Annotated in this window: 46 protein-coding genes (2 of these 46 cut by a window edge); 16 read left to right on the plus strand and 30 right to left on the minus strand. The window is 64.6% G+C overall.

Annotated elements, in window-relative coordinates; translation table 11 throughout:
* The 5 genes in view from fhuB to HWY05_RS35415 are tightly spaced (at most 53 nt apart) and all read right to left on the minus strand, a layout consistent with a single transcriptional unit that may run on beyond the window.
* Window positions 1-1,927: the 5' portion of a Fe(3+)-hydroxamate ABC transporter permease FhuB gene (gene fhuB / locus HWY05_RS35395; RefSeq protein WP_176061263.1), read on the minus strand. 113 nt of this gene lie to the left of the window's left edge; 1,927 of the gene's 2,040 nt are visible here — the first part of the coding sequence; the start codon lies at window positions 1,925-1,927; its stop codon lies off the left edge, out of view.
* A 40-nt stretch (window positions 1,928-1,967) separates the two neighbouring features.
* Window positions 1,968-2,939: an ABC transporter substrate-binding protein gene (locus tag HWY05_RS35400; RefSeq protein ID WP_176061218.1), complete on the minus strand. Its 972-nt coding sequence runs from the start codon at window positions 2,937-2,939 to the stop codon at window positions 1,968-1,970.
* Complete coding sequence (locus tag HWY05_RS35405; RefSeq protein WP_176061219.1) at window positions 2,936-3,751, minus strand: ATP-binding cassette domain-containing protein; 816 nt, start codon at window positions 3,749-3,751, stop codon at window positions 2,936-2,938. The genes HWY05_RS35400 and HWY05_RS35405 overlap by 4 nt, the downstream gene beginning before the upstream one ends.
* A gap of 53 nt (window positions 3,752-3,804) precedes the next feature.
* On the minus strand, window positions 3,805-5,487 hold the full coding sequence (locus tag HWY05_RS35410; RefSeq protein WP_051980659.1) for a cyclic peptide export ABC transporter: 1,683 nt from the start codon (window positions 5,485-5,487) through the stop codon (window positions 3,805-3,807).
* Between the two features lie 19 nt (window positions 5,488-5,506).
* Window positions 5,507-7,654, minus strand: a complete 2,148-nt coding sequence (locus HWY05_RS35415) for a TonB-dependent siderophore receptor (protein ID WP_244146782.1) — start codon at window positions 7,652-7,654, stop codon at window positions 5,507-5,509.
* 216 nt (window positions 7,655-7,870) lie between these two features.
* Between HWY05_RS35415 and HWY05_RS35420 the strand changes: the two genes are divergently transcribed.
* Entirely contained in the window at window positions 7,871-8,656 is a 786-nt protein-coding gene (locus HWY05_RS35420; RefSeq protein WP_035555242.1) for a helix-turn-helix transcriptional regulator, read from the plus strand.
* Window positions 8,657-8,711: 55 nt separating this feature from the next.
* Here the strand turns inward: HWY05_RS35420 and HWY05_RS35425 are convergent, their stop codons facing one another.
* The 4 genes from HWY05_RS35425 to HWY05_RS35440 form a co-directional block, all read right to left on the minus strand.
* Complete coding sequence (locus HWY05_RS35425; protein WP_208459125.1) at window positions 8,712-9,461, minus strand: YbhB/YbcL family Raf kinase inhibitor-like protein; 750 nt, start codon at window positions 9,459-9,461, stop codon at window positions 8,712-8,714.
* 169 nt (window positions 9,462-9,630) lie between these two features.
* Window positions 9,631-10,515, minus strand: coding sequence for a helix-turn-helix transcriptional regulator (locus tag HWY05_RS35430; RefSeq protein WP_176061220.1), 885 nt, complete (start codon window positions 10,513-10,515; stop codon window positions 9,631-9,633).
* Window positions 10,516-10,584: 69 nt separating this feature from the next.
* The gene (locus tag HWY05_RS35435; protein WP_244146783.1) at window positions 10,585-11,124 is read right to left on the minus strand and encodes a GNAT family protein; all 540 of its coding nucleotides are present in this window, start codon (window positions 11,122-11,124) and stop codon (window positions 10,585-10,587) included.
* A gap of 114 nt (window positions 11,125-11,238) precedes the next feature.
* Window positions 11,239-11,544, minus strand: coding sequence for a hypothetical protein (locus HWY05_RS35440; protein WP_156126688.1), 306 nt, complete (start codon window positions 11,542-11,544; stop codon window positions 11,239-11,241).
* Window positions 11,545-12,081: 537 nt separating this feature from the next.
* Between HWY05_RS35440 and HWY05_RS35445 the strand changes: the two genes are divergently transcribed.
* Complete coding sequence (locus HWY05_RS35445; protein ID WP_035555233.1) at window positions 12,082-13,983, plus strand: potassium transporter Kup; 1,902 nt, start codon at window positions 12,082-12,084, stop codon at window positions 13,981-13,983.
* Window positions 13,984-14,068: 85 nt separating this feature from the next.
* Here the strand turns inward: HWY05_RS35445 and HWY05_RS35450 are convergent, their stop codons facing one another.
* Window positions 14,069-14,791: a hypothetical protein gene (locus HWY05_RS35450; RefSeq protein WP_176061221.1), complete on the minus strand. Its 723-nt coding sequence runs from the start codon at window positions 14,789-14,791 to the stop codon at window positions 14,069-14,071.
* A 104-nt stretch (window positions 14,792-14,895) separates the two neighbouring features.
* The gene (locus HWY05_RS35455) at window positions 14,896-15,333 is read right to left on the minus strand and encodes a hypothetical protein (protein ID WP_176061222.1); all 438 of its coding nucleotides are present in this window, start codon (window positions 15,331-15,333) and stop codon (window positions 14,896-14,898) included.
* 349 nt (window positions 15,334-15,682) lie between these two features.
* Here HWY05_RS35455 and HWY05_RS35460 point away from each other — a divergent pair, with 349 nt between their 5' ends.
* Window positions 15,683-16,507, plus strand: coding sequence for an alpha/beta hydrolase (locus HWY05_RS35460; RefSeq protein WP_244146784.1), 825 nt, complete (start codon window positions 15,683-15,685; stop codon window positions 16,505-16,507).
* Between the two features lie 167 nt (window positions 16,508-16,674).
* Here the strand turns inward: HWY05_RS35460 and HWY05_RS35465 are convergent, their stop codons facing one another.
* The 4 genes from HWY05_RS35465 to HWY05_RS35480 are packed head-to-tail and all read right to left on the minus strand — an operon-like array spanning window position 16,675 to window position 21,554.
* The gene (locus HWY05_RS35465) at window positions 16,675-17,640 is read right to left on the minus strand and encodes an HlyD family secretion protein (RefSeq protein ID WP_176061223.1); all 966 of its coding nucleotides are present in this window, start codon (window positions 17,638-17,640) and stop codon (window positions 16,675-16,677) included.
* 56 nt (window positions 17,641-17,696) lie between these two features.
* Window positions 17,697-17,897, minus strand: coding sequence for a DUF1656 domain-containing protein (locus HWY05_RS35470; protein ID WP_176061224.1), 201 nt, complete (start codon window positions 17,895-17,897; stop codon window positions 17,697-17,699).
* On the minus strand, window positions 17,881-19,380 hold the full coding sequence (locus tag HWY05_RS35475; protein WP_176061225.1) for an efflux transporter outer membrane subunit: 1,500 nt from the start codon (window positions 19,378-19,380) through the stop codon (window positions 17,881-17,883). The genes HWY05_RS35470 and HWY05_RS35475 overlap by 17 nt, the downstream gene beginning before the upstream one ends.
* Entirely contained in the window at window positions 19,377-21,554 is a 2,178-nt protein-coding gene (locus tag HWY05_RS35480) for an FUSC family protein (protein WP_176061226.1), read from the minus strand. The genes HWY05_RS35475 and HWY05_RS35480 overlap by 4 nt, the downstream gene beginning before the upstream one ends.
* Before the next feature lie 264 nt (window positions 21,555-21,818).
* On the opposite strand from HWY05_RS35480, the gene HWY05_RS35485 reads away from it, so the two are divergent.
* On the plus strand, window positions 21,819-22,739 hold the full coding sequence (locus tag HWY05_RS35485; RefSeq protein ID WP_035562680.1) for a LysR family transcriptional regulator: 921 nt from the start codon (window positions 21,819-21,821) through the stop codon (window positions 22,737-22,739).
* 9 nt (window positions 22,740-22,748) lie between these two features.
* On the opposite strand, the gene HWY05_RS35490 is transcribed toward HWY05_RS35485, so the two are convergent.
* The 3 genes from HWY05_RS35490 to HWY05_RS35500 form a co-directional block, all read right to left on the minus strand.
* Window positions 22,749-25,775: a winged helix-turn-helix domain-containing protein gene (locus HWY05_RS35490; RefSeq protein WP_176061227.1), complete on the minus strand. Its 3,027-nt coding sequence runs from the start codon at window positions 25,773-25,775 to the stop codon at window positions 22,749-22,751.
* Between the two features lie 172 nt (window positions 25,776-25,947).
* The gene (locus HWY05_RS35495) at window positions 25,948-26,478 is read right to left on the minus strand and encodes a DUF3331 domain-containing protein (protein WP_035562672.1); all 531 of its coding nucleotides are present in this window, start codon (window positions 26,476-26,478) and stop codon (window positions 25,948-25,950) included.
* Window positions 26,479-26,522: 44 nt separating this feature from the next.
* Window positions 26,523-27,449 carry an MBL fold metallo-hydrolase gene (locus tag HWY05_RS35500; RefSeq protein ID WP_244146789.1) on the minus strand — a complete coding sequence of 309 codons (927 nt, stop codon included), beginning with the start codon at window positions 27,447-27,449 and terminating at the stop codon, window positions 26,523-26,525.
* Between the two features lie 308 nt (window positions 27,450-27,757).
* Here HWY05_RS35500 and HWY05_RS35505 point away from each other — a divergent pair, with 308 nt between their 5' ends.
* From HWY05_RS35505 to HWY05_RS35515, 3 genes are all read left to right on the plus strand, one after another.
* The gene (locus HWY05_RS35505; RefSeq protein WP_176061229.1) at window positions 27,758-28,894 is read left to right on the plus strand and encodes an FAD-dependent monooxygenase; all 1,137 of its coding nucleotides are present in this window, start codon (window positions 27,758-27,760) and stop codon (window positions 28,892-28,894) included.
* A 251-nt stretch (window positions 28,895-29,145) separates the two neighbouring features.
* On the plus strand, window positions 29,146-30,060 hold the full coding sequence (locus tag HWY05_RS35510) for an AraC family transcriptional regulator (protein WP_176061230.1): 915 nt from the start codon (window positions 29,146-29,148) through the stop codon (window positions 30,058-30,060).
* 248 nt (window positions 30,061-30,308) lie between these two features.
* Entirely contained in the window at window positions 30,309-33,323 is a 3,015-nt protein-coding gene (locus tag HWY05_RS35515; protein ID WP_176061231.1) for a winged helix-turn-helix domain-containing protein, read from the plus strand.
* Here HWY05_RS35515 and HWY05_RS35520 read toward each other — a convergent pair.
* The 11 genes from HWY05_RS35520 to HWY05_RS35570 all read right to left on the minus strand — a co-directional run bounded on the left by HWY05_RS35520 (window position 33,310) and on the right by HWY05_RS35570 (window position 45,866).
* A complete protein-coding gene (locus tag HWY05_RS35520; RefSeq protein ID WP_176061232.1) occupies window positions 33,310-34,131 on the minus strand; it encodes an alpha/beta hydrolase in 822 nt (273 codons plus the stop codon). The genes HWY05_RS35515 and HWY05_RS35520 overlap by 14 nt on opposite strands.
* Window positions 34,132-34,275: 144 nt before the next feature.
* Window positions 34,276-36,030 carry an FAD-dependent oxidoreductase gene (locus HWY05_RS35525; RefSeq protein ID WP_176061233.1) on the minus strand — a complete coding sequence of 585 codons (1,755 nt, stop codon included), beginning with the start codon at window positions 36,028-36,030 and terminating at the stop codon, window positions 34,276-34,278.
* A 77-nt stretch (window positions 36,031-36,107) separates the two neighbouring features.
* Window positions 36,108-37,622, minus strand: a complete 1,515-nt coding sequence (locus HWY05_RS35530) for an alginate export family protein (protein ID WP_176061234.1) — start codon at window positions 37,620-37,622, stop codon at window positions 36,108-36,110.
* A 10-nt stretch (window positions 37,623-37,632) separates the two neighbouring features.
* The gene (locus HWY05_RS35535; protein WP_035555199.1) at window positions 37,633-38,580 is read right to left on the minus strand and encodes a glyoxalase; all 948 of its coding nucleotides are present in this window, start codon (window positions 38,578-38,580) and stop codon (window positions 37,633-37,635) included.
* A gap of 106 nt (window positions 38,581-38,686) precedes the next feature.
* Window positions 38,687-39,361 (minus strand): YoaK family protein, encoded by a 675-nt coding sequence (locus HWY05_RS35540; RefSeq protein WP_035555195.1) that lies wholly within the window; start codon window positions 39,359-39,361, stop codon window positions 38,687-38,689.
* Window positions 39,362-39,401: 40 nt separating this feature from the next.
* Window positions 39,402-39,674: a DUF1427 family protein gene (locus HWY05_RS35545; RefSeq protein ID WP_176061235.1), complete on the minus strand. Its 273-nt coding sequence runs from the start codon at window positions 39,672-39,674 to the stop codon at window positions 39,402-39,404.
* A 32-nt stretch (window positions 39,675-39,706) separates the two neighbouring features.
* Window positions 39,707-40,348, minus strand: coding sequence for an HD domain-containing protein (locus HWY05_RS35550; RefSeq protein WP_035555189.1), 642 nt, complete (start codon window positions 40,346-40,348; stop codon window positions 39,707-39,709).
* A 215-nt stretch (window positions 40,349-40,563) separates the two neighbouring features.
* Window positions 40,564-42,033, minus strand: a complete 1,470-nt coding sequence (locus HWY05_RS35555; RefSeq protein WP_035555186.1) for a mechanosensitive ion channel family protein — start codon at window positions 42,031-42,033, stop codon at window positions 40,564-40,566.
* Between the two features lie 39 nt (window positions 42,034-42,072).
* A complete protein-coding gene (locus HWY05_RS35560; protein ID WP_035555183.1) occupies window positions 42,073-43,941 on the minus strand; it encodes an amidohydrolase in 1,869 nt (622 codons plus the stop codon).
* Window positions 43,942-44,005: 64 nt separating this feature from the next.
* Window positions 44,006-44,698, minus strand: coding sequence for a hydrolase (locus HWY05_RS35565; RefSeq protein WP_035555180.1), 693 nt, complete (start codon window positions 44,696-44,698; stop codon window positions 44,006-44,008).
* 247 nt (window positions 44,699-44,945) lie between these two features.
* Window positions 44,946-45,866 (minus strand): LysR family transcriptional regulator, encoded by a 921-nt coding sequence (locus HWY05_RS35570; RefSeq protein WP_035555177.1) that lies wholly within the window; start codon window positions 45,864-45,866, stop codon window positions 44,946-44,948.
* Between the two features lie 128 nt (window positions 45,867-45,994).
* Here HWY05_RS35570 and HWY05_RS35575 point away from each other — a divergent pair, with 128 nt between their 5' ends.
* The 6 genes from HWY05_RS35575 (at window position 45,995) to HWY05_RS35600 (ending at window position 53,345) form a co-directional block, all read left to right on the plus strand.
* Complete coding sequence (locus HWY05_RS35575) at window positions 45,995-46,648, plus strand: DsbA family oxidoreductase (protein ID WP_176061237.1); 654 nt, start codon at window positions 45,995-45,997, stop codon at window positions 46,646-46,648.
* On the plus strand, window positions 46,645-47,793 hold the full coding sequence (locus HWY05_RS35580; protein ID WP_176061238.1) for an FAD binding domain-containing protein: 1,149 nt from the start codon (window positions 46,645-46,647) through the stop codon (window positions 47,791-47,793). The genes HWY05_RS35575 and HWY05_RS35580 overlap by 4 nt, the downstream gene beginning before the upstream one ends.
* A 30-nt stretch (window positions 47,794-47,823) precedes the next feature.
* On the plus strand, window positions 47,824-49,038 hold the full coding sequence (locus HWY05_RS35585) for an MFS transporter (RefSeq protein WP_176061239.1): 1,215 nt from the start codon (window positions 47,824-47,826) through the stop codon (window positions 49,036-49,038).
* 253 nt (window positions 49,039-49,291) lie between these two features.
* Window positions 49,292-50,569, plus strand: a complete 1,278-nt coding sequence (locus HWY05_RS35590) for a c-type cytochrome (RefSeq protein WP_176061240.1) — start codon at window positions 49,292-49,294, stop codon at window positions 50,567-50,569.
* Window positions 50,566-51,084, plus strand: coding sequence for a (2Fe-2S)-binding protein (locus HWY05_RS35595; protein ID WP_176061241.1), 519 nt, complete (start codon window positions 50,566-50,568; stop codon window positions 51,082-51,084). The genes HWY05_RS35590 and HWY05_RS35595 overlap by 4 nt, the downstream gene beginning before the upstream one ends.
* The gene (locus HWY05_RS35600) at window positions 51,081-53,345 is read left to right on the plus strand and encodes a molybdopterin cofactor-binding domain-containing protein (RefSeq protein WP_176061242.1); all 2,265 of its coding nucleotides are present in this window, start codon (window positions 51,081-51,083) and stop codon (window positions 53,343-53,345) included. Before HWY05_RS35595 ends, HWY05_RS35600 begins: the two co-directional genes overlap by 4 nt.
* A gap of 44 nt (window positions 53,346-53,389) precedes the next feature.
* Here the strand turns inward: HWY05_RS35600 and HWY05_RS35605 are convergent, their stop codons facing one another.
* A complete protein-coding gene (locus HWY05_RS35605; RefSeq protein WP_176061243.1) occupies window positions 53,390-54,772 on the minus strand; it encodes an MFS transporter in 1,383 nt (460 codons plus the stop codon).
* A 138-nt stretch (window positions 54,773-54,910) separates the two neighbouring features.
* On the opposite strand from HWY05_RS35605, the gene HWY05_RS38660 reads away from it, so the two are divergent.
* The 3 genes from HWY05_RS38660 to HWY05_RS35615 all read left to right on the plus strand — a co-directional run.
* On the plus strand, window positions 54,911-55,036 hold the full coding sequence (locus tag HWY05_RS38660) for a hypothetical protein (RefSeq protein ID WP_279614197.1): 126 nt from the start codon (window positions 54,911-54,913) through the stop codon (window positions 55,034-55,036).
* Window positions 55,037-55,116: 80 nt separating this feature from the next.
* The gene (locus HWY05_RS35610; RefSeq protein WP_176061244.1) at window positions 55,117-56,589 is read left to right on the plus strand and encodes a benzaldehyde dehydrogenase; all 1,473 of its coding nucleotides are present in this window, start codon (window positions 55,117-55,119) and stop codon (window positions 56,587-56,589) included.
* A gap of 20 nt (window positions 56,590-56,609) precedes the next feature.
* A protein-coding gene (locus HWY05_RS35615) for an NAD(P)-dependent alcohol dehydrogenase (RefSeq protein WP_176061245.1) crosses the window boundary here: on the plus strand, window positions 56,610-57,671 show its 5' portion. Its footprint extends 78 nt past the window's final position; 1,062 of the gene's 1,140 nt are visible here — the first part of the coding sequence; the start codon lies at window positions 56,610-56,612; its stop codon lies beyond the right edge, outside the window.

A 57,671-nucleotide genomic window follows, 5' to 3' on the forward strand; every position in this document is an offset into this window, starting at 1 on the left:
GCCAATCGGCCAGCACCATCAGCAGCGCGCCCGCGGCGGCGGCCGCCAGCAGTTGTTCGCGCGCCCGGCATACGCCCAGCGAACGCGCGAGATGCGGCGCCATCAACCCGACGAACGACAGCGGTCCGATCAGCAAGGTCGCGGTGGCCGTCAGCAACGCAGTCAACAGCAAAACCGCCAGACGCGCGACATCGACGCGCACGCCCAGTGAACGGCTCGTGCCCTCGCCGAGAGAAAGCAGTTCCAGCCAGCGAGCGAGCAACGGCGCCGCGCCCAAACCGAACAGCGCGACGACCACCGCCACCGCCGCCGCAATCGGATCCACGTAATACGTCGAGCCGACGACGAAATTCAGCAGCAACACCGCGCGCGGATCGCCGCTCGCCGTGACCGTGCCGCTGACGGCCTGAAACAACGCGCCAATCGCCACGCCGATCAGCAACAGCCGCTCCGGCGCATATTTCACGCGATGTCCGAACCACAGCAACAGCATCAACGTGACGATCGAGCCCACGAGACAGGCGCCGAACAACTCGAGCGGCCCAGGCGCGGCGAACAGGAACACGGCGGCCACAATGCCGAGCGCGCCGCCCGAACTGACGCCGATCAGGTCGGGACTGGCCACGGGATTGCCGGTCATGCGCTGAACCAGCACGCCGGCGAGGCCCAGCATGATGCCCGCCGCCAACGCCGCCGCGGTGTGCGGCACATGCCAGAACGCCAGCGCGCCGAGCTGAGCGGCGCTCGTCACGTGCCAGCCGTTCAGGCCGCGTCCGAACATCAGCGACAGCACCGCGACCAGCACGGCGAGCGACGCCACGACCGCGACCAACTGCGCGGGACGCTTGCGCCGGAAGGCGGTCGACCCACCCGGACCATCCGTGCGCAGATCCGGGCGCGACTTGAGTTGCCGCAAAAGCCACAGCAACATCGGCGCGCCGAACAGCGACGTGACGGCGCCCGTCGGAATGAGTTGCGAGCCGAATACGCCGCTGATCGCCACCATCTGCACGACCTCGTCGGTGAGCCACAGCAGCGTTGCGCCAAGCAGCGGCGCCCAGATGAGACGCTGCTGGAAACGCCGGGCGCCCGCGAGGCGAGCCAGCGTCGGCGCGGCGAGACCAATAAAACCGATCACGCCGACCGCGCTGACCACACATGCGGTCAGCGCCACCGCGAGACCCAACGCGGCGAAGCGGGTGCGCGGCAGCGAAACGCCCAATCCGCGCGCGGTGCTTTCGCCGGCTTCGAAGAGACTTAGCGGACGGCGCAACAGATAGATCGCGACAGAGGCGAGCGCGAGTCGCTCGAACAAGGCGCCGCTTGCCTGCCAGCCGTGCTGATCCAGCGCGCCGCCGCCCCAGATCATGAGTCCGGTGAGCAACTGGAAATGCGAAATCGCCAGCCCGAGCGTTAGCGAGCCGCAATACAGACTCACGATCATCCCGGACAGGATCACCGATAGCGACGCAAGCCGTTGCCGCCATGCGAGGCCGAAGACCAGCAACATCGCCAGTGCGCCGCCCACCAGCGCGATCAACTCGCGTTGATTCGCCGCGGCGGCCGGCGCCCAGATCGTCGCGATCGTCAGCGCCAGATACGCGCCGGGGAAAATCCCCAGCGTCATCGGTTCCGCGAGCGGATTGCGCAGCACCTGTTGCGCAATCGCGCCCGCGAGTGCAAGCGCCGCCCCGCAAATCAGCGTGATGGCGATACGCGGCAATGCGCTGTCATGCACGATCAGTTGATGCAGATTGCCCGGCTCCGGCGTGACCAGCGCGGACCAAAGACTCGATCCCGCGAGTTGCTTCTGCAAGACCCACGCGGTCAGCGCCAATGCCGCCAGCACCAGCAGCGAGATCAGCATGGGAAGTCGGTTTTTCGGCTCCGAGGTCGCTAACCGCGGGCCTTCGCCTGCTTCGGGCATGGCGGCCGCGTTGCGTCGCCGGTTGAAATTGGGCATTGGGTTATACGACATGGCTGTTCCGCGTTGGCAGGGCGTCCACGACGGCGCGAGTGAACCGCTGAACGGAAATCAACGCGCCGCTCGGCGAGATGACCGGCAGGATCGCCGATCTGCCGGGCTGCGCGAAAGGCAGTTGCCGCCACACCGGATTGCGTTGCAGACCGGCGGCCGTGCCGTCCTCGCCTGCCCCGACCCACAGGAGATGAGCGTCCGGCGCGGCGATCAGCCGCTCGAGTTCGACGATGCTGGAGGCAGCGCCTCCCGCCACCAGTGCGTCACGCGCGCCGTCCGCCGACGCGATGGCGGCATTGCGAATGCCCAGCCTCCGCAGGACGTCGCCGAACATGCTGGCGCCGCCGAAAATCCGCAGATGACGATCGTCGATCGCCTGGGCGACATAGACCTGCGCATAGCCGCCGGTCGGCAAGGCGGCGTCGAGCACCGCACGCGAGCGCGCGAGCACCCGGTCGGTTTCGTCCATCAGCGACTGGGCCCGCGCTTCGAGACCCAGGCGTCTGGCGAGTATGGACAGTTCGGCACGCATCGCCTGATACGGTTGCGGATCCGTCATGTACGCGCCGAGCGTCAAGGTCGGCGCAATGCGCTCGAACGAAGCCTTCACGCTCGCATGCGCGGGGGTGATCACCATCAGGTCCGGCCGCAACTCGTACAGCAAATCGTAGTTCGGCTGAAACAGCAAACCGACGTCGACGACACCGGCCGGCAACGGCGGCGCCACCACGCTACTCGTGTACCACGAGGGCGCCGGTACGCCGATCGGCGCGACGCCGAGCGACAGCACCATCTCCGTCAGATCCCAGTTCAGCACGACGAGCCGCCGTGGCACGCGGGCGGCGGCTTGCGGCGTGGCGCCGTGCGCGGCAACCGTCGCGCCGAGCGCGGTCGCGGCCAGCGCACGCAGACAGAGACGGCGTTTCTTCGAGCGATCCGGCACAACGCTCCCCGTCTTCATTGCGGAATACCGACGACGCGGCCGCTGGCGGGATCTCGCAGCACCGTCATCGGCACGCCGTAGATCGCTTCGAGGTTCGGGCCGGTCATGATGTCGCGAGGCGAGCCCTGCATCAGGATCTTGCCGTTGCGCAGCGCGACGATCCGATCGCAAAAGCGCGCGGCCATATTGATGTCATGCAGCACGATCACGGCTGCAATGCCACGCTCGGCGCACAGCGTGCGCACGAGGTCCAGCACCTCGACCTGGTGCGCCACATCGAGCGCGGACGTCGGTTCGTCGAGCAGCAGGCAGCGGCTGTCCTGCGCGATCAGCATGGCCAGCCACACGCGCTGACGCTCGCCGCCGGACAGACTATCCACCTGCCGGTCCGCGTAGTGGGTCACGTCCGTCATTCGCATCGCCTCGGCGACCCGCTCGCGATCCTCGTCGCCGAATACGCCGAGACTGCCGTGCCACGGATAGCGGCCCAGCGCGACGAGTTCACGCGCGAGCAAGCCGTCCGTAGAGGGCGTGTATTGCGGCAGATGCGCCACCCGACGCGCGAATTCGCGCGGCTTCCACGCGGCCAGCGGCTTGCCGTCGAAGCGGATCGCGCCCGCACCTTGCGCGTGATGGCGCGCCAGCAAACGCATCAAGGTGGTCTTGCCCGACCCGTTGTGACCGATCAGGCCGGTCACGCACTCGCGGGAAATCGACAGATCGATACCATCCAGCAGCGTCGTTGCACCCACATCGAATCGGACCTTGTCCAGTTCGAACAGCGACGACGCCGGCGCGGATTCCGTGAAAGACGAACTCGTATTGGCCATGAACTCTGAACCGTTCCGCAGCACGCTGCGGCTTGAAAAAAAGAAAATGCCCATCAGGCACGCGCCGAAGCACCCGCCGCGAACGTGCCGGCCGTGCCGGCATGAAAGGGGTCGCCGGACGGCGCGGCGCCGCCGCCCTGTTCGACCACCTGGCCGAAATCCAGCTTGATATAGCGATCCGCGAGCGGGAAATAACGGTCGTCGTGCGTGATGACAACGACCGCTTTGCCTTTCGCCTTCAACTCGGGCAACAGCCGCCGGTAGAACACATCTTTAAAGAGCGGGTCCTGATCCGCGGCCCATTCGTCGAACAGATAAAACGGCCGGTCTTCCAGATACGCGACAAGAAGCGCGAGCCGCTTGCGCTGACCTTGCGACAGGTCGAGCGTCGAAAACACGCCGTTCTCGATGCGGACCTTATGCGACAGTTGCAGTTCGTCGAGTAGCGCGTGCGCAAGCGCATCCACGTTGTCCAGCTTGATGCCGAACAGCGTGTCGAACAGAAAGAAGTCGCTGAAAACCACCGAAAAATGCTGTCGGTAAGCATCGCGCTGCGCTTCGCCGACCGCTTCGCCGTTCAGCAGGATGCGTCCGCTTTCCGGTGTGTAGAGGCCGACGATCATCTTGGCAAGCGTGGTCTTGCCGCTGCCGTTGCCGCCGATCAGATAGACGAGTTCGCCCGGACGAAAGCTCAGATCGATCGGGCCCAGCGTAAAGACGTCGTTTTCCTTTTCCCTGAAATAGCGGTGCGTGACGCCTTCCAGCACGATGCTGTCGAACGACGCCGCGTGCGCGACCAGGTCCGTTCGCTCGACAGGCAGCTCTGCATTCACTTGCTCGATACGTTCGAGCGCCACGCGCGCCGTGCCGAGGTTCGGAATCGACGAAAGCAGGCTTTCGATCGGCATGATCATGTACAGAAAGATCATCGCGTAGCCGGACATGACATGCGGCGTCACGGGCAGATAGCGCGTCAGAACGAACAGCACGCAGCCAATGAACGCGAAGAAAATGAAGCTGCCCCAGCTCGCCGCGGCGGCATACAGCACGTAGCCGCGCGTGCGCTGTACGCGCACCGCCTCGATGTTGCCGGCGAGCGTGTCGTCGACGAAAGCGCGCATGCGCGCCCGATGCAGCTTCAGTTCTTTCGCACCGTCGAATAGCGCGCGGAAGTGATGCACCAGCGCATCTTCCCGGCGCCGCGAGTTACGCAGATGGAACAGGCCGCGCGTATGGGCCACACGAAAACCCACCGCGCCGATCAGCACGGTGAGCGACGCAAAAGCGAGCACCTGCCACGACAGGAAGCCCAGATACACGAGGCAACCGGCAATCACCGCACCGTTCATCATGAGTCCGGGCAAGCTGACGAACAGCACGACGATCGTGTCGAGATCCTGGGTCAGCACGCCCAACGCGCGTGCCGATCCCTGACGTTCGATGCTCGCATAGGGCGCCGTCGAAATCCGCTCGATGGTTCTCATTCTCAGACTCGCCTTGGCGTTCTGGCCGAGACTCATGAAGAGGGTCTGCGACACCGTGCGCGTAATGAGCACGACGACGCCGATCGCGAAGAAACGCACGCCGAGTTCGACCAGTTGCTCGCGTGGCGACGCGAGCGCCTGATTGATCAGCGCGACCAGCCCCGCGTTGCCGAAACCGCTGACGAGACTCATGACGATCGCGACGAGCAAGCGCCCGCGCGACCCCTTTACCATTGACCAGAGAAGGTGCATATCTAACCGTGTACGCCGATTACCATTGATACCTCGCCGTCCCAATCACCGAGCGGTCCGAGCCGTAGTAGCACTGCACGCTGTTCGTGCAATAGGCAATGTACTGACGGTTGAACAGATTGTTGGCGTTGACCGCGAAGCGCCAGTTGCGGACGTCATAGTGCACCACCGCGTCGACGAGGAAGTGACTCGGCACCTGGAAGGTGTTGCCCGCGTCGCCGTATGTCGTGCCGATATAGCGCGCGCCGCCGCCGAAGCCGAGGCCGCGCAGATTGCCGGCATGCAGCGTGTAGTCCAGCCAGATCGACGCCATGTTGGTGGGATTGCCCGACGGCGGCCGCTTGTTCAACGACGGATCGTCGGCGCCGGCCGCGGTCACGCGCTGATTCAGGAACGCATACGACGCGATCAGGTTCAGCCCTTCGGTGAGACCGATGCGCGCTTCGGCTTCGAAACCGCGCGAGCGGATTTCGCCCGTCTGATTCGTAAAGCCGGGATGCGCGTCGTCCGACGTTTGGACGTTCTGCTGACGCAGGTCGAATGCGGCCACGGTGAACAACGCGTTGTAGCCCTTGGGCTGATACTTCACGCCCACTTCATACTGCTTGCCGCGGGTCGGCTGGAACGGCGAACCGTCGAAGTTCGCGCCGGCAACCGGCTGAAACGATTTCGCAAAACTCGCATAGGGCGCAATGCCCGATTCGAATTCGTAGTTCAGCCCCGCACGCCACGTGAAGGCGTGCTGCTGGCTGAGTGTGCCGACGCCGTCGGTGGTATTCGAATTGCGGGCCCAGTCCTGACGAGCACCGAGCGTCAACGTCCAGCGCTTGTAGCGCAATTGATCCTGCGCGTAGAGGCCGTACTGCGTTTGCGCGATGTATTGCTTCGTGCTGTCCGGCACGAAGGCGACGTTGCTGTAGTCGGGCGCGAAAATATCGATCGTACCCAGCGAATAACCACGGCTGATGCGATCCATCACGCGCTGCACGTCGAAACCGAACAGCACGGTGTGATTGATTGCTCCCGTGTCGAACTTCGCCTCGGCCTGCGTATCGACGCTGAAGTTCGTCAGGTGTTCGTCGTTGTTATTGGTGAAGAGGCCGGCGGTACGCTGATCGTCGGCGAGCGAGCCGAATAGCGAGTTCTGGTAGTACTGAATGTCCTGATGCAGATAGCGGACATTCTGGCGGATCTTCCAGGTATCGCTAAACGCATGTTCGAACAGATAGCCGATCGAAAACTGCTGGCGCTTGAGGCGGTCGGTGTTCGGATCGCCGAGATAGTCATGCGACGAAATGTGTCCGTTGATATTCGGCAGGATCGTGCCGGCCGCGGGCACCGGATTGAACAGGCCGCCTTGCGGATCGTACTGATAGCTGCCCAGCAGCGTGAGGCTCGTGTTCCTGTCGGGGCGGAACGTCACCGACGGCGCAATCGCGAGCCGCTGCTCCTTGATGTGATCGGTCTGCGAATCGGCGTCGCGCGCGAGTCCTGTTACGCGGTACAGAATCGTGCCGTCTTTATCGACCGGGCCGCTCATGTCGAACATGCCCTGATAGCGGTTGTCGCTGCCAATCTGCAATTGCAACTCGTGGAACGGGTAGGCGGTCGGCAGTTTGCTGGTCATCAGCACCGCGCCGCCGGGACTGCCCTGGCCGTACAGGACCGAAACCGGTCCGCGCACCACGTCGATACGATCGAGGAAATACGGATCGATTCGCGGCGACGCGTACCAGGTAGTGCGCATCAGGCGCAGGCCGTCGAGATACGTATCGCTGTCGAGGCTGAAGCCGCGAACCGTGATCTGATCGAAGCGCGTTTCGTTGTCCTGGGAGGTGACACCCGGTACGTAGCGGATCGCGGCGTCCAGCGTTTGCGCCGCTTGCGCGTCCATCTGCTCGCGCGTCACGACGGAAACCGACTGCGGCGTTCGAATCAGCGGCGTATCCGTCTTCGAACCGGCAACGCTGCGCTTCGCGACATAGCCGAACGTTTCCTTGTCGTCTCCCGAGCCTGCCGTCACCACGACTGCCGGCAGCGTGTTTTTGTCCGCGCCACCGGCTGCGTTCGCGCCGCCCGTTGGGGTGGTCTCCCCTGCGCTCTGTGCATGAGCCGCGGCGGCAGCCGTCAGCCACATCGTGGCCATTGCCCAACGCGTCTTTCTCATTCGTTTCGATCCCCGACCGCTCATTTCCACCATCCCTTCAATTGTCATTATGTCGCATCAAATACGAGTACGAATGCGAATCGTTACTATTCTGTATCGCATTGGCTTGCGAAACCGCAGAAGTCGTGGAAGGATAGCGCCGGTATTGTCGCGCTGTCTTGCCATCAAACATCGCAAAACAGACACTTTTTGGCAGACTTAAACGAGAGCTTTGAGATGGATCCAATCTGGCGAGCGCAATTCGGCGTCGAATACCGTCGTCAACCGCGACCTGTAATGGCGCGCGGTTCGTCCTATACGAATGGGCAACGCGAAATCTGGCACGCGCACGAGCAGGCGCAGTTGTGCTACGCGATGAACGGCGCTGTGCGCGTGCTGACGCCGATGGGCAGCTGGATGCTGCCGCCCATGCGGGCGATCTGGTTGCCGCCCGGCGTCGACCACGAGATTCATGCAATCGGCAGCGTCGACACTTACAGCGTGTATCTGGAGCCCGACGCCGCGCCGTGGTTATGGCCGGCGTGCCGCGTTCTGCTGGTCACGCCGCTAATGCACGAGTTGACGACCAAGTTGGCGGAGGAGCCGCAAGAATATGCAGCCGATAGCCTCGGCGCGCACATTGCGCCGTTGCTGCTCGAGCTGCTGTGCCGCGCCGATTCGACGACGCAAGGCGGACTGCCACTGCCTAGCGATCGACGGCTCAGGGCGATCTGCAGCCAGTTGCTGGCCTCGCCCGACAACGACGACACGCTCGACGAATGGAGCGAGACCGTCGGCGCGAGCGCGCGGACGCTGGCGCGTCTTTTCCGGCTGGAGACGGGGCTCACCTTCGGACAATGGCGTCAGCAGTTGCGTCTGGTCGAGGCGATGTCGCGTCTGGTGGTCGGCGACTCCGTGGCGAAAGTCGCCGACGATCTGGGCTATCAGAGCAGCAGCAGTTTTATCGCGATGTTCCGGCGGGAAATGGGCGAAACGCCACAGCGACTGTTGAAGCGGAGTTGAGAGGGAAAGCGCGGAGCACGCGCAGGCCGGCGCATTCTCGACAGCCTGTGGTCTTTCAGCGCCGCGCCCCGCGATTCACGAAGTAATCGACGCTCGCGCTTCCCGTGGCCAGAACATGCGTCTTCATCGCGCGCAAAAGATCTGCGCGGCTGAACGCCCCCGACAATCCGAGCGTGTCGACATCGAGCGCGTAAACCGTCACCCGATAGCGATGCACACGCTCATCGTTCCATGGCGGACAGGGGCCCATGTAGCCGCCATACGGACCGTCCTTCATGAAGGACGCGAAGCCGTTCTGACCTCTGACACCGTACACCGTGCGTTCAAGCGGCAAACCGCCCTGAAGGTGGCCCTCGCCGTCCAGTGCTTCCGGCAAGGTGGTCCGATCCCCGGGAATATCGGCGAGCACCCAGTGGACGAACTCCTGGCGAGGCGCGTCGAATGCGATGCTCGTGCCGGGCTGGTTCAGCGTCGACAAGTTGAGCGGTACATCGGGATCGATCAGGGTCAACGCGTAGGATCGCGTGCCGGCCGGTCCTCGCGACCAGGTCACCGGGAGACTCCGGTTCGCGCCGGGTGCGCTTCTGCCGGCCGTGGTCGACACGCAGGACGCGTTCGCGAGCGCAAGCTCGTGTACCGCCGCGGATGCCGGCGCTTTCGACACACCGATCACAACCCGCAACATCTCCGCGCCAGCCTGAGCGCTGGCCGCGCCGGCCGCGCCTGCCGCGCCGAACGCAAAAGCAAATACGAATGGGGATGTCGCGGCGACCGCTGCCGCGCAAAGTCTGGTTGTCGTTTTCATTTCCGTTCTCACTAGTTTGCCCGTCACGACAAATTAGCAAGCACGGTGCGCCCCAGCGCGCACGCAAACGCTCAAAGTTCGGCCAGATCCGATCAGTTGTTTCGATACCCGCAATTGAGAAGCGAAAGCCGTCTCGTCGTCACGACGACTCACACGCGGTGACTCGCGATTATTTGCCGTCGTCGATCGGCTGCGAATCGCGGAGCGCACGCGGATCGGCGCCCTCAATCTCACGAAATCGCTCGATGAAGCGTCGCGACGACTGATACCCCGACGCCAGCGCCGCATCGCGCACTGAAACGCCCGCCTCCTTCAGCAGGGAAGACGCCGCAGCCATCCGTTCTTCGGCGAGCAACGCACGCAACGATTGGCCCTCGCCCGCGAGCTTGCGCCTGAGCGTGGCGTTGCTCATGCCCAATTCCGCCGACAACAGATCGGCCGTCCACGGATGATCGGGCCGCCAGCGCACGAGCGCGCGTACGGCGTCGGCGGTGGACTGCGCCGACGCGTGCGGGCGTAACGGCAAAACACCGCGCGTGCCGAGGATCAACAGAATCTCCATGATCCGATGATCGACCAGCACGGGAGGAAGCGATTGCGTTGCAATGCCTTCGGCGGAATGCAGGATCGCGCCGATCAACAGCGGATCGAGTCGCGCCTCGATGTTCTGTGCGCCCGTTTGCGCCTGCCATTCAGGATGAGCGCGATGCGCGCCGAGAACGAGCGCTTCCGAGAAATCCAGAAAGAGCGCCCGGTAAAAGCCGGTGACCTGATCGGGCACATTGACGACATCGCCACGCCATCCGCCCGGCAGCACGATTGCGCGACCGGCGGCGAAGCGCAGTTGCCGGCCCATCGTCACGAGTTCCTTCGATCCCTCGAGCACCACGATCAACGACGGACGCGGCAGGAATACATCGGCAATTCGCTCTTTTTCTCGTGCGACGAACGCGAACATGGAAGGCCGAGCCGCGACGCGCAGCAACGACGGCGGACGAGTATCCACTTTCGCGAGCCGCTTGAGCGCAAGCAATAAATCACGAGTCTCCGTCATACGTAGTCGAAGCCTTGCAATAACGGGTAGTAGAAAAGAAGCGGGCGAGGAATGCGCGAAAGACTCGCGTCACCGCAGCCGTTTAACCATGTGCTCTTCATCGTAAAACCGGCCATCTATCTGCATGGCGCGCGGCTCTACGCCGAAGCGCTCAAACCCTTGCGATACATACAATTTTCTCGCGGCTAAATTTTCCGCATTGACGCACAACATCAACTGAACGCAGTCCCACTCGTTCGACGCATGCACCGTCGCGGCCGACAACAGCGACTGAGCAATACCTTGCCCCCGCCGCGAAGGGTGAACGAACACGCCCCAGATTGTCGCCTTATGACGCACCTGAACCAGAGGCTCGCGACGCACACCGGTAATCCCGATCAACTCACTATCGGCGAACGCGCCGAAAACCGCCTGCAGTTCGGTCGATTGAATACGCGCGATGGTTTGTTCAGTCGAGCGCGCCGACTCTTCTTCGCGAGTCGGCCAGATTGAAGTTGGCGAGTTGTCTACGGCAAGAAGACGCAACGATCTGAAAAGGCCGGCGTCGGCGGCGGTGAGAAGACGGATCATGGTTGTAATTTTAATTTCATCAAACGGGAAACAGGACATCGCTCAGCGCGGGCCAACAGCCGGCCGCATCGAACGACTCCCGGATTCGATAACGAAAGCGATCCGGTGTTTTAACACGTTTGCGAAATGATCTACTCCGGCTCGTCCTCCCGATCACTTCAACCCGACGATGTAGAAGACGACATCCTCCTTGCCGACATTCTTGAGTTTGTAAGGACCGCTCGCCTCGAAGACACGCACCTCGCCGGTCTTCCACATGGCCATTTCTTTTCTTCCGTCAGGATAGATCCGCTGGATCGAACCGCCTTTCATCGCACGCACCACGCGATAAGGGCGCGCGCGGCTATCGGTTTCAGCGCCCGGCTTGATGCGTTCCTCCGAGGCCACCACCTTCTCGTTTTCCGCCATGACCTTGACCTGATCGGACGACGACGTCATCGCGGCCTTCTCCTGCGACATGGCCTGACTGCCCAGACTCATCATCAACGCGAACGCAACCCATTGAAGGCGTCCGATAAAAACCGCTAGTTTGGCCACGATGCACCTCGGCGTTAACGTCATGCAAACGCGAATCCCTCATGCGGACTCTGCAATTCGTTATAGGCCAGCGCCAGCGCCGATATCAGACAAACCCGCGACTCGCGGCGTCGAACGCGACGTGCAAGCGTGCTGGGTAAAGGCATCGCGATGTTTTCTGAAAGGAAGCCACGGTACGATTCGGGCTGGCACGTGTCGCAACGCGACGCGTCAATCATGCTTCGCCGAAGACATCGAGGATTCACATGAGTACTTACATCCTGCTGGGCGGTGGGTTCGGACTCGCCCTACTCATCGCGATCTGGGGAATCTGGCGGCTGAGGTAGGGTCGCGCACACAGATCACGCCCGTCCCGGCCTATCCTTTACCTTAGCTCGCGAGTCGCACGACCGGCATCCATCGCCGCCCGTCCCGCCACGCTGACGTTTCCGCCGCCTTTACTCCGCTTACGACAGACCTATGTCCTCCTCCGCGACTTCCTCACCCAACGCCACCGCCAAGGCGGCCGCGCCAAGCCTCGTACTGGGCGCTATCGGCGTTGTGTTCGGCGACATCGGTACCAGTCCGCTCTACACGCTTCGCGAATGTCTGAAGGCGGCCGGCGGCATCACGCAATTGAACGTCTTCGGCATCGTGTCGCTGATTCTCTGGGCCATCATCATCGTCGTGACGCTTAAATATGTCACTTTTGTGATGCGTGCCGATAACGACGGCGAAGGCGGCATCCTCGCGCTCACCGCGCTCGCTTCGCGCGTAGCGCCCGAGCGACTGCGGCAAGTGCTGTTGACCCTCGGCGTGTTCGGCGCGGCGATGTTCTACGGCGATTCGATGATCACGCCGGCCATCTCCGTGATCTCCGCGGTGGAAGGCGTGACGCTGGTCGATCCGCATCTCACCGAGTGGATCGTGCCGATCTCGCTCGTGATTCTCACCGGCCTCTTCAAGATTCAGAAGCGCGGCACCGGCGCGGTCGGCAAAGTGTTCGGGCCGATCATGATCGTCTGGTTCGTCACGCTGGCGGCGCTCGGCCTGTCGCACATCATCCCGCACATCGATATTCTGCGAGCCGTGTCGCCGACCTATGCGTTCGCGTTCGTGACGCATGCGCCCGGCACCGCGTTCATCGTGCTGGGTTCCGTGTTTCTCGCGTTGACCGGCGGCGAGGCGCTTTACGCGGACATGGGGCACTTCGGCAAGCGGCCGATCAATCTCGCGTGGCTGTTTCTCGTGCTGCCGAGCCTGGTGCTGAATTACTTCGGCCAGGCTGCGCTGGTGCTCGATAAACCGTCGACCATCGCCCAACCGTTCTTCCAGTCGGCGCCGGGCTGGGCACTGGTTCCGCTGGTGATCCTGGCCACGGCGGCCACCATCATCGCGTCTCAAGCGGTGATTTCCGGCGCGTTCTCGATGACCAAGCAGGCCGTGCAACTCGGCTTCCTGCCGCGCATTCCGGTGGTCCATACGTCGTCGCACGAGATGGGCCAGGTGTACGTGCCGTTCATCAACATCTCGCTTTACGCGGCGGTGGTGTTCCTCGTCGTGTTCTTCAAATCGTCGGATAACCTCGCAGCGGCGTACGGGATCGCGGTGGCGTCGACCATGCTGCTGACGACCCTGCTGATGTATTTCATTACCCACGACCTGTGGAAATGGAGCCCGCTGAAAACGGCCGTGGTCATCGTGCCGCTCGCGCTGGTCGACGCCGTGTTCGTGTCGAGCAACGTCAGCAAGGTCATGGAAGGCGGCTGGTTCCCGTTACTGGCGGGCGGCGTGCTGTTCACCGTGATGACCACGTGGCACAAAGGGCGCGAAACCCTGATGGAGCGGATGAGAAGCGACAACCTTCCGCTCGCGACCCTGATTCATTCGCTGTGCGACGGCGCTCATTCGCCGCCGCGCACCAACGGCACCGCAGTGTTTCCCGGCGGCGTGGCTGGCATGGCGCCCAGCGCGTTTCTGCACAATCTGAAGCACAACGGCGTCATGCATCAGTTCAACATCTTCATGGCCGGTACGACCGACAACGTGCCTCACGTGCCGGACGAACAGAAAGCCGTGGTCGAAGATCTGGGGCATGGCTGCTACTCGGTGGTCGTGCGTCATGGCTTCACCGAGATTCCCAACGTGCCGCGCGTTCTGGAGTTCGTGCAGAAACAGATTCCGGAATGGCACTACGAACCCTCCGACACGTCGTTCTTCCTCGCACGCGATACGGTGCTGGCGACCGGCGAAAGCAAGGCGATGTCGTTGTGGCGCGAGAAGCTGTTCGCGTTCCTCGCGAGGAACGCGGCGCAGGCGGCCGAGTACTACAGCCTGCCCGCGAATCGCGTGGTGGAAATGGGCGGTCAGATCAATATCTGACGCGACGGCACGGGCGCCGTCCCGTGCCGACTGTTTGAGTCCAAAAGACAGTGAGCGGTGACGGCGTGCGGCGTGAGAGAACGACTCAGGCTTCCGTGTCGACCATGCCGGTTGTCTTGCCGGAGGCGAGCATCAGTTGGGCAAGCTCCGAGGTGGCCATTTCAATGGCGGAATTGATCGTCGACACCTGGCTCGACAAACTGCTCACACGAACTTCCTGGGCGCTGACCTGAACGTCGTCGTCAGTCGATTGCGTCGATCTGCTGGATTGGCGCGAATGTTTGGCCTGCGTGGTTTGCGCGGATGCGTCGGCTGAAGCGCTGCCGCCGGACTGAACCGCCCCGATCGACTGGCTGCCTTGCGATGGCGAACTGTGCGATGTCCGTGTTTGCGAGCCCTGCGCTTGCGACATTTGCGACTCGACCGCCGCGAGTTGCGCCTGCAGCCGCTGGATCAGTTGCGTGAGCTCCTGCATTTCGAATTCAGTGGCGCTCGAGCTGCTGGACGCACCGCCACCGCCGCCTCCGCCGCCACCCTTTCCGCCCTTGCCTTTGGCGTGAGTGGTCGAACTGCTGCCACTGCTACTCGACGAACCCGAAGCCGCCGAAGTCGACGTGGTGCTACCGGACTGCGAGCCGGAAGAGCCGGACGAGCCCGATGAGCCCGACGAAGTAGCGGACGTAGAGGCCGAATCCGCTGCGGCAGAACCCGAAGCCGCTGAATTCGCCGTAGTCGCTGTAGTCGTCGCGGCCGTTCCGCCGCCGTTGGTTTGCCACGCATTGAGGCTGGTCGCGCTGGTGATCTGCATCAGCACACCTCCTTTAAACAGGTCGATTCGTCGAGATTGGGCAAGCCCGACGGACTGCCCCTCAATGAATAACGGCAGCGCGCGGCACAAACTTTAGCGCCGCGTCAGCGATCTCCGCGCAGCCACGGTTTGTCATCGCCATGCGCCGCCTTCTTTTTCGACGAAGGCCAGACCGCCGCGATCAATCCGGCAATCAGCCCGAGCACCCCGACGAGCGCCATCAACCCGCCGCCGACGTAAGGCGTCAGCGCCGCGCCGAAGGAATTGGCCGCGCCCAGAAACAGCAGACCGACGATCAGCGCGATGCATCCCCCGATGCCCCACACGGCCGCTGCCACGGCAAAAAATCGACTCATTGTGACCCTGAGAAATGAATGGATCGTTGCGATGGTGTGCGTATGGACGGTGCGAGCAATGCATGCCTCACACGCGAACGACCCGATGCAACTCAACACGATAGTTTGCGTGGATTGTACCTGGTGTGAAAAAGGCGCCGCCGCCGTGGCCGGATCGCGCCCGCCGCCGGCCTCGTTGGCCTTCAACTTCCCTACGGTTCGACCTCGAATCCCGTTAAGAACAATTAAGCATTCTGAAGTTCAGCACAGCCGGTCGCGCCGTAGGATTCAACCTGTGATGTCCCATGACGCACGCGTCAGAACGGCACATCCATCAACGACACAAGAAACAACACAAGACTGGAGAATCACTTTGGCCCACTCATCCGAAACGCCGTCGGCGCAGCGCCGTCAACTACTCATGGCAGGCGCTGGCGCAGCGGGTGCAGCCGTCGCCGCCATGGCAGCACCGGGCGCCGCCATGGCAGCGGCATCCGCCAGCAGCAGCACGCACACGGGCAACTCGTCCCATTCACATCAAGGAGAGCGTCACACCATGAATTACGTTACGACTAAAGACGGCACGCGAATCTTTTACAAGGACTGGGGCACCGGTACGCCGGTGGTGTTCTCGCACGGCTGGCCGCTCGACGCCGATGCATGGGACCCGCAGATGCTGTTCCTGGTCAACAAGGGCTATCGCGTGATTGCTCACGACCGCCGCGGTCATGGCCGCTCGGACCAGCCGTCGCACGGTAACGACATGGACACGTACGCGGACGATCTGGCCGCGGTGATCAACGCACTCGACCTGAAGGGCGCGATGCTGGTGGGCCACTCGACGGGCGGCGGCGAAATCGCTCACTACGTCGGCCGTCACGGCACCTCGCGCGTCGCGAAGATGGTGCTGATCGGCGCGGTGCCGCCGATCATGGTCAAGACCGAAAGCAACCCGAACGGTCTGCCGATGTCGGTATTCGACGGCATTCGTGCGAGCGTCGCGAGCAACCGCTCGCAGTTCTATAAAGACCTCGCGGTGCCGTTTTTCGGCTTCAACCGTCCGAACGCCAAGATCGAACAAGGCACGATCGACGAGTTCTGGCGCGAAGGCATGCTCGGCTCGATCAAAGGCCAGTACGACTGCGTCAAGGAGTTCTCGGAAGTCGACTACACGGCCGATCTGAAGAAGATCGACGTGCCGACGCTGGTGCTGCATGGCGACGACGACCAGATCGTGCCGATCGACCAGGCTGGCCGCATGTCGGCAAAGATCGTCAAGAACGCCACGCTGAAGGTTTATCCGGGCGCGCCGCACGGCATGTGCACGACGGAAGCCGATAAGGTCAACGCCGATCTGCTGGCGTTCCTGCAACAAGGCTAAGGTCAGGTCGGGTGCTGTCCGGCTCGATCAGCCGGACAGCACCCGAAGCGAACCCATCATCAGCACCGTACGGCTGCATCACAGCCGGCGGTGCTGAATCGTTTCTACGGTAGCGATTCGTCAAACGTCAAGCGCGTCAATCGCCAGGCGTTAAGACGCTCAAACGTTCACGACGAGTGAACGTCTTTCGGCCGCAGCGTCACCGTGCAGGTCATGCCCATCGCGAGCTTCATCCCGGCGGGAATGTGGTCGAGATGCACCCGCACCGGCACGCGTTGCGCAAGGCGCACCCACGTGAAGATCGGATTGACGTCGGCAAGCAGATCGCCGTTGCTGGTCGGATTGTCGCGATCGGCAATGCCGCTTGCAAGGCTATCGACGTGCCCAAGAATCTCTTCGCCGCCCGACATCAGCCGCACCACCGCCTGATCGCCCACATGCACATGCGGCAGCTTGGTTTCTTCGAAGTAGCCATAGACCCAGAACGAATGCGAGTCGATCAGCGCCATCCGCGCGCTGCCGGCCGTGGCGAAATCGCCCGGATAGAGATTCAGATTGGTGATGTAACCATCGGTCGGTGCATGCACTTCGCTGCGCGCGAGATTGAGCACCGCTGTCTGCTGCGCGACCTGTGCGGTCTTGACCTGCGCCTGGGCCGCGCTGTAGGCGGCGACGTCGGCGGCATACGCGGCGGCTGATTGCTTCGCGAGCGACGCTGCGTCGACGCGGCTTTCGTCGGAAATCACATCGCCCGCCAGATTGGCGCGACGCGCCGCCTGCGCGCGCTTCATCGCGAAGCCGGATTCGCTGCCCGCCATCTGCGCGCGGGCTTGTTCCACCTGCGCCTGAGCGCGCAGCAGATCGGCATCGGCTTGCGCCACCGCGTAGTGGAACCGCGCCGGATCGAGCACGAACAGAATGTCGCCTTTGCGCACGAACTGGTTGTCCTTCACCCGCACTTCGCTGACGAGGCCGGAAACGTCGGTGGCAACCTGCACGACCTCGGCGCGAACCCGGCCGTCGCGCGTCCACGGCGAGAACATGTAGTCGAGCCACAGCAGGCGCACCAGCAGAATCGCCACGACGAGAAGGGTAAGCGTGAAAGCTGCGCGCAGCAGGGATTGCGTTTTCATCTTCTTGGCCGGACGTTGACGGTCGGTGAATTCATGGAAGCGTTTCAGTTGCGAGCTTATTGACGCAGCAACAACGCGATGCCGCTGAACAGCGCGGCGAACAACGCGATGCGGAATAGCCCGGGGTGCCACGTATAGCGATAGAAGCCGAGCCTCGCCAGCACCAGATCGAGCACAAAAAACAGCAGCGCGCAGCCGACGAGAATCGGCAGCAGCCCCGGCAACAGCAGCGAGAACAGATCAATTTCGCCCGGCATCGCTGGCTCCTTGCGACACGTCGTCGGCCGGTGCGGACGCGAAACCGCCGCCCAGCTCTTTCATCAGAAGCGCCCACGCGTCGAGGCGTTTCGCCTGAATCTGCGCGAGGCTTTCCTCCTGCTGCAACTGTTCGTTCTGCGCGGCCAGCACGTTCAGAAATTCGGTGATGCCGCTGCGATAGCCGGTGTCGGCCAGCCGGAACGAGCGACGCGCCGACGCCAGCGTGCTTTCCACCGACGCCTGCTGCTGGTCGAGCGAACGCAGCGACACCACCTGAATCGCCACGCCCTGCATCGCGTTCACCACGCTCTGGTTGTACGCGTCGACCGCGGCATCGCGCGAGGCGACTGCTACACCGTATTGGCCGCGCCGGCGTCCGCCGTCGAAGATCGGCAGCGAGATCGCGGCGCCTACGCCGTGACCCATGCCGTCGCTATTCAGAAAGTTGAAGAAGCCGCCGAAGGTCGCCGCCGAACCGAGCGACGCCGTCGCCAGCAAATCAATGTCCGGATAGAAGTTGGCGTGCGCGGCGTCGATGCCCTTGTCCGCTTCGAGCACACGCCAACGCCCCGCCACCACGTCCGGCCGATGGCCGAGCAGGTCCGCCGGTAGCGACGCCGGCAACGCGACCGGCACGCTCAAGGCGAGGCTCGGACGGCGCAGCGTGTCGCCGTAACCCGGTCCTTTGCCGGCCAGCCCGGCGAGGACGATGCGGGTCAATGCAAGCTGCTGCTGCGCTTGCTGCACGCGCGTCGTGCTCGTCGCGAACTGCGTGGCGGCCTGGCTGACTTCGAGCTGACTGCCCACGCCCGCGTGCCAGCGGCGCGTTGCGATGTCGAGCGTGTGCTGCTGCTCGTCCTGCACCGCGCGGTAGACGTCCAGCAGCGCGTACTGCAACGACAACTGCACGTAGCTGCGCACCACGGCGGTCTGCAATTCGATTTCGGCGAAGCGCGCGTCGGCGGCGGTCGCATGCAGGTTGTCGAGCGCGCCTTCGCGAAGCGCGCGGGTTTTGCCCCACAAATCGAGGTCGTAAGAGAGATCCGCCTGGATGCTGTTGCTCCACACCGTCGTGCCGCCCGGCGGCGCCGGCGTGTTGTAGCGGGCATAGCGGCGGCGCTCGAAACTGCCGCCGGCATCGAGTTGCGGCAACTCGGCCGCACCGGCAATCTGCAGCTGGAAGCGCGCCGCGTCGATCCGCGCCTCGACCGCGCGCAAGCCGGGGTTGCCAACCGTGGCGTCCTGCACCAGCGTGTCGAGTTGCGGGTCGCCCCACGGTTGCCACCAGCGGTCGGTGGGCCACTTCGCGTCCCGCTGGGTTGCGCGCAACGCGGCCCCCGCATCGAGCGATGCCGGGTCGATCATCGACTCGCGCGTATGGATGCCGCCGCTGTCGATGCACGCGCCCAGCAGCGACGTACACGCGAGCGCCGCCGCTATCGCTCGCGATCTCGTCAAGGTGAACAGACAACGCGCGCTCATGCCGGCGCTCCCGGGGTTTGCCACAGCCACACAGTATCGTCCTGCAAGGTCAGTTCCGTGAAGTGCAGCAACGCGCGCATCCGGCAATGCGTGAGCATCGCGGCATCCACCGTGTTGCTGTGCGTGATCGGCAACACGTCCAGCGCGCGCCGCGTCGCGGCCAAGGCGGCTTGAGCGGCCTGCGGCGCGGCATTGCAGAACAGCTCGGCGAGCGCCGCCAGCCAGGCGTCCTGCGCGGCGGGCCAGCCGGACGGCAGCGCGCCGCCGAGCCGTTCGGTATCGAGCCGCATCTGGATCATCGCGCGGCCAATCTCCAGCGCGGCGAACGCCCAGCCGATCAGACGATTGCGATCCACGCGCGGATCGACCGGCGCCGCCGCGATCTGGATGATGAAATCGCGCAGACTCAATTCGAAGCTGTAAAGCAGATCGTCGAGTTCGTCGTCACGTGCACTCTCCGCCACCAGCGCACGAATCTGCTTCAGGTACTGCGCTGAAATCCAGTCGCCCGCGCGCGGCACGATGGTCGAGAACGCGACCGCCGCGGCGGCGATACCGACCAGCAGCGCAAAGCCGGTATCGAGGTAAGCGCTCGGGTTATAAACAGTCGGATTCGAAATGCTGACAATGAAGCAAAAATAGATGCTGAAGCCGAGCCCGAGCACCGCCGTCTTCGCGAACGAATTCACGTAGCTGCCCACCATCACGAAGATCGCTATCGTCGCCGCGAGCAACGGAAAGTTATCGAAGCGCGGCAACAAAAAAAAGTTGAAGCCGAAGCCCGCCAGCCAGCCGGACAGGCAACCGCCGAAAATCTGCCAGCTCACCACGGCCGGGTTCGGCACGAGCGCAAATAGCGCACTGGTAATCGCCACCGCGACGATCGCGCTGGAGCCGTTCACCCAGCCCGACGCGAGCCACGCTGCCCCGACCGCCAGCACCGCGATCGCCGCGCGCGCGCCGGCTACCAGCGCCGCCGTGCGGTTGGCTGTCGCGCGAGTCCGGCCGATCCGGCTGAGCGTCTGAAACACCGACAGGCTCCACGGCTGCCGGTCCTCGACCCGCGCGTCGACATAAGCGCGGCACAGCAAGCGCAGATCCGCGATCGAAAAGAACAGCGCCGCGCCGGTGGTCGCCGCGAACTGGCGCTGCTGCGGCGCCTGGCCGTCGAGCGATCGAAGCAGACGCTCCAGTTGCGCGGGCAGCGCCTGTTCGAACGCGTCGAGACGGGCCAGCATGGTCTGCACCTGGTCGAGCGCGACGGGTTCCGTCTGGCGCAGATCCGGCACGATGGCGAGCAGGTCGCCGAGCAATTCGTCGACGACCGCCAGCACGCGTGGACCGGCTTCGGCGGCGACCCGCGCCTTCAACTGATGCAGCGCATGAATCCACGCCACGGTGTCGAGAAAGCTCCGGTCGAGATCGAGAAACAGGTGGTTGTGCAGACGGATCGACGGATCTTCGAACACCGCGCCGCTGCGCAGCGTTTCCACGCCGGCCCGCTCGCGGATCAGGTCGAGAAACAGGTCGAACCCGGCAACGGCTGCCGTGCGTTCGAGCACCGCATGCAACGCATTCAACAGATGCGTGAAGTTGCGCTGGCTCGAGGCGTAGAGCGCCGGCGTGACGCGCTGCGGAAACACCGCCGCGCTGATCACGCTCGCGCAGACCACGCCGATCACCACTTCGCTCACGGTGAAGACGACGTTGTCGAACACGCCATACGGATTCGACCACGCCGGCATCGCGGTGATCGCCGTGCCGTAGCCGGCCAGCACGAAACCATACGACTGAAAATTGCGGTAGTACGACGCGCCGAACACGCACGCGCCGATCCACGCCGCCAACGCGAGAAAGAACAGCAGCGGCTGCTGCGGGAACAACGCGATCAGCACGAGGCCCGCCAGACTGCCGCACACCATGCCCAGTCCGCGATAAAAACCACGCGCGATCACCATGCCGCTTTGCTGATGCATCATCACGATCACGCACGACACCATCGCCGTGCCCGGCGTGCGCAGTTCCAGGCGCATGCACAAGCCCATCGCCAGGGTCGCCGCCATGGCGACCTTGACGATGTGAAGCAGGCGCGGGGCGTCGTCGCTCCAGTACGCCTTCCACTCGTCACGCAGGCGCGGCGAGGCCGCGCCGTCGGCATCCGCGGACGGCGTCATAGGGCAGTCGTCAAGCGCTGGGTGAGCATGGGTGGGTGGCCAGGGTGGCCGCGAAATAGCCCGGCGCCGTTCGGCGACCGTAATCTGCCAAGGCTAGGCTATCCCGTCAAAAATGTCCTGAACCGGACTAAAAACACCTTAATGGATCGGCTCGCGGCGCGCGAAGAAAAAAGCCGCGCGGGTCGCTGGAAGGCGTTGGAAAGCATTAGAAAAACGCGCGGAATCCAGTATGCTGGCGTACTTCCAGCCTTCCCGCCGTTCGCCATGAATCTCTCTTTCGAAGTGCTGCAGGTGCTCGACGCCATCGACCGAACCGGCACCTTCGCCAGTGCGGCCGAAACGCTGCACAAGGTGCCGTCGTCGCTGACGTATCTGGTCCAGAAGCTGGAGCTCGATCTCGGCGTCAAGCTGTTCGACCGCAGCGGCAGGCGCGCCACGCTCACGCACGCGGGGCGCGTGGTGGTCGAGGAAGGACGCCGTCTTTTACAGGCGGCGGAAGACCTCGAATGCAAGGCCAAACGCATCCAGCACGGCTGGGAAACCGACCTGCATGTCGCGATCGACGAAATCATTCCGTTCGATCTGCTGTGGGACCACGTCAGCGATTTCTACAAGCTGAAGCTGGATACCCGCCTGCATCTGTCGAAAGAAGTGCTGGGCGGCTCGTGGGACGCGCTGCTGACGCGTCGCGCGGACCTGGTGGTGGGCGCGGCGGGCGACCCGCCGCCGATTCCCAATCTGATGGCCAAACCGATCGGCTCGTTAAAGCATGTCTTCGTGGTCGCACCGGATCATCCGCTCGCGTCGATGCCCGGCCCGCTGACGCAAGATCTCGTGGCGAAATATCGCGTAGTGGCGATCGGCGACACGTCGCGCAAACTGGCGCCGCGCACCATCGCGATTGCCGAGCACCAGGAGGTCATGACGGTCCCGACGCTCGAAGCGAAACTCGCCGCGCAGATCCGCGGTCTCGCGGCCGGCACGATTCCGGAATGCCTCGCCGCCGAGCCGCTGAGCCGCGGTGAGCTGGTGCAGAAGGAAGTGATCGGCATGCGGCACACCACGCATTTCTATCTCGCGTGGCGCGGCGACGAAACGGGTAAGGCGCTGCGTTGGTGGGTCGAGCAACTGGACCGGCCGAACCTGATCGACGACGCCGCGCAACAAAGAATGATGCACGGCTGAAGAGCCGACCTAGTCGCGCTCTACCACGTTGCTTCGAGCGTCTTCGTCGAATGAATCCGCGCGGGGGCGGGGAATTCTGACGGTGGCGGGTTGTGAGACTTTTAAGGCTGTTGAGGCGATAGCGGCTGAAGCGCCGCCCTGCTCGCCGGCCGCCGCCGAGGCGATCAGCAGCACGTTGGTCGCGGCCTTGAAGTCGTCCCAGTCGAGCCCTTCGGTCAGCTTCGCGCATGCGGAACTGAGCAACTGCGCCGCCTCGACGCTGCGGCCTTGCGTGTGCCACAGCGCGCCCAGGCTGGTCGCGGCACGCAGTTGCAACGAGCGGCAGCCTTGCGCGAGCGAATCTTCCAGCGCCGCGATCAAACAGTCTTCCGCATCGCGCGCCACGATCTCCGACGGCGGCGCACCCGCCGGCGCCATCAGCAGCAATTCGCCATGAATGCGCCTGAGTTCGCCGGCATACCAGTGGTCGCCGGTTTCGTCACAATGCATCAGCGCGCGCGTCACCGTGGCCACGCCTTCGTCCCGTTGACCCGCGCGGCCGAGCGCGAGACTGTACTGACCGATCAGCATCGCGCGCGGCGCGCCAAATTCGAGCGACTCGAGATGGTCCAGCGCGACACGGAACGCATGCAGACGCTCCGGGCTGACGTCGTCCAGCGAGCGCAGGTATTCGCCGAAACAACGGCAACAGGCTTGCGCCACGCTCAAGCCCGCATGCGTCGCGACTTCGTGCAGCAGCGCGAGCGCCTGAGTGGCCCGCTCCCGCTTGCCCGATAACAGCGCGAGCGGCACCAGCGCCTCGATCAGCACATAGCATTTGACGATCGCCTGTTGCTGATTGCACGCGTCGACAACGCACGCCTCGGCGTGCCGCATCGCCTGATCGCGCCACCCTTGCAACCACAGCACGCGCGCCAGCGTCGCGCGGCCGACAATGCCCTGATCGATCGAACGCCCGAGCGGCAGACCATAGCGCAAGCTGTCGCAGCGCAGCAGCAGTTGTTCGATCGACGCGCGCGCCTGCTGCTGATCGCCCGCATAGTGCGACGCGATGCCCAGCAACCGGTACGCGAGCACCGCGTTGCCCGCATCGCCGGTTTCGGCCGCGCGCGACGCGAAGCGCTTCGCGAACGCCAGCGCATTGCGCGCCGCGCCGGACGACTGGCTCCCATTCCACATGCCCCACAAGGCCCGCGCTTCGAACGCCGCGTCGCCGAGCGCAATGGCCGACGCCAGAATCTCGGACCACAGGCCGCGCGTTTCGCGATCCGGTCCATTGACGTAGACCAGCGCCGCGCCGAGCGCCGCCTGCAGTTCCATCCGAACCCGCAGATGGTGAGTCGAGCGCGAGCCGTAGTGCGTTGCCGCGACGGCGTCGAGCGCCCGCCGCGCCCACCTGCAGCATTCGTCGACCAGCGAAAGTTCATACAGCAGAAAGACCGTCTTCACGGCCAGCGTCTCGCCGAGCGCTTCGTCGCCCTTGGGCGACAGCGCCCAGCCGAGCGCCGCGCGCACGTCGTCCAGCAGCGCGCGCATGCGCTGATACCAGGCGTCGGAAAACGCGTTCGCCGGGTCCGCGCGACCCTGCGCCTCGCGCTCCAGCAGACTCAGGAAGTAACGCGCGTGCTGCAGCGTGACGCTGCGCCGCTCGCCGTTGTCTTCGAGCTTCTGGATCGCGTAGGCGCGCATAGTCTCCAGCAGCCGATAGCTGGCGCGGCCGCCTTCCATGCGCGTCACCACCAGCGATTTTTCGACCAGCCCGGAGACGGCGGCGATCACGTCGAGTTCGCGCATTGTGTCGTCGCCGGCTACCGCGATCGCCGCTTCCATCGTGAAGCTGTTGACGAAGATGCCGAGCCGCCGCAGCGTCGCGCGCTCGGCGTCGTCGAGCAGCGCGTGGCTCCAGTCGAGCGTGGCCTTCAAGGTCTGATGGCGCGGCAGCGCCGTGCGATTGCCGCCGGTCAGCATGTTGAAGCGATCGTCGAGATGGCCGGCGAGCGTCTCGATGCCGAGTATCGCCGCGCGCGCCGCCGCCAGTTCGATCGCGAGCGGAATGCCGTCGAGACGGCGGCACACCTCGCCGGTCAGGTGAATGCTTCTCTCATCGGAGGAAAAACGCGTGTCGATCGCGCGGGCACGCGACACGAACAGCTCGACCGCACTGCATTGCAGCACCTCCTGGCTGGGATCGTCCCGCGCCGGCACGTCGAGCGAAGCGACCCAGTACAGATGTTCGTCGGCAACACGCAGCGGCTCCCGGCTCGTGGCCAGCACGCGCACCGTGGGACTCACATTCAGGAGCGTCTCGGCCAGTTCCGCGGCGGGCCCGAGCACGTGCTCGCAGTTGTCGAGCACGAACAGCATGCGCCGCTCGCCGATTTCCCTGGTGAGGGTGGCGAGCGTCAGCGGACCCATCGACGGCGTGACGCCGACGCTCGCCGCGAATGCGGCCAGCACGCCGCTCGCGTCGGTGGCGGAAGCCAGCGAGACCAGATAGACGCCATCGGGAAAACGCGTCAGCAGGCCACGCGCGATCTCGACCGCGAGGCGGGTCTTGCCGATGCCGCCCGATCCGACCAGCGTCACATGGCGAGCCGACGACAAGGCCAGCGCGACGTCTTCGAGCGCTTTGCCGCGGCCGATCAACGGCGAGTAACTGCCAGGCAGGTTATGGGGAGTGGCGGGATGAGAGGTGGCGCGCTCGGCCACGTGTTCTTCGTGGTCCGCGTCGTCGGGCGTATTCGGCGCGCGGCTCTGCAGCAAGCGGTAGCCTCGGCCGGACACCGTGCGAATCAGTCCGCGACTGTCGCCGAGCATCTTGCGCAGCGCCGACATATGCACTTGCAGATTGTTTTCTTCGACGATCGCATTCGGCCAGACGGCCTTCAGCATCTCGTTCTTCGACACCAGTTCACCGTTCGCGGCGATCAGCACGGCCAGCATATCGAATGCGCGGCTGCCCAGCCGGACGGGTTTACCGTCGGCAAGCACTTCCCGGCGCTCGAGATCGACCAGAAGCGAACCTATGCGAATCATTACCTGAGTTCCCTGACGCAACGAATGGAGGAAAAACTGAGGAATGCCCGCTCAGCGTTGCGTCCCCGAAGTCTAGAACATCGATGGCAATGGATGCGCGAAAAAAACTGAACGTATGATTCAAAAAATTTGTACTAAGCACGCACTGCATGACGCGCCGCTTACGCGCTAGCTAGCGCATGCTGCCCGTCATGGCCACCTTCATGGCCGGCAGTTGCTCGACCACCGAGGCGAGAATCATCGCCGCCGCATTGGCCGGAATCGACGCGCGCACTCTCGGCTTGTAGATCATGTCGTCGCGCCGGATCACCGCGCCGCTCAACGCGCAGCGCCCCTTGAGCCGGGCGCGGCAACTGATCCACACCTGGTCGGCGTAGCGGCAGCGCGTGGCGTCCTGCCACAGCACCGCGATCGACGACTCGGACAAGCGCTCCACCACTTCCACCTGAACGTGCGGCGACAGCGCATAAGCCGCGCGCCGCGAAGCAGGCCGCAGCAGGAAGGCTTCACCCGCGCCTTCGCCCTCGCCCTCGTTCCGGTCGACGCGGCGCAACGCGTGGATCACGTGATTCCATACCGACACACCGGCGTCATCGAAGGCTGCGCCGCTCTGCTCGTACGAAGCCTGGCAAGCTGCCTGACGGGCGCCGTTCGCTTGCAGCGTGTGCTGTCTGACCGAGGCCGAAACCGTTTCCGTTTTCATTTGCCGTTCTCTCGAAGTGATGAAAGACGAACCCGACGCCGCGATCATGGCGCAGGTGCGGCTTCGTAGTTGACCGGTACCCAGTCATACGTCGTGCCGTTCCTTCTGATATGCCCCAAGCCCGGAAACGCAATGTGCGCGGCGCCCACCAGATAGTGCCGGTCGGTCGCGAGGTTCAGCGCGTAGCGGCGCGAGCGCTGTGCCGACGCCGCGTCGGTGTCGTACTCGACGGTGGCCGCGGGGTTCTGCAACTGGATCGATGCCACATGAATCACATCGCCCCACACCAGCAGATTCTTCGCCTCGCTGTCGACAAGATACGCCGTATGACCCGGCGTATGGCCGGGCAGCGCGATGGCGTGAATACCCGCTTCGAGGTCCGTATTGCCGCTGAAGGTCTTGAACCGCCCCGCCGCGACATAAGGCGCGACGGACGCGACCGCCGCGTCGAAGAAGGTGCTGAGGAAGCTCGGCGCGGTCAGTTTGTTAGCCGGATTCAGCCAATAGTCCGCTTCGGCCTGGCTGACCCGCACCACCGCATTCGGAAACACCATCGCGCCATTGGCGATGATGCCGCCCACGTGGTCTTTATGCAGATGCGTGAGCAACACTTCGTCCACCTGCGCGGGTTGATAACCCGCGGCGCGCAGATTGGCCAGCATATGCCCGCAGCAATCGCCGTACAGCACGCCTGCGCCGGTATCGATCAGAATCAGTTTGGAGCCCGTGTTGATCAGAAACGCGTTGATCGAACCTTGTACCGGCGCATGCAGAAAATCGCGTTCGAGGTCGCGGGCGATTTCAGCTTTCGGTACGCCTTCGACGACCGTGTCGATCGGAAACGGATGCGTGCCGTCGAGCAGCGCGGTCACTTCGAATTGCCCGACCATGATCCGGTAAAAGCCCGGCCCCTGGGTTCGGACCTGCGGCGCGGCGGCCGACGCGGCAAGCGGCCAGGCGCTCACGATCATGCTCAATATCACGAGGCACCAGGCTTTTGCCTGCATGGACCACGCGTGCCGGATCTGCTTCTTCATTACGTTCCTGTGGGTTGTCTCAACGGTGAAAAAAGCATACGACGACGCGTCCGTAACCGTTGCTAATTTTTATTAATTGTCCTGAGCCAGCGGGGTTTTCAGGGCGGTTTCAGGCCCGGGCTCAGTCCATTAATGCCAGAATGAAACCCTGCCCGACGCGCTAAAGTCCGCATTAACGCAAGGCCAATGAAAACCCCTTCCGCTTCGACCGAAGCATCACTTCGATCCACAGCGCAACGCCTATGAAAATTGCTATCGCCGGTGGTTCGATCGCGGGCCTTGCCTGCGCGTTGACGCTGACCTGCAAGGGTCACGACGTCCACGTCTATGAACGCTCAGCGGCGCCGCTGCGCGGTCGCGGCGGCGGCGTAGTGGTGTTGCGGCAGATGTTCCACTTTCTCGAACAGCACGGCTATCCGGTGCGCGGCATGCTGTCGGTGCCCGCGCACCGGCGCCGCTGGCTCGACGCCGAGGGCGGCGTGATTCGCGACGAGCCCGAGTTGCTGCCGTTCTCGTCGTGGGACGCCGTCTACCGGTCGTTGTGCAGCATGCTGCCGTCCGGCGCGATGCATTACGGGCACACGGTCGCCCGCCTCGCGCAAGACGCGGAGGGCGTGACGATCCAGTTCGACGAGCACGCCGAGCCGCTGCGCGCGGATCTCCTGATCGCCGCCGACGGCACCGGCTCGCGGCTTCGCGCCATGCTGTTCCCAGCCAGCGCGTCGTCTTACGCGGGCTATATCGCGTGGCGCGGCGTGGTGGACGAAAACGCGTTCGAACACGCTGATATCGCGGAACTGATCGAGAACATGACGCTGTTACGCGCGGACGGCGCGCTGTTCATGACGTTTCTGATTCCCGCGCTCGACGGCTCGCTCGAAGCGGGCAAGCGCCGCTTCAACTGGCTCTGGTATAGAAACGAAACCGACGCGGCCACGCTCGCCTCGTTTCTGACGGACCGCGAAGGCCGGCATCACCATGCGTCGATCGCGCCCGGCGAACTGTCGGCGCACTCGCTCGCGCACCTGCAACACACGGCCGCTGGGCATTTGCCGCCTGCGCTGTCGCAACTGGTGGCGGCCACCGGTGCGCCGTTCCTGCAAGCCATCGCCGACGTGCTGAGTCCGTCGTTCGCTCAAGGGCGTGTCGCGCTGGTCGGCGACGCCGCCTGCACGCTGCGGCCGCATACGGGTTCGGGCACCTCGAAAGCCGCCGACGACGCCGTCAGCCTCGCACAAGCACTCGGTGCATCCACGGCGACACCGGACGTGGTCCGAGCGCTCGCCGACTGGGCCACGGCGCGGCGCGCGGCGGTCGAACCGCTGCGTCTCAAAGGACCACGGCTGGCTGAGTCGTTCGGTCTTGGGTCGCCGTCATAACGCGGCAAAGCGCGTCGGCGCGGATATCCGCTCATGGCGAACACCAGCGACATTACACAGCCCATTGCACGCCCATAGAAAGCCGACTAAAGGCTTATTGAATTACACACTGGAAGCTCAACGAAAATAAATATTTAACATTTGTCTTTTTCCGAGATAATCGCGCCACCACGCCGACTTTCACCCTCCATGATTTTGGCCAGACGCAGCGGACTGACAATCTGCCGCGCGACAAACAGAGGTGACGGATCATGCTCAACGACGCAGACATTTTCACCACCACGGCATCCCGGCAAAAAGACTCACTCGGATGTGTTTCCAATCAACTGCATAAAGACCTCGAACTGCACACCGGCGAGTTCACGTTTTATCGTAAATGCCGGCGCGAGCAGAACACCAGCGAAGTCGCTACGCCACCGTCGAACCGAGGCTTCCTGATCGGCGTTTCGCTGGCGGCCGGCCACCGTCGGCGGATCGTGTCCGGCAACCGGTCGACCCTGCACGACTTCGAACAGAACTCGGTCTACGTTCGCAATTTCGAAGACGACTACCGGGCCGATCTGCACGGCGCGTTCGACTTCGTGCTCGTCGAGCTGTCACACGCATTCGTCACGAACACCTGCTATGAGCGCGGCGGTTCGGCGATCACCGGCTTCTCATCGCTGCTGGGCAAGAAAGACCCGATCTTCGGTCACCTGGCGCAGGTACTCGCGCTGACTTTGGATAGCCGTAGCGAGGCCAGTCCGCTGTTTGTCGAGCAACTGGGTGTCGCGCTCGGCACGCATCTGATCGACCGCTATGGCAAGGTCGCGAGCGAGTCGGACAAGAAAAGCCGGCGCCTCTCTAGCCTGCAGGAAACCCGCGCGAAAGACATGCTGCTCGCGAAGACGCAAGGCAGCATCTCGCTCGAAGAAATCGCCAGCGCGTGCAATCTGTCGCGCAGTTACTTCATCCGCGCGTTTCGCGAGACCACGGACCGCACGCCGCATCAGTGGCTGGTGGAGCGGCGCATCGATCGCGCGCGCGATCTGCTGAAGCATTCCGACGCGCCCTTGTCGGAGATCGCGATTGCTTGCGGCTTCGCCGATCAAAGCCACTTCACCCGCACCTTCTCGCAACTGGTCGGCGCGCCGCCCGGCACCTGGCGCCGCGAGACCCGCAAGTAAAGTAAAGCGCGCCGGCCCTCGGCGCGCTTCGATCGACCGGCTTCAAACAGCCCTGCTTTAATCAGACGATAAGCCGCCCGAGCGCGGCAACGACTTTCTTACAAAGCATCGTACTTACATGCAAGACGCAAGGGTTGGGTCAGGGTAACGTCGAGCCTGCCAAACTCAGCCGCCCAGCCCGTCCAGTCCCGCCGGCGCACAGTCGTGTTTTCCATGCACGCCCCCTATTCCTGAACCTGAAGAACATCATGATCGAAATAGGCAGCTTCCAGATCGATCTGGACATGCGCACTTTGCGGAAGAACGGCGAGGTCGTGCATGTCGGGTCACGCGCCTTCGATATTCTCGCGGTCGTCGCGTCCGCCGGCGGACGCCTCGTCACGAAAGACGAGCTGATGGACAGCGTCTGGCCGAACACGGTCGTCGAAGAAAACAACGTTCAGGTCCACCTGTCGGCGCTGCGCAAAATCCTCGGCCCGGACCGCGATCTGATTCTCACGGTGCCTGGCCGCGGCTACCAGCTTCTGCAGCGGCGCAAGAACGCGAGCGCCGCCCAGTTCGCCGCACCGGCGAGCAACGCGCGCAGCCTGCCGCCGTCCAAGGCTGGATTGCAGGGACGTGACAACGCAGTCCGGCAGATTCGCGCGATGCTGTCGCAAACGCATGTGCTGACACTCGTCGGCGCGGGCGGCATCGGCAAGACGAGTCTCGCGATCGAAGCCGCTCGCCACACCGCGGGTGACTTCAACGAACCGGTGAGCTTTGTCGAACTGGCCACACTGAGCACTCAGATCGAGGCGCTCCGCGCGATCGCCGACACCTGCGGGCTCGACCTGCCCGAGCCGCCCACCGTGGCGCAGTTGGCCGAGGCGTTCGGCCAGCAACTCAGGCTGCTGGTGCTCGACAACGCGGAGCATGTGATCGGCGCCATCGCGACGATCGTCGATGCGATCGTGGCCGGCAACGACCAGCTGCGCGTACTGGTCACGAGCCGCGAACCGCTGCGCATTCTGCCCGAGGCGGTCTTCCGGGTCGATCCGCTCGACGTGCCGTTACCGCAGGCAGGCGCGGCCGACATTCTGCGCTGTTCGGCGGTGAAGCTGTTCCTGCAGCGCGCCAACTCGCTGCAAAGCGCCATTGGCGCCGACCCGGAGGAATTGCGCCTGGTCGGCGAGATCTGCCGCCGGCTGGACGGCATTCCGCTCGCGATCGAACTCGCCGCCGCGCGCGTCGTCGCGCTGGGCGTGGAAGGCGTGTACCGCCGGCTGGACGATCGCATGGCGATTCTGGCGGGCGGCTACCGCACCGCGCTGCCGCGTCATCAAACCTTGCGCGCAACCTTCGACTGGAGCTTCGCGATACTCGACACCGACACGCGAACCCTGTTCCGCCGTCTGGCGATCTTCGGCGGCAGCTTCACGTTCGAAGCGATGTGCGCGGTCACCTGCGACTCGGAGCATTCGGTCGCGAACGCGATCAGCGCGATCACGGAGCTCGTGGCGAAATCGCTCGTGAACGTCGAGTTCGACGGACCGGTCGCGAAGTACCGCCTGTCCGAATCGACCCGTGCGTATGCCTTGGAGAAGCTGGTCGCCGAGGGGGAGTTGCAGACCATCACGTCGCGCAATGCCCGCTATCTCTCCAGTTGCTTCCAGGCACAAACGGACGAGAGCCAGCGCAACCACGCCACCAATCCGCAGGAGCGCCAGCAAACGCTGGAAGACGCACGCGTGGCCTGTGACTGGGCCTTTTCGCCCGACGGCGATGCGCGCGTCGGCGTCGAACTGGCGTCGAACCTGGTGAGCGCATTGCTCGATGCGGGCATGATCGAAGAATGCTGCACCCGCGCCACGCAGGCGGTGGACGCGCTCGACGCACTGCCCGCCGGCGCCGTCGATACCGCCAGCGACATGCGCGTGCGCGCGGCGCTGGCTTCGGCGTTGCCGTATGTGTGCGGACCGGTGTCCAAAGCGGCGCAACTCTGGCGCGACGTGCTCGCGCGCGCCGCCGCGAGCGGCGACCAGACCGTCCAGGCTCACGCGCTATGGGGCTTGTGGAACACCATGCTGTCGCTGGGCAACATCAATGAATCGATCAACGTGGCGAAGCAGTTCCAGCAACTCGCTGCGCAGCACGGCACGCCATGGCAGAAGATTCTCGCCGACCAGGTCGGCGCCATTTCGCAGCATTGTCATGGTCAGCACGCACTGGCCAAGGCCGGACTGGAGAACGTCGGTCAACGCATCGTGCAGATGCGGCGCGACGCGCAGAGCGGCGGCTGTTTCGCGGTCGATCCCGCGGTGTACTGCAACGGCACGCTCGGCCGGATCGCGTGGCTGCAGGGCGACCCCGACGCGGCCACGGCATTGATCGATACCGTCGTCGACACGATCCGTCCTGACACGCTCGAACCGTCGCTCACGCACGTGCTAGGCGCCACGGTCATTCCATTCGCGCTGATGTCCGGCGATCTGGCGCGCGGCTCGCGCTATATCGACATCATGCGATCGCAGGCCGCGCTGCACGGCTTCACGAACTGGCTGGACTATTGCGACTGCCTGGCCGCCTGCCGCGACATTCTCGAAGGACGCGCCGAACAGGCGCTAGCGGTGCTCGACACGCGGCTCGACGCGTTGATGTCGCGCGGTTTCCGGCGCCTGATCACGCCATTTATCGTGGCGTACGCCGAAGCACTGATCGAACACGGACGCATCACGGAAGCTGCAGCACGACTCAACGACGCGCGCGACTTTTGCCGCAGCAACGGCGAACTGTTTTTCCTGCCGGAAGTCTGGCGGGCATTCGGTCTCGCGGCTCAAGCCGAAGCGGCGCAGCACGCGAAAGCGAGCGACGCCTATGAGGTGAAAATCGCGTCCGCGTCCGCGTGCTTTTCGGAAGCACGGCAGCTTGCCCGCGAGCAGGGCGCGAAGATGTGGGAGTTGCGGGCGTCGACGGCCATGGCGCGTTTGCTCGACGCACAAGGCCGTGCAGACGAAGCCGTCGGTTTGCTGGCGCCGCTCGTGGCCGAGTTGCAACGCGCCGCCGGTACGTCCGATGCGAAGGCGGCGCAGGCCTTGCTCGGCAAGCTGCGCAAACGCAGCGGCAAGAGCGACGCGAAGACCAGGAACGATGCGAACACCACCTCGACGAGCGCGGTAAAAACCGTCCGCAAAGGCGCCGGCAAGAGCGGCGAAAAAGCCGTCTCACGGCGTCGACCGGCGGAGAACACGCCGCCGCCGGCCTATTCCGCTACGACTGAATGAACTCGAGCAGGTCCGCGTTCACGCGGTCCGCGTGCGTCGTGCACAAGCCGTGCGAGGCGCCTGCGTAAATCTTCAGCCGCGCCTGCGGCATGAGCTTCGCCGTCGGCACGCCCGAGATGCCGAGCGGCACCATCTGATCATCGTCGCCTTGCAGCACCAGCGCCGGCACGGTGACGCGCCGAAGGTCGTCGGTGAAATCGGTTTCCGAAAATGCCTTGATGCAGTCGTACACCGCCTTGATCGAGGTCTGCATGCCGTCGCGCCAGAAGGCGTCGAGCGTGCCTTGCGACACCTTGGCGTCCGGCCGGTTCGCACCGAACAGCGGCGCCGCGACGTCCTTCAGAAATTGCGCACGGTCGGCGCGCACGCCCGCGCGCATGCCGTCGAATACCGCCATCGGCAGCCCGTCGGCATTCGCCGGTGTTTGCAACATGAGCGGCGGCACCGCGGCGAGCAACACCGCTTTCGCCACCCGCTTCACGCCATGGCGCGCGATGTAACGCACCACCTCGCCGCCGCCGGCCGAATGGCCGACCAGCATCGCGTCCTTCAGATCGAGCGAGTCGAGAAGCCCGGCGAGGTCGTCCGCGTAAGTGTTCATGTCGTGGCCCTGCCACGGTTGCGACGAACGCCCGTGACCGCGACGGTCATGCGCGATCACGCGGTAGCCACGCTCGGCGAAGAACATCATCTGCGCGTCCCAGGCGTCCGCGTTGAGCGGCCAGGCGTGGGAAAACACAATCGGCTGGCCCGTGCCCCAATCCTTGTAATAGATCGACGTGCCGTCCGCAGTGGTGAAGTAAGACATGATTCGTGCTCCGTGTGATGTGATCGAGCGGTCCGCGCGTATGCGCCGGCGCGTAGGTCAGTGCCTGGGCCGGCGCTCGCGCATGACTCGTTTTGGGAATCCGCAATAAGGCGTACGGAAAAGTCCGGCGCGCGAACCGAAACGCTATGCGGCGACGGCCGCCGTCCGGCTCAGATACGCGTGAATCTGACTCACCACCGCCGCGCCGTCGCCCACCGCGGCGGCCACGCGTTTGGCCGACTCCGAGCGCACGTCGCCGACCGCGAACATGCCCGGCACGCTGGTTTCGAGTGGATAGCGCGCGTTCGCTTCCGGCGAGATCCCATACTGTTCGCTGCGAGCGAAGCCGGTGACGACGAAGCCGCGATTATCGAGTTCGACACCGCTCGCGCCGAGCCAATCGGTCTTCGGGTCCGCGCCGATAAACAGAAACAGATGGCGCGTTTCGAGCGTCTCGTCGATCGTTGCGTCGCTCTGCTCGTCCTCGCGACGAATCCGCAACTGCGTGAGACCGGCTTCATCGCCGTCGAGTCCTTGCAGCACGCAACGCGTGCACAGCGTCACGTTGGGCAGCGAACCGATCCGGTCGATCAGATACCGCGACATGCTCGAACACAGGTCCTCGCCGCGAATCAGCACGCGAATGCTGCGCGCGAAGTTGGCGAGAAACACCACCGCCTGGCCGGCCGAATTGCCGCCGCCCATCAGCACGATGTCCTGCCCCTTCACCAGCTTCGCTTCGATCGTCGACGCCCAGTAATAGGTGCCGCGTCCTTCGAAGTTTTCGAAGCCCGGCACCGACGGCTTGCGGTACGCCGCGCCGCTCGCCACCACGACCGTGCGAGCGCTGATGCGCTGCCCGTCGAACAGCGACAGCACGAACAGGCCGTCCTGCCGCTCCACGCACAAGACCTTGCCGGGAATCGCCAGATGCGCGCCGAACTTCAGCGCCTGCTGGAACGCGCGCGCGGCGAGCGCCTGACCGGAGATGCCGGTCGGAAAGCCGAGGTAGTTTTCGATCCGCGAACTGGCGCCCGCCTGGCCGCCCGGCGCGCGTTGATCGAACACCGCGACCGACAAACCCTCGGTCGCCGCATAGACCGACGCGGCGAGGCCCGCCGGCCCCGCGCCGACAATCGCGACGTCGTACACATGCGAAGGCTCGAAGGTCGGCACCAGCCCGAGGCATGACGCGAGCTGCGCCTCGTCCGGCGCGCGCAGCACCGAGCCGTTCGGGCAGAACACCAGCGGAAAATCGCCGGGGCCTGTGGTCATGCCGCCCAGCAGCGTGATCGCTTCGGGATCGCTGCGGGCGTCGATCACCATCGCCGGATACGCATTGCGGCGCAGAAAGCCTTGCAGTCTGACGAGCCGCGCATCGTCGCCATTGCCGACGATGATCGGCCCCAGCCCCTGCTCGATCAGCCCGAGCCGCCGCAGGATCAGCGCACGCATGATGTGCTCGCCGAGTTGCGCGTCGGCGACGATCAGCGCACGCAGCCGCTCCGGCTCGATCACGAGCGTCTCGACCTCCGTCAACGCAATGCCGTCGATCAACGCCGGCTTGCCGGACAGCTGCGCCATCTCCGCCATGAAATGGCCGTCGTCGTGTTCGGTGACGAGCGTCGCACGGCCGAAACTATCGCGCGACTCGATCCGCACGCGCCCATGCAATAGCACGAACAGGCCGAGCGCCACGCGCCCGGTTTCGAAGATGAACTCGCTCGCCTTGAACGACATCGGCCGGGCGAAGCGCCGCAGGCTCTGAATCTCCGCCGCCGACAGGCGCGGGAACATCTGATGCTGCCGGTATTCCAGCGAGGAAAACGGAAACTCGAGTTCCGACGACGCGGCGACTGCTGCTGCGTCGGCAGCGGCGGAAAAATCCTGGGTGCTCATGACATGACCTCTTCTAGCGCGTCATCGTGACGACGGAATGCAAACCCTGCCGCTTTACCGTTTTGCAGCTCTACGCTCTACCAGCCGAACTTGAATTCGGCGCCGATATAGTCGGCATTGCGCGCGCCCAGATCGCGCAGCGACGGTCCCACCTGGAAATGCACCGCTTCCACGGCCGCGGTGAGATTGGCGGCGACCGCATAGTCGGCGCGCAACTGCGTGTAGAAACCGGTCCAGCTCGTGCCGTGGCCCGCCGTGCCCGGCACGACCGCCGAGCCTTGCTGATAGACGGCGTCGGCGGTCGTCTCGCGCCATTGCAGACCCACGCCCGCGAGCAGCGTCAGCTTGCTGTTCGGCTTGAGCGTCAGCGTCGGCTTCACGTGAATCAGGTTGGCGTAACCGGTGTAGCCGGCCAGCGCGAAGTAATAGCCGTTCGGAAACAGCGGATTGAACGTGCCGATACGGCCGTCGCCCGGATGGTTGTCGCCCGAGGCGGCATCCACCTGCACGCCGAGACGCGGTGTCCACGGCGCGGAGGCCAGCGTGTAACCGGCCAGCGATCCGACCGCCCACGCGCCGATCGTTTTGTTGCCCACGTGCCCCGACTGATACATGCCTTCGACGTCCCAGTCGATATGCCCGAGCGTGCCGGCATAACGCGCGTCGAACACGTCGCGATGCTCGTTGCCGGTGGCATCGAGAAAACGCGCGTTGTTGCGGTTGTAGCGCGAGTAATACGCGGACACGTCGCCGGGTCCGACGCCTTTGCGCTCGACCCGCACGCCGCTGAACGTGAGGTCGCGGTTGGACACGTCGTCGAAATCCGAGTTGTCGCGATACTGCACCGGCTGCGACGCGTAGGCGATCCAGCGCCACGGGCCGGTTTCATAGTCGGCCCAGAGGGCGTCGAACGCCTGACGCACGTTCGGGCCGTCGCGCACGGAAATGAACCGCTGCAAGTCGAACGCCATTTCCTGACGGCCGACGCGGAACTTGAACGTGCCCGGCCCGAGCGGTTCGGTAATCGCAACGAACGCCTGGCGCAAATCGAGCGGATTCTTGTCGACCGGCGTGACGTTGTCCTTGCCGTAGGGCTGTGCGCTTTCGATCTGCGTGAAGATCTGCACATGCGGGCCGAGGTGCACGTCGGCGTGCACTTCGAGTCGCTGCAGCAGATAGGTATCGTCGTGCCCGCTGCCGAGACCGAAGAGCGGCGCATCGTTCATCTCGACCCGCTCGCGCCACACCATGCCGAGCGAAATATAGGCGTCGGGATTGCCGAACAACGGGATGTACTTGAGCGAATCGAACGGCTTTTTCGGCACGCACGGATTCGCCAGCACCGACCAGTTTTCCTGCCAGCGGTTGAACATGATCGCCGGCCGCGCGCACGACGCGGCCGGCGTGGCGGCCGCCGCCACGGTGTCGCTGCCCGCCGCGGTATCGTCCGCGCTGCCCAGCGCGGTATTCACCGCGGCGGCGGCCGGCAGCGCCGCCGCCAGCCCCGTGCTCAGCAGCAACGCACGAACCGCGCGCAACGCGCTGTCGCGCCGCCCCCGGCTCCCAGCGTTGCCCGACGCCGACCGATTCATGAAGACCGCTTCACTGACCATCGTGCACTTCGGCAATGTAGCCACCCGGGAATTCGAGCATCGCGGTCTTGTGCGAGCCGACGGTGTACGCCGGAACCAGCACCTTCGCACCGGCCGCTTGCGCACGTTCGAGCGTTTGCGCGACGTCGGCGACCGCGTAGCCGGTGGTCTCACGTCCGAACGGGAACGGCAGCTTGCCGTCCGTCACGAACACGACCATGCGGCCGAAACCCGAACTGATATGAATCTCGCGCACCGTCTCGCCCGGACGGCCGATCACGCCGGCATCCGCGCGCGGATTGTCCGACACCACCTTGCCGTGCGAGAAGTGCAGCCAGCGGCGCACGAAGTTGTTCGCTTCGTAACGCGACACGTACACGCGGTTATCCGGCACGCTCTGCAGCGGCGCATAGTTCGGCGCCTTGGTGTGCCAGTAGAGCTGCATCGTCAGACCGCCCGGCCATTGAATGATCGCGTCCTTGCCGATCGGGTCGTCGAACGAATCGACCAGCACGTCCGCGCCGGCCGCACGCGCGGCCTTCACGGCCTGATCGATGTCGGTGACGAGGTAGCCGGTGCGCTCATTGCCGAACGGATACGGCACTGGCGTTTCGAAGCCGAACACCGACAGCATGCCGACCGGCGTCTGCACGTATTGCGACGCGGTTTTGCTCGGCGTCGGCGTGACCGTGAACACGGCGCGCGGCGACGCCTTGCCGCCGAACGTCGTGACGAAGCTGTTGACGAACGCGTCGAGGTCGGCCTCGGCAACATACACGTGGGTCGTATCGTACTGCGCCCCGACCGACACGTCGGGGTGCTTCACCAGCGCCGTTCTGGCGCCCGGCACTTCCGCCGGACCGGCATCGGCGAAAGCGGACGAAACGGGCGCGAAGCCGATCAGCAGCGCGGCGGACAGCAGCGCGAGAGGACGAAACGGATGCAGCGATTTGAACATTTGGATTACCCGATTGTGTTAGCAACAATTGAATGAACGGCCTCGGCACCACGAGGCCGGATGGGTTGATCGGCGGAGAGCGGCGCGTCCGGCGCCGTGGCGCGAATCATGTCGCGGCCCGCCGCTTCCAGGCCAGAAACAGCAGCACGGCCACGGGCAAGGCAACGGCGATGAACGACACCCGCACGAAAGCCAGCGCGCCGGCCATCGCCCCGACGGCGAAACCGCCCATGGCGGCGAGCGTCGACTTGAGCCGTCCGCTCACCTTCTGCCCGTGATCGCCTTGCGTGCCGCGATGAATCAGTTCGACCACATCCAGCACCACCTGCGTGACATTGCCGGTCATCACCGTATTCGGCAGGCCGGTCACCTGCAGCAGCCGGCCGCGCGCGTTCTGCACACCCATGCCCATCGTGCCCAGCACGCCGCAGATCAGCACCATGGCGGCGCTCGCATCCGTGATCGGCGTCGCCAGCATGCCGGTCACGAGGAACGACGTCAGCAGCGCGGCCTGCAGCAGGTACAACGCGCTTGCCGCCTGCGCCGCGTGGTGGCGCTCCAGAAACTTGAAAATCACACTGCTCATCGCAATGCCGACGATGAACGACGGAAACGCCAGCAGCTTCAGCAGCACCCCTTGGCCCACGCCGGCCACTTCCGCGCCGATCAGCACGAAGTTGCCGGTCACATGCGCGGTGAACAGACCGAACAACGCGATGAAACCGAGCGTGTCGACGTAGCCCGCGATCAGTGCGAGGATCGTGTCTTCGTGCTGGTTCACGCGCGACACTCCGTGCTGTGCGAGCAGTCCACGCGCGCCATCAGCCGCCGTCCTTCGGCGCGCCCGGCGTGACCGTCTTTTGCACCGCGCCGCCGTTCGCCTGCGCGACCTGCACCGGTTGCGGCTGGGTCTGGCTCTGCGTTTGTTCCTGCGCGAAGAACTGCGCCTTGACGACCGGTATCGCGTGTTCGCCCAGCACCATGCCGAGCAGCCCAGCGAGCGCGATCAGCGGCGGCGCCGGCGATTGCACTTTCAGTAGCCAGTACAGCAATCCCACGCCGAAACCGACGCCCAGTGAAATGAGGTAGCCCATGCTTTGTTTCCTTTCCAGAATCCACTTCAATTTCAATTCGACCAGTCCGAACCCAGCACCAGTCCACAAAAATTCAGCCGGCGATAGTTCGGATCCCATCGGTCCAGCACGTCGGCATTCACCGTCCCGTACGTCGTCGCGGGACGATGCTCCATGCCGCGCGCGTACGCTTCGATCAGCTTCTTCTTGAAGCCGGATTCGCGCGGATACGCCTGCACGATTTCGTCGCGCTGCTGCGCGGTGAATTCGTCGTAATGCTCGCCGCGCACGTCCATCTGCACACCGGCGCTGATCATCGCCACCAACGGCGACATGTACTGCGGAATGCCCGGCGTGGTATGCAACGCAATCGCCGTCCAGACTTCCTTGATGTCGCTGTCGGGCACGGCGTGCTGCTGCAGAAACTCACGCGCGGCGTTCGCGCCGTCCACCTCGAAGCGATGCGGCGAGCTTCGATACTTCAGGTTCAGCCCGGCGTTGTGAAACAGCGCGCCGACGTACAGCAGTTCGGCGTCGAACGTCAGGTTGTCGCGGTATCCCGCCAATGCGCCGAACAGAAACGCGCGCTGCGCGTGATGGAACATCAACTCGGACTCCATGCCGCACATCAAATCGCTTGCTGCCTGAGCCACTACGCCATCGGGAATCTCGACGCCGGCAATGGTTTTCTTCATCTCAAGTCTCCGTATGGGACGTCCCCGCCGTGGCGCGCTCCGGCGCTGACGGGGCGGCCTCGCCGCCAGGCCAGGCGGGACGAAACGAGGTCAGGTCCACTCCATTGCAGCGTAACGAGTTAACCCCATAAAGACTTTGGCGCTTTCTTAAAAAGACTTAATCGACGCGACGGTTATGCCGAACCGATCGAAGCCGCGCACGCCGGGCGTGGCCGTCACAGCGTCAGCTCGTGGAAGCGCCGTACACCGTCGCGAATCCATTGCAGCAAGCCGCCGGGGTTGTCCTCCACGTCGTGCGGGGACGCCAGCAGCAATTCTTCGGTAGCGTGGTGTTCGGACAGCAGACGGCACATTTCCTTCGCCACGTCGGGGCGCCGCTCGAGCACCGGCGTCAACGCGGTCTTATCGAGCCGGAACACGGTGGCGCGCGTTGTGGCGCGCACGATCACCGCCGTCCTGACGCCCGCCAGAATGCCCGACTGGCCGATCGAATCGCCGGGCGCGAGGCGCCGCAACTCGACCTCGCCGCCGTCTTTCGAGACGACCGCCTTGGCGACCCCTTGCGCGAGAATGTGCAGTTCGTGGCCGCTCTCGTCCGCGGCCGTGTAAATGGTTTCGCCGACATCGAATTCGTGCCGGGTGAGCTTCGCGGCGAGTTCGGTCAGTTCGTTGTCTTCGAGCGTGCGGAAGATCAGCACGTTGCGCAGCAGGCGCTGCTTCTCGGTCATGCCGGCAGGCGCCGGCTCGGGCACCGACAGCGGCTGCAACAGCACGCCGCGCGACGCCAGATGCCGGTGCGCGAGATCGAACAGGTCGTTGCGCACCTCGATTTTTCTGTCGAGCTCGGCGACGTAGCAGACGATCTCGTATTCGATCGCGTCGTTGGTTGCGCGCCGCACGCTGACAACCGGTTTGGGATCGTCCAGCACGCCCTCGGCGCTCTGCGCGGCGTTCGACAGCGCTGCCAGCACGAGCGCCGGCCGGATCGACGGTTTGATCGGCAGCACGACGCTGATGCCATGCGTATGCGAGGGCTGATTCGCGTTGACGATGTTGGTGCGCGCCGCCACGCTGTTCGGAATCACGACGATATTGCCCTGCCCGTTCAGCAGACTGGTGGCGCGCCAGTTGCTCTCGATCACCTTGCCTTCCACCTCGCCGATCGTGACCCAGTCGCCAATCCGAAACGGCTCGGTGGCGTTCAGCACGACACCGGAAAAAACGTCGTTCAGCGTGCTCTGAATCGCCAGCCCGAGCACGACGGCTAACGCCCCGGAGGTGGCGAGCAGCCCGCGCACCGGCAGTTGCAGCACGAACGCGATCGCGCCGACCGCGGCGGCCAGAAACAGCAGCGCGCCGAACACGTCCTGAAACAGACGCTCCTTGTGCCAGGTTTCGGGCAGCACGGTGCGATCCAGCACGATGGTCAGCAGCCGCGCGCCCTGCAGCCACCAGACCACTTCCAGCACTTGCGCGAGCAGATGACGCAGCGGTTGATCGGGCCACGGCGCCGCACGCAGCGGATTCATGCCCGAACTGAACAGCACGTAAGTAGAGAGAGCGAACAGGAGCGCCCGGAATGCCAGGCGCGCCTGATCGCTCGTGCGGATCATGAACCGCCACGCGAGAAAATCGAGCACCAGAATGCCGAGGCCGAACAACACGCCGTCAGTCAGAGTCGGCATACAGATCCTCGCTCGCGGGGTGGGTTGAACCAGTGACGCTCAGAAAGCGAAGCAGCTACATCCCAGCGCGCCCCAGAAGCCGTTCGAATCGCTGACCGGCACGTTCTTGCGCCACGCCCAGCCGTGTGCGTGAGCATGCACGCCGCACAGATTCACGCAGCCGTCCACGCAGGCCACCGCCGTGGGTTTGTAGCGGCTATAGCCACCGAACTCCGCGACCGGCGACCACGAGGGGCTGACCGGCAGCGCGGGCGGCGCGAGCGGCGCGAATTCGTCGTCGGCGTAGACGACCTTGCCGCCCACCACCGTCATGACCGATTCGAGGAACTTGATGCGGCTCTCGTCGACGCTGAAGTAGTCTTCGCTCAGCACCGCGAAGTCGGCGAACTGACCCGGCACCAACGCGCCCTTCTTGTCGTCTTCGTTCGAGAACCAGGCGCTGCCCACCGTGTAGCGGCGCAGGGCTTCCATGCGGTCGAGCCGGTTCTCGGCCGAATACATCTGCGTGCCGCCTACCGTCTTGCCCGACACCATCCAGTACAGCGAGACGAACGGGTTGAAACTGGCGACGCGCGTCGCGTCCGTACCCGCGCCAACCGGCAGGCCGGCGTCGAGCATGTGGCGGATCGGCGGCGTGCGCTTGACGGCCTCTTCACCGTATTGCTGAATGAAGTACTCGCCCTGGAAGGCCATACGATGCTGGATCGCAATGCCGCCGCCCAGCGCGCGGACGCGTTCGATATTCTGTTGCGTGATCGTTTCGCAATGGTCGAAGAACCAGCGCAGTCCGTTGAACGGAATGTCGGCGTTGACGCGTTCGAACACGTTCAGGAAACGCTCGATCGACTCGTTATACGTGGCGTGCAGGCGGAACGGCCAGCGGTTCGCCACCAGCAGGCGCACCACGGCTTCGAGTTCCACTTCGAGCGTGTCCGGCAGATCGGGGCGCGGTTCGAGAAAGTCTTCGAAGTCCGCGGCCGAGAACACCAGCATTTCGCCGGCGCCGTTCACGCGCAGAAAGTCGTCGCCGTCGCCGGGCTTGGTCACTTTCACCCACTTCGCGAAATCTTCGATTTCCTTTTTGGCGTTCTGCGTGAACAGGTTGTAGGCGATCCGCACAGTCAGTTCATTGTGCTTCGCCAGGTCCATGATCACGGCGTAATCGTCCGGGTAGGCCTGGAAGCCGCCGCCCGCGTCGATCGCGCTGGTCACGCCGAGACGGTTCAGCTCGCGCATGAAATGGCGCGTGGAATTGCGCTGATCTTCCGGCGGCAGCTTCGGACCCTTCGCGAGCGTCGCGTACAGGAGCCCGGCGTTCGGCCGTGCGATCAGCATGCCGGTCGGATTGCCGCGCTTGTCGCGCTGGATCTCGCCGCCCGGCGGATTCGGCGTGTCTTTCGTGTAGCCGACCGCGCGCAGCGCGGCAGCGTTAAGCAACGCGCTGTCGTACAGATGCAGGATGAACACCGGTGTGTCCGGCGCGATGGCATTGATTTCTTCGAGCGTCGGGCCGCGCCGTTCAGCGAACTGGAATTCGTTCCAGCCGCCCACCACGCGAACCCACTGCGGCGCCGGCGTGCGGGCCACCTGCTTGCGCAGCATGTCGAGCGCGTCCGCGAGCGACGGCACGCCGTCCCAGCGCAGTTCAAGGTTGAAGTTCAGGCCGCCGCGAATGATGTGCAGATGCGAGTCGTTCAAACCGGGAATGACGGTGCGCCCCTGGAGGTCGACATGCCGCGTCTTGTCGTTGACATGCCGCATCACGGCGTCGCGGGAACCTGCGGCGACCACGCGGCCATCGGCGACGGCGATCGAATCGGCGAACGAGCGCTTGTCGTCCTGCGTGGCGATCTTGCCGTTGAAGAAGACGACGTCGGCCGGCGTCGGCGCGGAAGTACTGGAAGTCATGGCGATCCTCATGGGGAGCGCTCCGCGTTGAATGCGCGGAGCTATTCAGGGCAAGCGGGCGTGCTTACTTCGTCTTCGCCGGCACTGGGGCGAGGATTTCGTGCTGCTGCGCCGTGCGCTGAGCTGCCTTGTGAACCATCGTGTACGCGTAGTCGACGCCCATGCCGTACGCACCCGAATGCTCCTTGACGAGCTTCATGACCGCGTCGTACGTTTCCTTGTGCGCCCAGTCGCGTTGCCATTCGAGCAGCACCTGTTGCCACGTCACCGGCACCACGCCGGCCTGGATCATGCGTTGCATCGCGTAGTCGTGGGCTTCTTTCGACGTGCCGCCCGACGCGTCGGCAACCATGTAGATTTCGTAGTCGCCTTCGTCCATGGCGCACAGCGAGAACGTGTTGTTGCACACCTCGGTCCACAGACCGGCCACCACCACTTTCTTGCGACCGTTCGCCGCCAGTGCGTCACGCACCTTCTGGTCGTCCCACGAATTCATCGACGTGCGTTCGAGCACCTTGTGATCCGGGAACACGTCCAGCAATTCCGGGTACGTGTAGCCCGAGAAGCTTTCCGATTCCACCGAGGTAATCGTGGTGGGAATGTTGAACACCTTCGCCGCCTTTGCGAGGCCGACGACATTGTTCTTAAGCGCCTGACGATCCATCGACTGAACGCCGAAAGCCATTTGCGGCTGCTGGTCGATGAAAATGAGCTGGGAGTTTGCCGGGGTCAGCACTTCGAGTTTCGGATTAGCCATGACTATGTAAGTCCTAAAAGGGTGAGTTGACATGGGAGACATGCCGCACTTGCCTGAAGTGCGTGAAAAACTGAAGCCAGTCTAGCCACGGCGTTTGTCAACGTCCTTGTTGAACCCCTTAATCATTCTTAAAAAATATCAAGCTTCAGAACCCACCGGCGATGCGTTGCGCGTGCCGCGCTCAGAACTATTCACTTTTTTGCAGGACATTAAGCCGGCGCTCTTTCTACACTGCATTCGCCGCTGTTCAGCCTTCGAGCGCGCCTTGCAGCCGCGCTTCGAGAAACTGCACGAGCGTGCGCACTTTGCTGGAGTGACGGCGATTCGGTAGATACGCGGCATAGACGACCGCGTCGCCCTGATGCGGACTGGCGTCGAAATCTTCGAACAGTCGCATCAGACGACCGGCGCGAATCTCGGCGCTGACGTGCCACTCGGGCAGCAACGCAATGCCACGGCCCGCCATCACCGCTTCCAGCAGGATGTCGAGACCGTTCGACAGCAGACGCCCACGCACCTCGACGCGTTCTTCTTCGCCGTCGCGGTGGAAGGTCCACATCTGTCGCGTGCGATAGCCGCCGCCGTACGCGACCCGCAGACATTCGTGGTCGGCCAGTTCCTGCGGCGTGCGCGGCGTGCCGTGCTGTTCGAGGTAGCCATGGCTCGCGACGACGTAGCGCGGATTGTCGGCCAGCTTTCTGGCGATCAGGTTGGGGTCGCGATCCAGCCGGCCGATCCGGATTGCCACGTCGATCCGTTCGAGCGCGAGGTCGAGAAAGTTGTCGGCCACCACGACATCGAGAAAGACGCGCGGATGGTCAGCGAGAAACGCCGCGAGGTGCGGCGCGAGTCTTAAGCGGCTAAAGGTGGACGGCACCGAGATGCGCAGCGAGCCGACCGGCGACGCGCCGCTGTCGAACACGCTCTCGTCCGCCTCGGCGAGATCGTCGAGCACCTTGCCGACCTGCTCGACGTAGGCGATGCCGGCGTCCGTGAGACTGACCTTGCGAGGCGTGCGGGTCAGCAGCGCGGAGCCGAGCGACGCTTCCAGCGAGTCCATCAGGCGCGTGACCGACGAAGTCGCCACGCCAAGACGCCGCGCGGCCTTCGAAAAGCCGCCGGCATCGGCGACTTCCAGCAGCGTTTTCACGGCAAGGAATTTGTCCATGGTCGGTTTGGGTGTCGATAGATCGCTATTTGGTTGCAAAAAACGCAACACGGGTTTGCATTTTAGACCCATTCCGCAGCATAAACGCAACATATAAGCTGCATCCGTTACCTAGTGAGGGGTGCAACATGCAAGCCATTCAGGTGGAAGTTCATTACGACTTTATTTGCCCGTGGTGCTGGATCGGCCAACGGAATCTTTCCGCGGCGCTGGCGGACGCCGGCATCGGCGAGGCCGTGTCGATTCGCTACGTGCCGTTCGAGCTGAACCCGTCGATGCCCGTGGAAGGCATGGAGCGGCGCGCCTATCGAACCCTCAAGTTCGGCAGTTGGGCACGCTCGCAAGCCATGGACGCGCAGGTGACAGCCGCCGGCCTGAGCGCCGGCGCGGCATTCGACTACGAGCGCGTGCTGCGCACGCCGAACACGCGTCTCGCGCACCGGCTGATGCAGTTCGCGCAGTGCCGCAATGAACCGCGCACCACGGCCGCGCTGTATCAGGCCATCTATGCCGCGTACTTCGCCGAAGGCCGCGACATCGGCTCGCTCGACACGCTGGTCGCGATCGCCGCCGAACACACGTTCGACGCGGACGAAGTGCGCGCTTACCTGGCGAGCACCGCGGGCGATCTGAAGGTCGATGCGGCGCGTGAACGGGCCGACCGGCGCGGCGTGCAGGCGGTGCCCACGATCGTGATCGACGACCACGCGATCAGCGGCGCGCAGCCGCCCGTGGTGTTCACGCAGGCCCTGCGTGCGGCAGCGCGGAGGGACGCAGCATGAAAGCCCTCGAGCAACCGCGTGCCGTCGTGATCGGCGGCTCGCTGGGCGGCCTGTTCACGGCCACCACGCTGCGCGCGGCGGGCTGGCGGGTCGACGTGTTCGAAACCTCGACCCACCAGCTCGATAGTCGCGGCGGCGGCATCGTGCTTCAGCCGGACGTGCTGGACGCGCTGCAGTTTGCCGGCGTCGCGCTGCCGGACCCGCCGGGCGTGGCGTCGGGCGAGCGCATTTATCTGGATCGCGACGACCGCCGCGTCGAGCAGTTGTATATGCCGCAAATGCAAACGTCGTGGAGCCTGTTGTATCGCGCCATGAAAGAGGCGTTACCCGCCGAATCGCAGCACGCGGGCGAAACCTTCACCGATTTCAGCATGAACGGCGAGCAGATCGTCGCGCAGTTCGAAAGCGGTCGCAGCGAACAGGCCGATCTGCTGATCGGCGCCGACGGTACCCGTTCGACGCTCAGGCGGCGGCTGTTGCCCGAGATCGTGCCGGCCTATGCGGGCTATGTCGCATGGCGCGGGCTCGTCGAGGAACCGAACCTGCCGTTGCAGGCCGCGAACATGCTGCGCGAGCGCTTCACGTTCCAGCAGGGCGAAGCACACTCGGCGCTCGCCTATCTGATTCCGGGCGAGCACGACTCGACCGCGGTCGGCGAACGTCGCTGGAACTGGGTGTGGTATCGCAAGTACAGCCGCGCGCAGCTCGATCGTTTGCTGGTCGACCGGCACGGCCATCCGCGGGCGTTTTCGCTGCCACCGGGCTCGACCAAGCGCGCCGACGTCGCCGTGTTACGCGACGACGCCGCGGCCTTGCTGGCGCCGACGTTTCGCGCGCTGATCGACAGCACGGACGATCCGTTCATGCAGCCGATCGTCGATCTGCGCTCGCCGCGCATGGTGTTCGGCCGTGCGGTGCTGCTCGGCGACGCCGCCTCGGTGCCGCGTCCGCATACGGCGGGCAGCACCGCGAAGGCCGCCGCGAATGCGCATGCACTGGCGCGGGCGTTGTCGTCGACATGGCAGAGCGGCGTGACGATCGACGCCGCGCTCAAGCGCTGGGAAGACCAGCAGTTGCAACGCGGCCGCCTGATGACCGATCTCGGTATTTCGCTCGGCGACCGGGTGATGAACATCGCTCGCTGAGCTCACGTTTTTTCTTTTTAAGGAGTTGCAATGTCGACCCAGGCATCCACGACGGCAGCCGGTACCGGCCACGTCAAACTGACCCGCGGACTGATCGCGCTGTTCGCGTTCTGCTGCGGCGCGATCGTCGCGAATCTGTACTACGCGCAGCCGATCACCGAACTGATCGCGCCGGACATTCACATGTCCACCGGCACCGCCAGCCTGATCGTTTCGCTGACGCAGATCGGCTATGCGCTCGGCCTGTTCTTTCTCGTGCCGTTGGGCGACCTGCTGGAGAACCGCAAGCTGATGATCGCCACCGCGCTCGTTTCGATTGCGAGCCTCGCCGCCGCGACCTTCATGCATCACGCGGGCGGGTTTCTCGCGATTTCGCTGCTGATCGGCTTCAGCTCGGTCGCCGTGCAGATCCTGATTCCGCTCGCCGCGCACCTCGCGCCAGACGAATCGCGCGGCAAGGTGGTCGGCACGATCATGAGCGGCCTGCTGCTCGGCATTCTGCTGTCGCGGCCAATCTCCAGCGTGGTGGCGGGCCACTTCGGCTGGCGCGTGGTGTTCGGCGGCGCCGCCGTGTTGATGGCGATCGTCACGAGCGTGCTCGCGCTGACCATTCCGCGCCGCCAGCCGGATCACAAGGCGACTTACTTCGAGCTGATCGGCTCGCTCGGTCATCTGGTCCGCACGATGCCGGTGCTGCGTCATCGCTCGTTGTATCAGGCGCTGATGTTCGCTTCGTTCAGCCTCTTCTGGACCGCGATTCCGATCGAGTTGACGCGGCAGTTCGGGCTCTCGCAGACCGCGATCGCGATCTTCGCGCTGGTCGGCGCGATCGGCGCGACCTCGGCGCCGGTGGCGGGACGTCTCGCCGACGGCGGCCATACGATGCGCGCCACGCTGATCGCGTTGGTGGTGGGCGCGCTCGCTTATACGCCGGCGTTGATTCATCCGGCGTGGGGCGTGTTCGGCCTGGTCGCGACCGGCATCGTGCTCGACTTCGCCGTGCAGATGAACATGGTGCTCGGCCAACGCGAGATCTATGCGCTGCACGCGGCGAGCCGCAACCGGCTGAACGCGCTGTACATGACCAGCATCTTCGTGGGCGGCGCATTCGGTTCGGCGCTGGCCAGCCCGCTGTATGAGCATGGCGGCTGGACCCTGGTCGCGACGGTCGCCACCGCCTTCCCGCTGATTGCGCTGGCGCACTACCTCGCGATCGGCCGGCCGCACGCCGCGCGGATTGCCTAACGCTTGCAGTTTCATCCGGGCGGCAGCGCGCCGTCCGGATTAACAAGTTTTTAGTCCGGCTTCAGGAGTTCTCATGACGTTGGCGATACGCTAGCGCCATCGAGTCAAAACGCCGGCACGACAAACCATCGTTGCAATAAAAAACCCGTGCCGTTCGTTGGGATCACACGGTGACGGCGCTCGTCCCCCACTCGCATGCACCACCCCGCGCATGCGTTTTCTTTAAATCAAGACTTCAGTGAGAGGTGCGTGAATGACCCGCAAGTCAAAACTGCTGACGGCAGGCGGCGTGGTCATCCTCGCCGCGCTGACCGTTTTCCTGCTGCTGGCGTGGAACCCCGCCATCGATCCGATCGCGCCGCCGGCCGCGACGTCGTTCGACTCGCAGACGCGCCTCGCGGGCGCGCGTGTCGTGGCGCTCGGCGATTGCATCGTCTGCCATACCGCGAAGGGCGGCAAGCCATTCGCCGGCGGTCTGCCGCTGGCCACGCCGTTCGGCACGATCTACGCGACCAACATCACGCCCGATCCGGAAACGGGCATCGGCAACTGGTCGCTCGAAGCGTTCACGCGAGCGGTCCGTCATGGCGTGGCGCGCGACGGTCATCTGCTGTATCCCGCGTTTCCGTATATCCATTTCACCCGCATGTCCGATCGCGACGTCTCCGCGGCCTACGCGTATCTGATGACGCGTGAGCCGGTCCACGCCAGCGCGCCCGCCAACGACCTGATCTTCCCGCTGAATTTCCGCCCGCCGCTCGCCTTCTGGAACGTCTTGTTCCTGCGTCCCGGCGAGCAGCAAGCGGATGCGTCGAAAGACGCCCAGTGGAATCGCGGCAAGCTGCTGGTGGATGGCTTGGGGCACTGCGCGTCGTGTCATTCGCCGCTCAATGCGATCGGCGGCGAAAAGCTGGGCCATGCATTTGACGGCGGCGTGGTCGACGGTTGGGAAGCGCCTGCGCTCAATGCGCTCGGCGCAGCGCCCAGGCCGTGGACCCAGCAACAACTCGTGACCTATCTGCGCACCGGCCGCGCTAGCGAACATGGCGCGGCGGCCGGTCCGATGCTGCCGGTCACGCGCGATCTGGCGACCGTGCCGGAAGAAGACGTGCAAGCGATCGCCACTTACCTCCTGTCGATCCAGAAGCCGCAGCCCGCACTCGTCAACGTGGCGTACCAGGGCGCGACGTCGCCCGGCGCGCAACGCGGCGCGTTGCTGTTCGCCGCCTCGTGCGCGCAGTGCCACGGCCCCGCCGCGCCGATGCAGTCGATCGGCGAACGCCCCACCCTCGCCTTCAGCACCGCGATCAACGCGACGACGCCACGCAACACCGCGCAGATGATCCTCAGCGGCAACGGCTGGCAGGGCGAGGACAGCATTAACTACATGCCCGCCTTCAGCGAGGTCTATAGCGACCAGCAGATCGCCGATCTGGCGTCCTACGTGCGCGCCGCGTATTCACAGCGCGGCCCGTGGCAGGACGTCGAGGCGACGGTCGCCAAAGTCAGAAAGGAGAACCACGCGCGATGATCAACCTTACCGTCAATGGCGTGCAGCACACGCTCGATATCGATCCCTCCACGCCGCTGCTGTACGCGCTGCGCAACGACCTTCATCTGCATGGCGCGAAGTTCGGCTGCGGACTCGGCCAGTGCGGCGCCTGTACCGTGATCGTCGGCGACAAGGCGACGTTCTCGTGCCTGATTCCCGTGTCGGCGATCGGCACGTGCACCGTGCGCACGATTGAAAGTCTTGGCACAGCCGAGCACCCCGGCCCGTTGCAGAAGGCGTTTATCGATCACCAGGCGGCGCAGTGCGGCTACTGTATCGCCGGCATGATCATGCGCGCGCAGGCGCTGCTCGATCGCAATCCGCGCCCCACCGAACGCGAATTGCTCGACCATATGGAAACCAACCTCTGCCGTTGCGGCACGCACACGCGGATTCTCGCGGCGATCCGCGAAGTCGCGCATCTGCCCGTACCGGACACGGCGGCCGCGTCTGCCGCAACCTACGGCGCGGTGGCTCACGGAGGCGCGCAATGAGCCTCGATCACGACGACGTCAACGAAGGACGCCGCCGCTTCCTGATGTCCGGCGCGCTGGTGGTGAGCTTCAGCCTGTTCCCCGGCGTCAGGGCGATGGCGCAGGAAGTGATCGCCGACGAAGGCGCGGCCGTGCATATCGGCAAAGCGACCCAGACGCTGGCGGGCAGCCTGAAGACCAATCCGTATCTCGACGCGTGGATCAAGATCGATCCGGCCGGCAAGGTGACCGTCTACACCGGCAAGGTGGAACTCGGCACCGGCGTGCGTACCGCGCTGCTGCAAGTCGCGGCCGAAGAGCTCGACATGGCGCCCGCGCTGATCACCTTCCTGACCGCCGACACCGGCGCCTCGCCGGACGAAGGACTCACCGCCGGCAGCCACACGATGGCCGACAGCGGCAGCGCGTTGCTGAACGCCGCCGCCCAGGTGCGCGGTCTGCTGGTCGACGCGGCAGCGGCGAAGTTCGGCGTGAGCAGCACGGTGCTGAACGTGCGCAACGCGGTGATCAAAACGCCCGACGGCCGCAGCATGACCTACGGCCAGGCGGTCGGCTTCGTCGATCTGCATCGTCTGGCGACACCGTCGTCGCCGCTGAAAGATCCCGCGACCTTCAACGTGATCGGCACCTCGCTGCCCAGACTCGACATTCCCGGCAAGGTGACTGGCGGCGTGAGCTACGTGCAGGACATCACGATGCCCGGCATGCTGCACGCGCGCGTGGTGATGCCGCCCGTGTACGACGCCCAACTGATGCAGACCAACACGCCCGAGATCCTGAAGATGCCGGGCGTGATCAAGGTGATCCGCGACGGCAGCATGCTCGCCGTGGTCGCCAAAGGCGAATGGCAGGCGGTGCAGGCGCAACGCGCGCTGGCGGCCGGCAGCCAGTGGAGCGGCGGCCGCGCGCTGCCCGATCCGGCCACCGTGCATCGCGATCTGAAGACGATCTCCACGCAACACATCGAGATTGCGAACACGCACAGTGCGGCGGGCACGCCCATCAAAACGCTCAGCGCGAAATACACCAAGCGCTACATGCTGCACGGTTCGATCGGGCCGTCCTGTTCGGTCGCGCTGTTCAAGGACGGCGTGATGACGGTGTGGACGCATTCGCAAGGCGTCTACCCGCTGCGCGACGGCCTCACTGAAATGCTCTCGCTGCCCAAGGAGCAGGTTCGTTGCATCCACATGGAAGGCTCGGGATGCTACGGCCACAACGGCGCGGACGACGTCGCCGCGCACGCCGCACTGATTGCGCGCGAGTTGCCCGGCCAGCCGGTGCGGGTGCAGTGGATGCGCGAACAGGAGCACACGTGGGACCACTTCACGCCCGCGATGGTCACCGAAGTGAGCGCGTCGCTCGACGCGGGCGGCAGCATCGTCGACTGGAACTACGCGCTGTGGAGCAGTTCGCACAATGAGCGGATCGTCAACGCGGGCCGGCTTCTGCCGGCGCGCATGCTGGCGAAACCGTTCGTGTCGGCGCCTTCGGTGCCGATGGTGCAGCCCGAAGGCGGCGGCGACCGCAACGCGATTCCGTTGTACACGTTGCCGAACGTGCACGTCATGAACAATTTTTCGCCGACCATGCCGCTGCAAACCTCAGCGATGCGCTCGCTCGGCGCGCACATGAACGTCTTCACGATCGAAACCTTCATGGACGAACTGGCCGCCGCCGCGGGCGCCGATCCGGTCGCGTTCCGGCTCAAGCATATGCAGGACCCGCGCGCGCAAGACGTGATCAAACTCGCCGCCGAAAAATTCGGCTGGCCGCGCGCGGCGCGCAAGCGCAATCACGGTATCGGCTTCGCGTTCGGCAAGTACAAGAACCTGATGGCGTATGTCGCGATGGCCGTGGAGATTTCCGTTGTGCCGGAAACGGGTCAGGTGGTTCTCGAACACGCGGAAGTCGCGGTGGACTGCGGGCAAGGCGTCAACCCGGACGGCATTCGCAACCAGATCGAAGGCGGCGTGCTTCAGTCGGCCAGCTGGACGCTGTATGAGGAGCTGAAGTTCGATACCTCGCGAATCCGCAGCTTCGACTGGAGCAGTTATCCGATCCTGCGGTTTTCGGCGGTGCCGCGCGGCGTGAACGTGCATCTGATCAACCGGCCCGGCATGCCGTTTCTGGGCGTCGCCGAAGCGTCGATGGGCCCGACCGCGGGCGCGCTCGGCAATGCGTTGTTTGATGCGACGGGGCAGCGTTTGCGTGATTTGCCTCTAGCCGGCGAGAGCTTGCGCAAGCGGATCGATGTGTAGCCATGCGGTTGTGGTTGCCGTAGGTGCTGCGCGCGATCGCTCACTCACGACAGGCGACAGGGTTCCGCTTCAACCGGGCGCGACGCCACCCACCACACGCAGGCGGCGATCATCGATAGCGTCGCGACGATGCCCAGAATCAGGTTCATCGCCTGCTGAAACACGTGGGCGGTGGAAATGAACGTGCCGAAGATCGCCACGCCCAGCGCGGAGCCGCTTTGACGCGCCGAATTCAACACGGCGGCGGCAATCCCCGCGCGGTTTTTATCGACGGTGCCGAGCGCGGGCGAGGTCGCCGCCGGTGAGATAAAGCCGGACGCCATGCCGATGGCGAGCATCGGCACGACAGCGACCCAGTACGGCGAAGCGGCGTTCGTGAGGCTCATGCCGAGGGCGCCCAACGCGTACAGCACGAAGGCGATACACATCGACTCTCTCGCGCCCACTCGTTTCACGACCCGGCTCGACAGCAGGCCGCCCAGCGCGACCATGCCGGTCATCGGCAGGAAGGCGAGGCCGGTGTCGAGTGCGGAATAACCGCGCGCCTGCTGGTAGAACAGGCTGAACGTGAACAACATGCCGTAGAAAACGAACGCCGACACCATCGACACAAAGGTCGACGCCGAGAACAACGCATTGCGGAAAAACGGCATCGGCAACATGGGATGCCGGGTCCGTGTCTCGATCACGAAGAACGCGACCCACGCGACGCCACTAATCGCGATACCCGCGACGATCGGCGCGGATTGCCAGCCGAGCCGATGCCCTTCGATCAGCACACCGATCACCGTGCCCAGCGCGACGATGCCCGCCAGTTGTCCCGGCAGATCGACATGCCGCGTGCCAGGCGACGCCGTGCGCTCGACCGCTTGCGCGAGCCAGATGCCGGCAAGCCCGATCGGCACGTTGACGAAGAAAATGCTGCGCCAGCCGAACAGTTGAATCAGCAGCCCGCCGATCAACGGACCGGATGCCATCGCCACACCGCCGCAACCCATCCACAGGCTCACGGCCGCCGCGCGACGCGCGGGAAGCGGATACGCGTCGTTGATCAGCGCGAGCGAACACGGCACCAGCATCGCGCTGCCAACGCCTTGCAACGCGCGCGCCAACGTCAGCGTCGTGAGGTCGGGCGCGAATCCGCACAACACCGAACCGAGCACAAAGACAGAGAGCCCGGTGAGGTAGACGTTGCGCGCGCCGAGCCGGTCGCCGAGCGTGCCGCCGGTCATCAACAGACTCGCGAAGGTCAGCGTGTACGCGTTGACGACCCACTGGAGTCCCGCTATGTTGCTGCGCAGCGTGTGGCTGATTTCCCCCAGCGCCACATTGACGATCGACGCCTCCAGCAGCACCACCGTGTAGCTGATACAGGTGGCGGCAAGCACACGGGACGCGGCGCGGCGAGTCGGCGCGAGCGCGGCCACGATCAGCGGACGGCCGCGTTGGCGGCGGCGGTTTCAATGGCGGAATCAGGGTTGGCAATCATGGCGCGTCCAGGTCGAAAGAAGTTGAGACGAGTGTAGAGGCCACCTGCTCGCCGATGCTTCGACACGAATCGAAGCATGCTCATCCATTTCGAGCGCCGCGCGCGTACTGTTCGGAAACTGGACACTTTCGCGCCGACCGCCCTGTCGCCGCAGTGCTTTGCGCCGCTGGAACAAACACCGATAGCGGCCGCCACGGCGTAGCGCCTATCTTCAGCGACCGGCGGACCCTGCGTGGGTCCAGCGTGGGTCCCTAGCGAACTTGCACTGTTTCAGGAGATAGCATGAGCGTCACTCTTCCCTCGCGGTTACTCGACAGCGACCTCTGGCAAGCCCGCCTGTTCACCGGCGACTGGCACGCCGGCAGCGCCGAAGCGGACGTGACGGAGCCGGCTACCGGCCAGCGCCTCGGCCGTATCGGCATGGCCGACGCTGCGCTGATCGGCGAATCGGCGGCGAACGCGTCGCGCGCGCAGGCCGCCTGGGCCGCGCTGCCCTACGACGAACGCGCCGCCGTGCTGCGCCGCGCGGCGCGTATGGCGGAGACGTACTTCGACGAGATCGTCGAATGGGTGGTCCGGGAAAGCGGTTCGACGCGCGCGAAAGCGGGCTTCGAAACCGCCGTCACGGTCAAGGCGTTGCACGAAGCGAGCAGTCTGCCGTCGCGTTCCGCCGGTGAAGTACTGCCCTCGGTGCCCGGACGTCTGTCGTTGGCGCGCCGCCGTCCGCTCGGCGTAGTCGGCGTGATCTCGCCGTTCAACTTCCCGCTGTATCTGGCCATGCGCGCCGTTGCGCCCGCCCTCGCGCTGGGCAATGCCGTCGTCCTGAAGCCGGACCCGCGCACGGCCGTGTGCGGCGGTTTTGCGATCGCGCGTATTTTCGAACTTGCCGGTTTGCCGAAGGGCGTGTTGCACGTCTTGCCCGGCGCCGGCGCTGCGGGCGCGGCGCTGACCAGCGATCCACACGTGGCGATGATCCAGTTCACGGGTTCGACGGCGGCGGGCCGCAAGGTCGGCGAAGCAGCCGGCCGGCATCTGAAGAAAGTCTCGCTCGAACTGGGCGGCAAGAACTCGTTGATCGTGCTCGACGACGCCGATCTCGAACTGGCCGTCGCCAATACCGCCTGGGGCGCGTACCTGCATCAGGGGCAAATCTGCATGGCGACCGGCCGCGTGCTCGTGCAGCGCAAAATCTACGCGGCCTTCGTCGAGAAGCTGGTCGCGAAAGCGGCCAGCCTGACGGTCGGCGATCCGGCCACCGCCGACGTTGCGTTAGGTCCGCTGATCAACGCCGCGCAACGCGACCACGTGGTGCGCGTGGTTGCCGACGCGCAGCAGGCCGGTGCGATTCTCGAGACCGGCGGCCACAGCCGCGAGCTGTTCTTCGAGCCGACCGTGTTGAGCGACGTCACGCCGGACAACCCCGCGTTCAACGAAGAGATCTTCGGACCGGTCGCGGTGGTCGTGCCGTTCGACAGCGACGAGGATGCGATCGCGCTCGCCAACCGTACGGAATACGGGCTCTCGATGGCGATCATCACAGCGAACGTCGGCCGCGCACTGCGCATGGGCGAACGCCTGCATACCGGCCTGCTGCATATCAACGACCAGACCGTCAACGACGAGGTGATCAATCCGTTCGGCGGCGTGGGCGCATCGGGCAACGGCACCAGCATCGGCGGCCCGGCGAACTGGGAAGAGTTCACCCAGTGGCAGTGGCTCACGGTCAAGGGCGAAGCGCCCCTCTATCCCATCTGAAGCACGCCAAGGAGACAGCCATGACAACATCAACGACAACGTCCGCCGGATTTCGCACCATCACCGCCGCCGTCGCGACCGCGAAGGGCGAGCCCTTCGCGATCCGGCAGGCACGAATTCGCGCGCCGAAAGAGGACGAGGTGCTGGTCCGCGTCGTGGCGACCGGCCTGTGCCACACCGATCTGATCGTGCGCGACCAGTACTACCCGGTGCCCTTGCCGGCGGTGCTGGGACATGAAGGCGCGGGCGTCGTCGAGGAAACCGGTCCTGCCGTCAAGGACCTCAAGGTTGGCGATCATGTGGTGCTGACTTATGGCGCGTGCGGTTACTGCGCGTCTTGCAGCGGTGGCCACGGCGCGTATTGCCAGCACTTCTTCGGCTTGAACTTCGGCGGCGGCGATCTCGAAGGCCGCAACGCGATCGAAGACGACGAAGGACGGCCGCTGCACGATCATTTCTTCGCGCAGTCGTCGTTCGCGAGCTTTGCGATTGCGCGCGAGAACAATGCCATCAAGGTGCCGCGCGACGCGCCGCTGGCGTTGCTCGGGCCGCTCGGCTGCGGTATCCAGACCGGCGCGGGGGCCGTCATCAACTCGCTGAAAGTGCGCCCGGGCAGCAGCTTCGCGAGCCTCGGCGCGGGCGCGGTCGGCCTTAGCGCGGTGATGGCCGCGCGGGTCGCGGGCGCCACTACGATCATCGCCGTCGACGTCGTGCCGTCGCGGCTGACGCTGGCCAAAGAGTTGGGCGCGACGCATACGGTCAATAGCCGTGAAGTCGACATGATCGAAGCGATTCGCGAGATCACCGGCGGCGGCGTGGACTTCGCGCTGGAATCGACGGGCCGCGCGGAGGTGCTGTCGCAAGGCATCGAAACGCTCGGCCGGCTCGGCGCGATGGGTGTCGTCGGCGCGCCGCCGCTCGGCACCCTGGCGCAGTTCGATATCAACAGTCTGCTGCTGAATGGGCGCACGATTCGCGGCATCGTGGAAGGCGACAGCGTGCCGCAAACCTTCATTCCGCAACTCGTGCAGTTGTATCAGCAAGGGCGGTTTCCGTTCGACAAGCTGGTCCGGTTCTACCCG

The sequence above is a fragment of the Paraburkholderia sp. BCC1876 genome, assembly GCF_902833695.1.
Lineage (GTDB): Bacteria > Pseudomonadota > Gammaproteobacteria > Burkholderiales > Burkholderiaceae > Paraburkholderia.

Coding starts and splice junctions, on each gene's coding strand:
- HWY05_RS35400 (WP_176061218.1), bottom strand. CDS start 2,939: ATGAAGACGGGGAGCGTTGTGCCGGATCGCTCGAAGAAACGCCGTCTC.
- HWY05_RS35405 (WP_176061219.1), bottom strand. CDS start 3,751: ATGGCCAATACGAGTTCGTCTTTCACGGAATCCGCGCCGGCGTCGTCG.
- HWY05_RS35410 (WP_051980659.1), bottom strand. CDS start 5,487: ATGCACCTTCTCTGGTCAATGGTAAAGGGGTCGCGCGGGCGCTTGCTC.
- HWY05_RS35415 (WP_244146782.1), bottom strand. CDS start 7,654: ATGAGAAAGACGCGTTGGGCAATGGCCACGATGTGGCTGACGGCTGCC.
- HWY05_RS35420 (WP_035555242.1), top strand. CDS start 7,871: ATGGATCCAATCTGGCGAGCGCAATTCGGCGTCGAATACCGTCGTCAA.
- HWY05_RS35425 (WP_208459125.1), bottom strand. CDS start 9,461: ATGAAAACGACAACCAGACTTTGCGCGGCAGCGGTCGCCGCGACATCC.
- HWY05_RS35430 (WP_176061220.1), bottom strand. CDS start 10,515: ATGACGGAGACTCGTGATTTATTGCTTGCGCTCAAGCGGCTCGCGAAA.
- HWY05_RS35435 (WP_244146783.1), bottom strand. CDS start 11,124: ATGTCCTGTTTCCCGTTTGATGAAATTAAAATTACAACCATGATCCGT.
- HWY05_RS35440 (WP_156126688.1), bottom strand. CDS start 11,544: ATGTCGCAGGAGAAGGCCGCGATGACGTCGTCGTCCGATCAGGTCAAG.
- HWY05_RS35445 (WP_035555233.1), top strand. CDS start 12,082: ATGTCCTCCTCCGCGACTTCCTCACCCAACGCCACCGCCAAGGCGGCC.
- HWY05_RS35450 (WP_176061221.1), bottom strand. CDS start 14,791: ATGCAGATCACCAGCGCGACCAGCCTCAATGCGTGGCAAACCAACGGC.
- HWY05_RS35460 (WP_244146784.1), top strand. CDS start 15,683: ATGAATTACGTTACGACTAAAGACGGCACGCGAATCTTTTACAAGGAC.
- HWY05_RS35465 (WP_176061223.1), bottom strand. CDS start 17,640: ATGAAAACGCAATCCCTGCTGCGCGCAGCTTTCACGCTTACCCTTCTC.
- HWY05_RS35470 (WP_176061224.1), bottom strand. CDS start 17,897: ATGCCGGGCGAAATTGATCTGTTCTCGCTGCTGTTGCCGGGGCTGCTG.
- HWY05_RS35475 (WP_176061225.1), bottom strand. CDS start 19,380: ATGAGCGCGCGTTGTCTGTTCACCTTGACGAGATCGCGAGCGATAGCG.
- HWY05_RS35480 (WP_176061226.1), bottom strand. CDS start 21,554: ATGACGCCGTCCGCGGATGCCGACGGCGCGGCCTCGCCGCGCCTGCGT.
- HWY05_RS35485 (WP_035562680.1), top strand. CDS start 21,819: ATGAATCTCTCTTTCGAAGTGCTGCAGGTGCTCGACGCCATCGACCGA.
- HWY05_RS35490 (WP_176061227.1), bottom strand. CDS start 25,775: ATGATTCGCATAGGTTCGCTTCTGGTCGATCTCGAGCGCCGGGAAGTG.
- HWY05_RS35495 (WP_035562672.1), bottom strand. CDS start 26,478: ATGAAAACGGAAACGGTTTCGGCCTCGGTCAGACAGCACACGCTGCAA.
- HWY05_RS35500 (WP_244146789.1), bottom strand. CDS start 27,449: ATGATCGTGAGCGCCTGGCCGCTTGCCGCGTCGGCCGCCGCGCCGCAG.
- HWY05_RS35505 (WP_176061229.1), top strand. CDS start 27,758: ATGAAAATTGCTATCGCCGGTGGTTCGATCGCGGGCCTTGCCTGCGCG.
- HWY05_RS35510 (WP_176061230.1), top strand. CDS start 29,146: ATGCTCAACGACGCAGACATTTTCACCACCACGGCATCCCGGCAAAAA.
- HWY05_RS35515 (WP_176061231.1), top strand. CDS start 30,309: ATGATCGAAATAGGCAGCTTCCAGATCGATCTGGACATGCGCACTTTG.
- HWY05_RS35520 (WP_176061232.1), bottom strand. CDS start 34,131: ATGTCTTACTTCACCACTGCGGACGGCACGTCGATCTATTACAAGGAT.
- HWY05_RS35525 (WP_176061233.1), bottom strand. CDS start 36,030: ATGAGCACCCAGGATTTTTCCGCCGCTGCCGACGCAGCAGCAGTCGCC.
- HWY05_RS35530 (WP_176061234.1), bottom strand. CDS start 37,622: ATGAATCGGTCGGCGTCGGGCAACGCTGGGAGCCGGGGGCGGCGCGAC.
- HWY05_RS35535 (WP_035555199.1), bottom strand. CDS start 38,580: ATGTTCAAATCGCTGCATCCGTTTCGTCCTCTCGCGCTGCTGTCCGCC.
- HWY05_RS35545 (WP_176061235.1), bottom strand. CDS start 39,674: ATGGGCTACCTCATTTCACTGGGCGTCGGTTTCGGCGTGGGATTGCTG.
- HWY05_RS35550 (WP_035555189.1), bottom strand. CDS start 40,348: ATGAAGAAAACCATTGCCGGCGTCGAGATTCCCGATGGCGTAGTGGCT.
- HWY05_RS35555 (WP_035555186.1), bottom strand. CDS start 42,033: ATGCCGACTCTGACTGACGGCGTGTTGTTCGGCCTCGGCATTCTGGTG.
- HWY05_RS35560 (WP_035555183.1), bottom strand. CDS start 43,941: ATGACTTCCAGTACTTCCGCGCCGACGCCGGCCGACGTCGTCTTCTTC.
- HWY05_RS35565 (WP_035555180.1), bottom strand. CDS start 44,698: ATGGCTAATCCGAAACTCGAAGTGCTGACCCCGGCAAACTCCCAGCTC.
- HWY05_RS35570 (WP_035555177.1), bottom strand. CDS start 45,866: ATGGACAAATTCCTTGCCGTGAAAACGCTGCTGGAAGTCGCCGATGCC.
- HWY05_RS35575 (WP_176061237.1), top strand. CDS start 45,995: ATGCAAGCCATTCAGGTGGAAGTTCATTACGACTTTATTTGCCCGTGG.
- HWY05_RS35580 (WP_176061238.1), top strand. CDS start 46,645: ATGAAAGCCCTCGAGCAACCGCGTGCCGTCGTGATCGGCGGCTCGCTG.
- HWY05_RS35585 (WP_176061239.1), top strand. CDS start 47,824: ATGTCGACCCAGGCATCCACGACGGCAGCCGGTACCGGCCACGTCAAA.
- HWY05_RS35590 (WP_176061240.1), top strand. CDS start 49,292: ATGACCCGCAAGTCAAAACTGCTGACGGCAGGCGGCGTGGTCATCCTC.
- HWY05_RS35595 (WP_176061241.1), top strand. CDS start 50,566: ATGATCAACCTTACCGTCAATGGCGTGCAGCACACGCTCGATATCGAT.
- HWY05_RS35600 (WP_176061242.1), top strand. CDS start 51,081: ATGAGCCTCGATCACGACGACGTCAACGAAGGACGCCGCCGCTTCCTG.
- HWY05_RS38660 (WP_279614197.1), top strand. CDS start 54,911: ATGCTCATCCATTTCGAGCGCCGCGCGCGTACTGTTCGGAAACTGGAC.
- HWY05_RS35610 (WP_176061244.1), top strand. CDS start 55,117: ATGAGCGTCACTCTTCCCTCGCGGTTACTCGACAGCGACCTCTGGCAA.